This window comes from Vagococcus sp. AM17-17, assembly GCF_003471765.1.
GTDB classification, from domain to species: Bacteria; Bacillota; Bacilli; order Lactobacillales; family Vagococcaceae; genus Vagococcus; species Vagococcus teuberi.
Genome location: NZ_QRJY01000006.1, coordinates 1 through 57,671 on the forward strand (window position 1 = coordinate 1; position 57,671 = coordinate 57,671).

Annotated in this window: 55 protein-coding genes and 1 other annotated feature (1 of these 56 running past the window's edge); of the genes, 37 read left to right on the forward strand and 18 right to left on the reverse strand. The window is 33.6% G+C overall.

Annotated elements, in window-relative coordinates:
* Positions 1-328 precede the first annotated feature (328 nt).
* The 6 genes from DW196_RS07940 to serS all read left to right on the forward strand — a co-directional run bounded on the left by DW196_RS07940 (position 329) and on the right by serS (position 6,766).
* Entirely contained in the window at positions 329-1,015 is a 687-nt protein-coding gene (locus tag DW196_RS07940) for a response regulator transcription factor (RefSeq protein ID WP_071457774.1), read from the forward strand.
* Positions 999-2,153, forward strand: coding sequence for a cell wall metabolism sensor histidine kinase WalK (locus DW196_RS07945; protein WP_071457775.1), 1,155 nt, complete (start codon positions 999-1,001; stop codon positions 2,151-2,153). The genes DW196_RS07940 and DW196_RS07945 overlap by 17 nt, the downstream gene beginning before the upstream one ends.
* Positions 2,154-2,245: 92 nt before the next feature.
* Positions 2,246-3,511, forward strand: a complete 1,266-nt coding sequence (locus DW196_RS07950; RefSeq protein WP_158563549.1) for a serine hydrolase — start codon at positions 2,246-2,248, stop codon at positions 3,509-3,511.
* Positions 3,512-3,561: 50 nt separating this feature from the next.
* On the forward strand, positions 3,562-4,848 hold the full coding sequence (locus DW196_RS07955; protein ID WP_118250884.1) for a serine hydrolase: 1,287 nt from the start codon (positions 3,562-3,564) through the stop codon (positions 4,846-4,848).
* Between the two features lie 15 nt (positions 4,849-4,863).
* Positions 4,864-5,163, forward strand: a complete 300-nt coding sequence (locus DW196_RS07960; protein ID WP_118250885.1) for a MazG-like family protein — start codon at positions 4,864-4,866, stop codon at positions 5,161-5,163.
* A 38-nt stretch (positions 5,164-5,201) separates the two neighbouring features.
* Positions 5,202-5,429: a binding site (T-box leader), on the forward strand.
* A 62-nt stretch (positions 5,430-5,491) separates the two neighbouring features.
* Positions 5,492-6,766 (forward strand): serine--tRNA ligase, encoded by a 1,275-nt coding sequence (gene serS / locus DW196_RS07965; protein ID WP_071457779.1) that lies wholly within the window; start codon positions 5,492-5,494, stop codon positions 6,764-6,766.
* A gap of 362 nt (positions 6,767-7,128) precedes the next feature.
* Here serS and guaB read toward each other — a convergent pair whose 3' ends face one another.
* The 14 genes from guaB to rpmH form a co-directional block, all read right to left on the reverse strand.
* Positions 7,129-8,610, reverse strand: a complete 1,482-nt coding sequence (gene guaB, locus DW196_RS07970; protein WP_118250886.1) for an IMP dehydrogenase — start codon at positions 8,608-8,610, stop codon at positions 7,129-7,131.
* Positions 8,611-8,735: 125 nt separating this feature from the next.
* Positions 8,736-9,440, reverse strand: a complete 705-nt coding sequence (locus tag DW196_RS07975) for a DUF1129 domain-containing protein (RefSeq protein ID WP_158563550.1) — start codon at positions 9,438-9,440, stop codon at positions 8,736-8,738.
* 23 nt (positions 9,441-9,463) lie between these two features.
* The gene (ychF, locus tag DW196_RS07980; protein WP_071457781.1) at positions 9,464-10,564 is read right to left on the reverse strand and encodes a redox-regulated ATPase YchF; all 1,101 of its coding nucleotides are present in this window, start codon (positions 10,562-10,564) and stop codon (positions 9,464-9,466) included.
* Positions 10,565-10,598: 34 nt separating this feature from the next.
* Complete coding sequence (locus tag DW196_RS07985; protein WP_071457782.1) at positions 10,599-10,784, reverse strand: DUF951 domain-containing protein; 186 nt, start codon at positions 10,782-10,784, stop codon at positions 10,599-10,601.
* A gap of 97 nt (positions 10,785-10,881) precedes the next feature.
* Positions 10,882-11,766 carry a ParB/RepB/Spo0J family partition protein gene (locus DW196_RS07990; protein ID WP_071457783.1) on the reverse strand — a complete coding sequence of 295 codons (885 nt, stop codon included), beginning with the start codon at positions 11,764-11,766 and terminating at the stop codon, positions 10,882-10,884.
* A complete protein-coding gene (locus DW196_RS07995; protein ID WP_071457784.1) occupies positions 11,750-12,520 on the reverse strand; it encodes a ParA family protein in 771 nt (256 codons plus the stop codon). Before DW196_RS07995 ends, DW196_RS07990 begins: the two co-directional genes overlap by 17 nt.
* Positions 12,521-12,578: 58 nt before the next feature.
* A complete protein-coding gene (gene rsmG / locus DW196_RS08000; protein ID WP_118250888.1) occupies positions 12,579-13,298 on the reverse strand; it encodes a 16S rRNA (guanine(527)-N(7))-methyltransferase RsmG in 720 nt (239 codons plus the stop codon).
* Between the two features lie 175 nt (positions 13,299-13,473).
* Positions 13,474-14,082: a hypothetical protein gene (locus tag DW196_RS08005; protein ID WP_118250889.1), complete on the reverse strand. Its 609-nt coding sequence runs from the start codon at positions 14,080-14,082 to the stop codon at positions 13,474-13,476.
* A gap of 75 nt (positions 14,083-14,157) precedes the next feature.
* The gene (mnmG, locus tag DW196_RS08010) at positions 14,158-16,065 is read right to left on the reverse strand and encodes a tRNA uridine-5-carboxymethylaminomethyl(34) synthesis enzyme MnmG (RefSeq protein WP_118250890.1); all 1,908 of its coding nucleotides are present in this window, start codon (positions 16,063-16,065) and stop codon (positions 14,158-14,160) included.
* 13 nt (positions 16,066-16,078) lie between these two features.
* On the reverse strand, positions 16,079-17,473 hold the full coding sequence (mnmE, locus tag DW196_RS08015; protein ID WP_118250891.1) for a tRNA uridine-5-carboxymethylaminomethyl(34) synthesis GTPase MnmE: 1,395 nt from the start codon (positions 17,471-17,473) through the stop codon (positions 16,079-16,081).
* A gap of 207 nt (positions 17,474-17,680) precedes the next feature.
* Positions 17,681-18,436 carry an RNA-binding cell elongation regulator Jag/EloR gene (jag, locus tag DW196_RS08020; RefSeq protein WP_118250892.1) on the reverse strand — a complete coding sequence of 252 codons (756 nt, stop codon included), beginning with the start codon at positions 18,434-18,436 and terminating at the stop codon, positions 17,681-17,683.
* An 18-nt stretch (positions 18,437-18,454) separates the two neighbouring features.
* A complete protein-coding gene (locus DW196_RS08025; protein ID WP_370447148.1) occupies positions 18,455-19,273 on the reverse strand; it encodes a YidC/Oxa1 family membrane protein insertase in 819 nt (272 codons plus the stop codon).
* A 14-nt stretch (positions 19,274-19,287) separates the two neighbouring features.
* A complete protein-coding gene (rnpA, locus tag DW196_RS08030; RefSeq protein WP_118250893.1) occupies positions 19,288-19,626 on the reverse strand; it encodes a ribonuclease P protein component in 339 nt (112 codons plus the stop codon).
* Between the two features lie 84 nt (positions 19,627-19,710).
* Positions 19,711-19,845, reverse strand: a complete 135-nt coding sequence (rpmH, locus tag DW196_RS08035; RefSeq protein ID WP_071457793.1) for a 50S ribosomal protein L34 — start codon at positions 19,843-19,845, stop codon at positions 19,711-19,713.
* 471 nt (positions 19,846-20,316) lie between these two features.
* Between rpmH and dnaA the strand changes: the two genes are divergently transcribed.
* From dnaA to DW196_RS08120, 17 genes are all read left to right on the forward strand, one after another.
* Positions 20,317-21,657, forward strand: a complete 1,341-nt coding sequence (dnaA, locus tag DW196_RS08040; protein WP_118250894.1) for a chromosomal replication initiator protein DnaA — start codon at positions 20,317-20,319, stop codon at positions 21,655-21,657.
* Positions 21,658-21,817: 160 nt separating this feature from the next.
* Positions 21,818-22,948: a DNA polymerase III subunit beta gene (dnaN, locus tag DW196_RS08045; protein WP_071455928.1), complete on the forward strand. Its 1,131-nt coding sequence runs from the start codon at positions 21,818-21,820 to the stop codon at positions 22,946-22,948.
* Between the two features lie 87 nt (positions 22,949-23,035).
* Positions 23,036-23,512, forward strand: a complete 477-nt coding sequence (locus DW196_RS08050; protein ID WP_118250895.1) for a glutathione peroxidase — start codon at positions 23,036-23,038, stop codon at positions 23,510-23,512.
* A 347-nt stretch (positions 23,513-23,859) separates the two neighbouring features.
* A complete protein-coding gene (gene yaaA / locus DW196_RS08055) occupies positions 23,860-24,093 on the forward strand; it encodes a S4 domain-containing protein YaaA (protein WP_118250896.1) in 234 nt (77 codons plus the stop codon).
* A 2-nt stretch (positions 24,094-24,095) separates the two neighbouring features.
* Positions 24,096-25,229: a DNA replication/repair protein RecF gene (gene recF, locus DW196_RS08060; RefSeq protein ID WP_118250897.1), complete on the forward strand. Its 1,134-nt coding sequence runs from the start codon at positions 24,096-24,098 to the stop codon at positions 25,227-25,229.
* Positions 25,219-27,165: a DNA topoisomerase (ATP-hydrolyzing) subunit B gene (gene gyrB / locus DW196_RS08065; protein WP_071455932.1), complete on the forward strand. Its 1,947-nt coding sequence runs from the start codon at positions 25,219-25,221 to the stop codon at positions 27,163-27,165. The genes recF and gyrB overlap by 11 nt, the downstream gene beginning before the upstream one ends.
* 17 nt (positions 27,166-27,182) lie before the next feature.
* Entirely contained in the window at positions 27,183-29,696 is a 2,514-nt protein-coding gene (gene gyrA, locus DW196_RS08070; RefSeq protein WP_118250898.1) for a DNA gyrase subunit A, read from the forward strand.
* 74 nt (positions 29,697-29,770) lie between these two features.
* A complete protein-coding gene (locus DW196_RS08075; protein ID WP_071455934.1) occupies positions 29,771-30,196 on the forward strand; it encodes a hypothetical protein in 426 nt (141 codons plus the stop codon).
* A gap of 965 nt (positions 30,197-31,161) precedes the next feature.
* Positions 31,162-31,461 (forward strand): 30S ribosomal protein S6, encoded by a 300-nt coding sequence (gene rpsF / locus DW196_RS08080; RefSeq protein WP_071455935.1) that lies wholly within the window; start codon positions 31,162-31,164, stop codon positions 31,459-31,461.
* Positions 31,462-31,504: 43 nt separating this feature from the next.
* The gene (gene ssb, locus DW196_RS08085; RefSeq protein WP_071455936.1) at positions 31,505-32,029 is read left to right on the forward strand and encodes a single-stranded DNA-binding protein; all 525 of its coding nucleotides are present in this window, start codon (positions 31,505-31,507) and stop codon (positions 32,027-32,029) included.
* Positions 32,030-32,048: 19 nt separating this feature from the next.
* A complete protein-coding gene (gene rpsR, locus DW196_RS08090; protein WP_071455937.1) occupies positions 32,049-32,288 on the forward strand; it encodes a 30S ribosomal protein S18 in 240 nt (79 codons plus the stop codon).
* Between the two features lie 138 nt (positions 32,289-32,426).
* Positions 32,427-32,879 (forward strand): 50S ribosomal protein L9, encoded by a 453-nt coding sequence (rplI, locus tag DW196_RS08095; RefSeq protein WP_071455938.1) that lies wholly within the window; start codon positions 32,427-32,429, stop codon positions 32,877-32,879.
* A gap of 23 nt (positions 32,880-32,902) precedes the next feature.
* The gene (gene dnaB, locus DW196_RS08100) at positions 32,903-34,270 is read left to right on the forward strand and encodes a replicative DNA helicase (protein ID WP_118250899.1); all 1,368 of its coding nucleotides are present in this window, start codon (positions 32,903-32,905) and stop codon (positions 34,268-34,270) included.
* Between the two features lie 121 nt (positions 34,271-34,391).
* Positions 34,392-35,684 carry an adenylosuccinate synthase gene (locus DW196_RS08105; RefSeq protein WP_071455940.1) on the forward strand — a complete coding sequence of 431 codons (1,293 nt, stop codon included), beginning with the start codon at positions 34,392-34,394 and terminating at the stop codon, positions 35,682-35,684.
* A gap of 95 nt (positions 35,685-35,779) precedes the next feature.
* Complete coding sequence (locus DW196_RS08110) at positions 35,780-36,655, forward strand: DegV family protein (protein WP_118250900.1); 876 nt, start codon at positions 35,780-35,782, stop codon at positions 36,653-36,655.
* A gap of 118 nt (positions 36,656-36,773) precedes the next feature.
* Complete coding sequence (locus DW196_RS08115) at positions 36,774-37,223, forward strand: DUF3290 family protein (protein WP_071455942.1); 450 nt, start codon at positions 36,774-36,776, stop codon at positions 37,221-37,223.
* A gap of 7 nt (positions 37,224-37,230) precedes the next feature.
* Positions 37,231-37,860, forward strand: a complete 630-nt coding sequence (locus DW196_RS08120) for a DUF421 domain-containing protein (RefSeq protein WP_071455943.1) — start codon at positions 37,231-37,233, stop codon at positions 37,858-37,860.
* Between the two features lie 34 nt (positions 37,861-37,894).
* Here the strand turns inward: DW196_RS08120 and DW196_RS08125 are convergent, their stop codons facing one another.
* The 4 genes from DW196_RS08125 to DW196_RS08140 form a co-directional block, all read right to left on the reverse strand.
* Complete coding sequence (locus DW196_RS08125) at positions 37,895-39,517, reverse strand: ABC-F family ATP-binding cassette domain-containing protein (protein WP_118250901.1); 1,623 nt, start codon at positions 39,515-39,517, stop codon at positions 37,895-37,897.
* Between the two features lie 130 nt (positions 39,518-39,647).
* Entirely contained in the window at positions 39,648-40,634 is a 987-nt protein-coding gene (locus DW196_RS08130; RefSeq protein ID WP_118250902.1) for a polyprenyl synthetase family protein, read from the reverse strand.
* A gap of 11 nt (positions 40,635-40,645) precedes the next feature.
* Entirely contained in the window at positions 40,646-41,185 is a 540-nt protein-coding gene (locus DW196_RS08135) for a Gx transporter family protein (protein ID WP_071455946.1), read from the reverse strand.
* A gap of 112 nt (positions 41,186-41,297) precedes the next feature.
* Positions 41,298-43,211 carry an NAD(P)/FAD-dependent oxidoreductase gene (locus DW196_RS08140; protein WP_118250903.1) on the reverse strand — a complete coding sequence of 638 codons (1,914 nt, stop codon included), beginning with the start codon at positions 43,209-43,211 and terminating at the stop codon, positions 41,298-41,300.
* 300 nt (positions 43,212-43,511) lie between these two features.
* Here DW196_RS08140 and DW196_RS08145 point away from each other — a divergent pair, with 300 nt between their 5' ends.
* From DW196_RS08145 to deoD, 14 genes are all read left to right on the forward strand, one after another.
* Positions 43,512-44,057, forward strand: a complete 546-nt coding sequence (locus DW196_RS08145) for an FMN-binding protein (RefSeq protein ID WP_118250904.1) — start codon at positions 43,512-43,514, stop codon at positions 44,055-44,057.
* Positions 44,058-44,145: 88 nt separating this feature from the next.
* Positions 44,146-45,240 (forward strand): FAD:protein FMN transferase, encoded by a 1,095-nt coding sequence (locus tag DW196_RS08150; protein WP_118250905.1) that lies wholly within the window; start codon positions 44,146-44,148, stop codon positions 45,238-45,240.
* Positions 45,241-45,265: 25 nt separating this feature from the next.
* Positions 45,266-46,204, forward strand: coding sequence for a 1,4-dihydroxy-2-naphthoate polyprenyltransferase (menA, locus tag DW196_RS08155; RefSeq protein WP_118250906.1), 939 nt, complete (start codon positions 45,266-45,268; stop codon positions 46,202-46,204).
* Between the two features lie 409 nt (positions 46,205-46,613).
* The gene (locus DW196_RS08160) at positions 46,614-47,081 is read left to right on the forward strand and encodes an LPXTG cell wall anchor domain-containing protein (RefSeq protein ID WP_118250907.1); all 468 of its coding nucleotides are present in this window, start codon (positions 46,614-46,616) and stop codon (positions 47,079-47,081) included.
* 124 nt (positions 47,082-47,205) lie between these two features.
* The gene (locus DW196_RS08165) at positions 47,206-48,207 is read left to right on the forward strand and encodes a LacI family DNA-binding transcriptional regulator (protein ID WP_118250908.1); all 1,002 of its coding nucleotides are present in this window, start codon (positions 47,206-47,208) and stop codon (positions 48,205-48,207) included.
* A 120-nt stretch (positions 48,208-48,327) separates the two neighbouring features.
* A complete protein-coding gene (locus DW196_RS08170) occupies positions 48,328-49,629 on the forward strand; it encodes a pyrimidine-nucleoside phosphorylase (protein WP_118250909.1) in 1,302 nt (433 codons plus the stop codon).
* Positions 49,630-49,979: 350 nt separating this feature from the next.
* The gene (locus tag DW196_RS08175) at positions 49,980-50,378 is read left to right on the forward strand and encodes a cytidine deaminase (protein ID WP_370447149.1); all 399 of its coding nucleotides are present in this window, start codon (positions 49,980-49,982) and stop codon (positions 50,376-50,378) included.
* A 37-nt stretch (positions 50,379-50,415) separates the two neighbouring features.
* On the forward strand, positions 50,416-51,525 hold the full coding sequence (locus DW196_RS08180; protein WP_071455955.1) for a BMP family protein: 1,110 nt from the start codon (positions 50,416-50,418) through the stop codon (positions 51,523-51,525).
* A 172-nt stretch (positions 51,526-51,697) separates the two neighbouring features.
* Entirely contained in the window at positions 51,698-53,263 is a 1,566-nt protein-coding gene (locus DW196_RS08185) for an ABC transporter ATP-binding protein (RefSeq protein ID WP_118250910.1), read from the forward strand.
* Positions 53,256-54,359, forward strand: coding sequence for an ABC transporter permease (locus DW196_RS08190; RefSeq protein ID WP_071455957.1), 1,104 nt, complete (start codon positions 53,256-53,258; stop codon positions 54,357-54,359). Before DW196_RS08185 ends, DW196_RS08190 begins: the two co-directional genes overlap by 8 nt.
* Positions 54,359-55,321 carry an ABC transporter permease gene (locus tag DW196_RS08195; RefSeq protein ID WP_233541939.1) on the forward strand — a complete coding sequence of 321 codons (963 nt, stop codon included), beginning with the start codon at positions 54,359-54,361 and terminating at the stop codon, positions 55,319-55,321. The genes DW196_RS08190 and DW196_RS08195 overlap by 1 nt, the downstream gene beginning before the upstream one ends.
* A gap of 78 nt (positions 55,322-55,399) precedes the next feature.
* The gene (deoB, locus tag DW196_RS08200) at positions 55,400-56,569 is read left to right on the forward strand and encodes a phosphopentomutase (protein ID WP_118250911.1); all 1,170 of its coding nucleotides are present in this window, start codon (positions 55,400-55,402) and stop codon (positions 56,567-56,569) included.
* A 13-nt stretch (positions 56,570-56,582) separates the two neighbouring features.
* The gene (locus DW196_RS08205) at positions 56,583-57,398 is read left to right on the forward strand and encodes a purine-nucleoside phosphorylase (RefSeq protein ID WP_118250912.1); all 816 of its coding nucleotides are present in this window, start codon (positions 56,583-56,585) and stop codon (positions 57,396-57,398) included.
* Between the two features lie 17 nt (positions 57,399-57,415).
* Positions 57,416-57,671, forward strand: partial view of a purine-nucleoside phosphorylase gene (gene deoD / locus DW196_RS08210; protein ID WP_118250913.1) — the 5' end (the start) only. The gene runs 455 nt beyond the window's last position; 256 of the gene's 711 nt are visible here — the first part of the coding sequence; its start codon is at positions 57,416-57,418; its stop codon lies off the right edge, out of view.

Sequence of the window (57,671 nt, forward strand, 5' to 3'; positions counted from 1 at the left end):
ACATTTGGTTTGTCTTACTTTGTTCAGTTTTCAAAGGTCTAAACTTTGTTGCCGTAACAACTTTTATATCATATCAAAACGATAATTTGTTGTCAATACCTTTTTATCATTTTTTTAAATTTAAAAATATATAATATAGGAAGCAACTAGATGATGATAACACACATATCATTGATTCGTCAACATATTTTTAAAAGTATTTTTAATAAAATAACAACTCATTTAATATACTACTTATTTAAAAAAAAGTAAACATATTTTTTAATTTATTTTTTATTTTAATTTATTTGATACAATGGGTAATATAAATAATTAGGAGGAATTCAACATGCAAATACTAGTAGCTGATGATGATAAAGAAATTGTTGAACTATTAAGCATCTATATAAAGAACGAAGGATATGACGTCGTTAAAGCTTATGATGGTAAGGAAGCTCTTAGTAAGATTATTACAAATCCTAACATCGCATTATTAATTCTTGATATTATGATGCCAAAAATGAACGGATTAGAAGTCGTTAAAGAGTTAAGAAAAGAATCTCAAATTCCTATTATAATGTTAACAGCTAAAACAACTGATATGGATAAAATACAGGGATTGATTACTGGCGCTGATGATTATGTTACCAAGCCATTTAATCCTTTAGAAATTATGGCACGTGTAAAATCACTACTGAGAAGGACTAATATGCAAGTCCAATCTGAAGAACCTGACTTATTAGAGGTAGGACCTTTAATTATAAAAAAAGATTCACATGAAGTTGAAACTGATCAAGGTGTAAAAATACAACTAACAGCTTTAGAGTTCGGCATTCTTTATTTACTTGCTAGTCATCCCAATCGTGTGTTTAGTGCTGAAGAAATTTTTGAAAGGGTATGGCAACAAGAAAGTTTAGTTTCTGCGAAAACAGTCATGGTTCATGTTAGTCACTTAAGAGATAAGATTGAAGAAGCTACTAACGGCGAAAAAGTAATCCAAACAGTTTGGGGAGTGGGGTATAAAATTGAGGGATGATGAAAAAAAGAATAGTATTAAGCTAACCTCAAAGGAAACTAGTGAATTAATAATAGAAGGTATCATTACGATTATTTTACTGATCCTTCTGAATTTAGCACTATATATTCTCATCGATCAAATAGTAAATACTTCATTACCTATTGATGAATTTATGTGGCATATACAATATAATATCTTTTATGACTCCAGTCCCCCGATGTTTTGGCAAAAACCATTAATATTTATAATGGTTTTTGCGGATATTATTATACTATATTGGCGACTAATTCGACGTTTCAAGCAAATGCAACAACAACACATTATTAGCGAGTTACATTATATTTCAAATGGACATTACAACCATCGTATTCCCTTTGAATTAAAAGGTGACTTAGGACGACTAATAACTAGTATCAATGCCCTTGTTGATAGTACGGTTGATGCATTAGAAGAAGAACGTAGAATTGAACAATCAAAAGATGAGTTAATTACCAATGTTAGCCATGACATACGGACACCTTTAACTTCTATCATTGGTTATCTGGGTTTAATAGAAGAAGGAAAATACCAAAATGAAGATGAATTATTGAAATACACACATACTGCCTATTTAAAATCAAAACAGATGAAAGTATTAGTTGATGATTTATTTGAGTATACTAAAGTCAGACAATCTAATGTACCGTTAAATGCTATTACATTTGACATGAATCAATTGATTGAACAACTTACTGTAGATTATGAACTCGAAGCATCCAAAAAAGATAAGTTAATAAATTTTATACCTCAAGAAGACTCGTTAATGATGATAGGAGATACCGAAAAATTAGTAAGGGTGTTTGATAACCTTCTATCTAATGCTTTGAAATATGGCGTTAACGGTTCACAAATAATTATAACATCTGATAAAATTGGAAACGAAGTAGTTATAGTCGTAAAAAATGATGGTGATCCTATACCTCAAGAAGCTTTAGACCATTTATTTGATCGTTTTTACCGTGTTGAAGAGTCTCGTTCACAACAAACTGGAGGTACTGGTCTTGGACTAGCCATAGCTCAAAGTATTGTTTCTCTTCACGGTGGATATATATACGCTAAATCAAATAAAAATTGGACTTCTTTTACTATACATCTACCTTTAGCACCGGCACAATAACCTAACCATTTTTAGAGTCTTTAATGAACCTATTGTTTTATATAATAGAATTTGTTAAATTAGGTTCAGTTAAAATTAGGAGTGTACTATCTATGACACAATCAAATAAATACAAATATAAGGTAGTTGTCTTACTTATTATTTTGTCAGTATTCCCAATTCATGTGTTAGCTGCAAGCAACGAACTTGATATTCCAGCTAAATCTGCTATTGCGGTTGATTTTGACACGGGCAAAATTTTATATGAGAAAAACAGTAGTGAAGTACTACCTATCGCTTCAATGACAAAACTGATATCTGCCTATCTTGTATACGAATCCGTAAAAACTGGAAAAATAAGTTGGAATGATTCTGTTCCTTTTGATGATACTCTTATCAAAATGACTGAAAATCCTGACTTATCAAATATTCCTATAAAAAAAGAGTTAACTTATACTGTTGAAGATAGCCTTAAAGCTATGCTCATTTCTTCAGCTAATGTTTCTACTACTGGCCTCGCCAGACTAATATCCGGTACCGAACAGGCTTTTGTTGACCAAATGAACCTCAAAGTAGATGAATGGGGAATCAAGGATGCTCACTTTATCTCTGCATCCGGCCTCGATACTCAAGATTTACCAAAAGAAGATCGATATCCTAACTCAAAAGATGACGATGCCAACATGATGTCCGCAAAAAGTATGGTCATTGTCGCAAAACATTTGATTACTGATTATCCAGAGGTATTAGATATTACAAAACAATCTCACTATACTTTGTTTCAAGGGACTAAAGATGAACAAACTTATTGGTCTTCAAATTTGATGTTGCCTGATTTATATTACTATACTAAAGGTGTAGATGGATTAAAAACTGGTACAACCCCTAATGCAGGAGCTTGTTTTATTGGCTCAACAGTTCAAGATGGACATCGTATCATAACTGTTGTCATGAATGTTGATGAGAAATATAGTCGTTTTGAAGTTACAAAAAATATCTTAAAACATATTGAAACATATTGGGAATACCAAGAAGTTAACAAAGCTGGTTCAAACGCTATTGTTGAGAAAGCAGATGTACCTAATGGAAAAGTTGAAACTGTTCCTTTAATTATAAAAAACTCAAGTTCTTTATGGGTAAACAAACAAACCAGTGAATTAAAACAGGTGTTTAATCAAAAAAACGATAAACTTTCGGCACCGCTTAAAAAAAATAATATCGTTGGACAGCAAGTTACGACTGATATAAACGACAAGCTTGGCTATCTCGATCAAAAAGACACTGGGCAAGCAACTAGTGATGTGATGACAAAAACTGACGTATTAAAAGCGAATATTTTTGTCAGAGCATGGCGATCAATAAAGAACAGCATAAAATAATGCTGTTTTTTATTTTATTAATTCTATGAATAGAAAAAGAGGAATAGCTAATGAAAAAATCACGTATGGAATATGATAAATTAAAAAGAAAACAAAAATGGATAGGTTTGTTATTCTTCTTGATTGGAAGTTTAATCACCATTAGTATCATTATTACAGTAATGGCATTGTACCCTAACGAATTGACATCTCTTGTAAAAACACACGCGACATCTCAATCAACTTCTAGTTCTAGTACATCCGTTGACGATAAACCAACATCTACTGATTCGTCAGAACCGTTACAACAAACTCATACATTTACTCCTAGAACTAATTTTGCCGAAAATACAGAGACTCCACTTCTACTAAAACCATTAAAAGACAAACTAGAACAAGATATTGCATCCAGAGAATTATCAGGAACTTTACTCGCAATTAAAAATAATCAAGTTATAATGTACAACTCATTTGGTTATGCAACTGATGTCCCTTGGAAGGCCCAAGAAAGTACTTATATGATTGCATCGATTCAAAAATTTTATACAGCATTACTTATATCGACTCTCATATCAGAAAATAAATTATCATTAGATACTACTTTGAATAAATTCTTTCCGGAAATACCAGGTAGCGATCAAATTACAATTGATAGTATGTTATCTATGACATCGGGATTGAAATTAGATACTGGAAAAGCCCCAACTTCAATTAAAACCCAAAAGGATTGGGAAAATTATATATTAAAAACAACAACACATCAAAATTCTACAGAGTGGGACTATTCTCCTGTTAATTTTGGATTATTAGCAATGATTATTGAGAAAATTACAGGCATATCTTATGCAGACTATTTTAATAAAACAGTGAAAAAACCACTGGATCTAAAAGAAACTGGTTTTTATACTGAACTGTCAGATAATTCTCACCTCGTTCCTGTATATGAAGAAAATGGAACTGCAGCAAAAAATGAGATACCTGATTATGCTTATGTAAGAGAATTAGGAACAGGAAACATGTATACATCCCCCAAAGACTTTGCAATAGTTGTTCAAGCACTAATGGATGGAAGATTTGAAGATTTAAATAATATTAAAGCAGCCTGGTTAAAAGCTACTCCTTATGGTACAACTTATTATAAATCCGGTCTTTACAGAAAAGTACTCGATGAAAACGGACCAACCATTTTCTGGGGACACGGTATTTTTAGGGGCTATGAACCCACTGTGATTTTTAATAATGACGCCAGTGACATGGTTATTTATTTCAGTAATCAATACTTAACCAATAAATCGAATACCATCGCAACAAAAGAATTTTATGATATCATTTCTCAAAATGTCACCTTCAATCAATAAAGGAGATTCTTATCAATGGATGTCATACGTTTAATTAATTTAGCAAAAAAAGAACCAAAATCTCTAGAAGAAATGGGGTTAAAACTAGCCGAAGAAACTGGTGAAGTAGCCGAAGCAATTTTAAAATACAAAAAATCCAGTGGCAGTCAATACAAACATGGTACATTAGATGATTTAAAGGAAGAGTGTGCTGACACTTTACTTGTAGCTTTATCCTTATATTTTCAACTAGAAGGTAGCTCCATAGATGAACTAAACAGTATCATTGAGAAAAAAGCTGGTAAATGGGAAAAGCACATGCAAATTAAAGAGTAGTTGACATCACTACGAAAAGTAGCTATAATTTCTGATAAATAGACTAAATATGAAAGACTAGTATTTATTACGTGTGTTTAAAGAGAGTTAGCGGTTGGTGTGAGCTAATAACAACAAATAAAGAATCCACTTTCTATGATTATCTAACGAACTCATAAGAACTAAGTTAGATCGGCAAAATAGCAAACCGTTAATAATTGCTTATAGAGACAATTATTTTGTCTAAAATTTGGGTGGTACCGCGAATTCAATCTCTCGCCCCAGAAGGTCATAGGCTTTCTGGGGCGAGAGTTTTTTATTTATTTAAAATACTAAGGAGGAAATAATAATGTTAGATTTAAAATTTATACGTCAGAATACTGAATTAGTCAAAGAAAAACTAATGACACGTGGTGTTGAAGGAGAAAAGATTGATGATTTTGTTCGTCTTGACCAAGAACGCCGTGATAACTTAGTAAAAGTCGAAACATTAAAAAAACATCGTAACGATGTATCACAAGATATCGCAAAATTAAAACGTGAAAGACAAAATGCTGATGATAAAATTCAAGAAATGAAACAAGTTAGTGAAGATATAAAAGTGCTGGATAAGCATATCCATACCATTGATGAACAACTAGAGTATATCGCTCATACCTTACCTAACTTACCAGCCGAAGGAGTTCCCGTTGGTAATAACGAAGATGAAAATATTGAATTAAGAAAATGGGAAACACCAAAACAATTTGATTTTGAGGCTAAGCCTCATTGGGAAGTTGCGGAAGAATTAGATATTCTTGATTTCGAACGTGGGGCTAAGGTTTCTGGTAGTCGATTCCTTTTCTATAAAGGTGCCGGAGCAAGATTAGAACGTGCCGTATATAACCTAATGCTAGATACTCATATCTATGAACACGGGTATACTGAAATGATTCCACCATACATTGTTAATGACAAATCAATGTTTGGTACTGGACAATTCCCTAAATTTAAAGAAGATGTTTTCCAATTAGAAAACTCAAATTACACATTAATCCCAACAGCAGAAGTACCATTAACAAACTATTATCGTGATGAAATCTTAGATAATGATACCTTACCTGTTTACTTCACTGCTTTAAGTCCTGCTTTTCGTTCAGAAGCTGGTAGTGCTGGTAGAGATACTCGCGGTTTGATTAGATTACATCAATTCAACAAAGTGGAAATGGTGAAATTTAGTAAACCGGAAACATCTTATGAAGAATTAGAAAAAATGACAAATAATGCTGAAGCTATTCTACAGAAATTAAATTTACCATATCGTGTAATTATTTTATGTACAGGTGATATGGGGTTCTCAGCAGCGAAAACATATGATATCGAAGTTTGGATTCCAACTCAAGAAACATATCGTGAAATCAGTTCTTGTTCTAACTGTGAGGATTTCCAAGCAAGACGTGCGAAAATTCGTTACAGAGACGAAGAAGAGAAAGTGCAATACGTTCATACACTTAATGGATCAGGTTTAGCGGTCGGACGTACTGTTGCAGCTATTTTAGAGAACTACCAAAATGAGGATGGTAGTGTGACTATACCAGAAGCACTTGTACCTTACATGGGTGGTATGACTAAAATTACGAAATAACGAAATAACGAAATAACTAAATAACTTTTCAAGTGAAAATCACTCAATTACAAAACAAAAATCCCATGAAATCAGTTTTGAAAAACTGATTTCATGGGATTTTTCTATTTTAAGACTTGTGGGTCAAACTCTTTTACTTAATGTCTGTCATCATCATACTATCTGTGAGTTCTAAATATTCTGCCATTACTTTTTTTGTTTTTATCAATTAACACTAATTCATCTACTTAACCTTCTGTAATATAAAGTATAAGCAATATCTGGTCCAACTTGCCCTAATCCAATAATTCCTACTTTACTCAAATATAATCCTTTCTTTCTAAAAAAAGAGGCAGGAAAATCCCGACCTCTTTTGATCCATTTTATGAAATTGAATAATTTGGTGCTTCTTTAGTAATTTGAACATCATGAGGATGAGATTCTCTTAAACCAGCACCACTCATTTCAACAAATTGTGCGTTGTCTCTTAGCTCTTTTAAGTTACCAGCTCCAACATAACCCATTCCGGCACGTAAGCCTCCCAGCATTTGGAAGATAATATCTTGTACACTACCTTTGTACGCTACACGACCTTCAATACCTTCGGGAACTAATTTGTTTGCTTCATTAACAGAACTTTGGAAATAACGGTCACTTGACCCTTTTTCCATAGCTCCTAAAGAACCCATTCCACGGTATGTTTTAAAACGACGACCTTGGAAAATTTCAAATTCACCTGGAGACTCATCTGTTCCAGCTAACATTGAGCCTAACATGACAACATAACCACCAGCTGCCAATGCTTTTACGATATCTCCAGAGTACTTAATACCACCATCAGCGATGATTGTACGACCATATTCACGAGCAACGCCTGCTGCATCATAAATAGCTGTTAATTGTGGGACACCAACACCTGCGACAACACGTGTTGTACAGATTGATCCTGGTCCAATCCCCACTTTAACAACATCAACACCTACATCATATAACGCTCGAGTAGCTTCAGCAGTCGCAACGTTCCCTGCAATTAATGTGACATCTGGAAAGGCATCGCGAATTTCTTTAATTTTACGAATAACGCCCGCGCTATGTCCATGAGCAGTATCAATAACTAACGCATCAACACCAGCTTCAATTAAAGCACCAGCTCTCTCAAATGTATCACTTGTTACACCAACAGCTGCTGCAACTAATAAACGTCCATGCTCGTCTTTTGCGGCATTAGGAAATTCAATCACTTTTTCAATATCTTTAATCGTAATTAACCCACTTAATCGACCTTTAGCATCTACGATAGGTAATTTTTCTATTTTATGTTGTTGAAGGATTTTTTCTGCATCTTTTAAAGATGTTCCAACTGGAGCTGTTACGAGACCTTCTTTTGTCATAACATCTTTAATCATTAAATTATAGTCAGTCACAAAACGTAAATCACGGTTTGTCAAAATACCAACTAATGTTCTATTTTCTAATGTATCTACAATGGGTACACCACTAATACGATATTTAGCCATTAAATGCTCTGCATCACTTACCTTGTGTTCTGGTGTTAAAAAGAATGGATCGATAATAACGCCACTTTCAGAACGTTTTACTTTTCTTACCTCATCTTTTTGTTGCTCTACGCTCATGTTTTTATGGATAACACCTAAACCACCTTGTCTAGCCATAGCAATTGCCATTTTACTGTCTGTAACAGTATCCATACTGGCACTCATAATTGGAATATTCAACTTAATCTTAGATGATAATTCAACACTTAAATCGACATCGTTTGGCAATACATGACTTTCAGCTGGAATTAATAGAACATCATCAAATGTATACCCTTTTTTTGAAAATTTAGTTTCCCAATTTGACATTAGAAATTCGCACTCCTTTAATTTTGTTTTATTAACAAACTTACCAAATAATCTGTTATTCGTCAATCTTATATAAACGAAAAACCAAACAAATTTTCTTTAAAAAATGTTTGGTCTTCTTATTTTTAAGGACGTAAAAACATACTTCCTTGAATATTGTATTTTTTCTTTAATAAGTAACGGATACCAAATGCTACCACACCTAAAATAAGCGTTAAAACTGGGTCAAGTGAAGGATTGATTGCATGTGGGATAAACGCAGATAATGAAAAAATCATTAACCACGGGATAAAGCATAATGCCATAATCCCACCTGTCTTCCATACACCAGGTCGTTTACTTCTATCAGCTCCTGGCATATCGTATATATAAATATAACGATAGATTAAGTAAAATGATAGACCACCTGACATCGCACCAATCGTGATACTTAATATGCCTTGTGTCGGTTGTGGTGATTTAGATACCATGGTTAAGATACCTGTCATAACTGATAAAAAAGTAAATAGTAATAAGCTATTATCTAACCACATCGAACCAAAATTAGTTTTAAGTGGCGCTGCTGGCTTTGTTGTTATAAATACAACAGCTTCTGTTGGCGTACCATATAGGTGCTTCGCTGTCAGACCTGTTTTTTGCCCTTCTACAAGTTCTTTTAACATAGTATTGAATGTTTCTATTTTTTGGCGTTCATCAACTTCTACGCCTTCTTCATCAAGTATCTTTTTTAAATCAAATATAAACTGATCATTTTTTTTAGTTAATTGTTTTTCTAATTCACGGTTTTCTGCAACTTTTTGTTGCAATTCTTCATTTGTTAACTCAGACATACTCTTGTCACCTATTCTTTCCATTAAACATTAAAACGGAACAACATTACGTCGCCATCTTGTACAACGTAATCTTTCCCTTCTAAACGTACACGTCCAGCATCTTTTGCTGCACTCATGCTGCCGTATTCTTTTAAATCTATAAACGATACAGTTTCAGCACGGATAAAGCCACGCTCGAAATCTGTATGAATAATACCCGCACATTCAGGTGCTTTCATCCCTACTTTAAATGTCCAAGCACGTACTTCTTGTTCTCCAGCTGTAAAATAAGTTGCTAACCCTAATAAATGATACGCTGTACGAATTAATTTATCTAAACCTGATTCTTCAATACCTAATGCTTCTAAGAAATCTTTTTTATCATCTTCATCAAGTTCAGCTATTTCTTCTTCAGCTCTTGCACATACAGTAATCACTTCTGCATTTTCAGTTGCTGCAAATTCTTTTACTTGTTTGACATAATTATTATTTTCAACATCTGCTATCTCATCTTCAGCCACGTTGGCTACATATAGTACAGGTTTAGTTGTTAATAGGAATAATCCTTTAACAATTGGTAATTCATCATCTGTAAATTCAATCGATCTAGCAGATTTACCTTCTTCCAATACTGGCTTAATTTTTTCTAAAACAGCTAGTTCTGCTACTGCTTCTTTATCTTTTGTCTTAGCTATTTTTGAGACACGAGCTAAACGTTTGTCAACTGATTCTAAATCCGCTAACACTAACTCTAAATTAATCGTATCAATATCTGCTAATGGATCAACACGACCTTCAACGTGTGTGATGTTATCATCATCAAAACAACGCACGACATGACAGATAGCATCAACTTGACGAATGTGACTTAAGAATTTATTTCCTAACCCTTCACCTTTACTTGCTCCTCTAACAATCCCTGCAATGTCAGTAAACTCAAATGTTGCAGGTACTGTTTTTTTAGGTTTTACTAATTTTGTTAATTCTTCCAAACGATAATCTGGTACTTCCACCATTCCCACATTTGGATCAATCGTTGCAAAAGGATAGTTAGCCGCTTCTGCACCCGCTTTTGTAATTGCATTAAATAAAGTTGATTTTCCAACATTAGGTAACCCAACTATTCCGGCTGTTAATGACATATTTATTTCCACTCTTTCTCTTAAATTCTTTAAATTAGTCTTCTTTCTTCTCCAACACTTTTTTCATTTTCTTCTCAAATTCTCGTCGAGGCATCATGACAATATGCTGACAATTTAAGCATCTTATTTTGATATCCATTCCCATACGAATTATTTCCCATCGATTCGTTTGACAGGCATGTGGTTTTTTCATCTCGACAACGTCACCTAAATCATACATATGAACATCTCTCCTCGATTTTTGTCATACTACGTGATATATCTTAACACAGTTCTATTATATTTATACTAGTTTTCGTGTGATTTTTGATACTAAATTAATCAAATTGAATGTCTAAAATATCTAAAATTCTAGTCAAATCGGAATTAGATAAATATTCTATTTCTATTTTACCTTTTCCTTCTTTTTCTTGAATACTAACACTTGTTCCAAATTTATCCATTAATCGCTCTTCACTTTCAGTGATATAGTATGGCTTTGGAGTCTGTTCTTTCTTTTTAGAGGAGTCTTTTTTAGTCACGTCATTCATCTGGTTGACAATTTGTTCCAATTGTCGAACTGTTAATCCTTCTTTAATTGCCCTATTTGCTACGATTAAAATATCTTCTTTTTTCTTCAATCCTAGTAACGTTCTAGCTTGTCCCATTGATAGAGACTCATTTTGTACTAAATCTTTCACTACTTTAGGCAAACTTAATAAACGTAGGTAATTTGCTATGTATGGACGACTCTTTCCTAATTTTTCAGATAGCTCAACCTGTGTTAAATCAAGATTTTTCATTAACATTTCATAAGCTTCTGCTTCTTCTAACGGATTTAAATCTTCTCTTTGCAAGTTTTCTAATACAGCCACTTGCATCATACGCGCTTCATCAAACTCGCGTACAATCGCTGGGATTGTTTCTTTACCAGCAAGTTTCGATGCTCTAAAACGGCGTTCACCTGCAATAATTTCATATCCTTTAACAGATGACTTTCTCACTATAATAGGTTGAAATACACCTGATTGCTTAATCGAATCAGCTAATTCTTCTAACGCTTTTTCATCAAATGTTTTCCGAGGTTGATATGGGTTTGGTCTCAAATCAGATAATGGCAAATCTTGAACCGTTTCAGATTGAATGTCAACCTCTTCTATTGTTGATAAATCTTGAAATAATGCATCAATTCCTCGTCCTAATCCTTTATTCGGCTTGCTCACGATTCATCACTTCCTTTGCTAGTGCTTGATACACTTCTGCACCTCTAGATTTTGGATCATAATCAATAATCGCTTTACCGTGACTAGGTGCTTCAGACAATCTTACATTTCTTGGAATAATAGTGTCATATACTCGCTCTCTAAAATAAGTTCGAACTTCTTCTACTACTTCTGAACCTAAATTCGTCCTAGCGTCATACATCGTCAACAACACACCTTCTATACGTAAATCCGGATTAAAGTGTTTTTGTACTAAACGTATCGTATTTAACAATTGGCTTAATCCTTCTAGTGCATAATATTCACACTGAACAGGAATTAAAATGGAATCACTCGATGTAAATGAATTGATTGTTAAATGGCCTAACGATGGTGGACAATCGATTAATATATAATCATATTTATCTTCCACTTCTTTTAGAGCAAGTTTTAGTCGTGATTCTCTTGCCATCATAGATGTTAACTCAATTTCTGCTCCAGATAGTTGAATCGTCGCTGGTGCGATATCCATTCCTTCTCTATTTGTTTGTTGAATGACTTCAGTGATGGGAACTTCATTAACTAAGACATCATAAATGTCTTGAGATACATCCGCTTTACGTATGCCTATACCACTTGTCGCATTTCCTTGTGCATCCATATCTACTAATAATACTTTTTTTCCTTCGTACGCTAAACACGCACCAAGATTGACTGTAGTGGTCGTTTTTCCAACTCCACCTTTTTGGTTTGCTACAGAAATAATTCTAGCCATAATAGGTCCCTCCGTTTCTTACTCATTGTGTCTAATGATTCATCAGGCACCTTTATTTTTATACTAATGGTTTTTTATTTGGTAATCCTGCTTTACGAGGATATTTATTTGGTGTAACTTTCTTTTTATCTATTTCAATAATAAATCGTTCATCTTCTGTTATAGGCAAACTAACCTCATGTTCTGATACAACTTTACCACCAAGTGTTGCTATTGCTTTTTTAGCTTCAACTAATTCTTCCTCAACTTTAGCAGCTTTCATCGCTAAAAATTGACCGTCTTTCTTTACTAACGGTAAGCATAATTCTGCTAATACATTTAACCTAGCTACCGCTCTAGCTGTCACTAAATCAAATGTTTCACGAAACTCTTTATTTTGTCCAAAATCCTCTGCTCTTGAATGATATAAATTAACTTGTTCTAATCCTAATTCGTTAGTAAGCTCTCTTAAAAAATTAATTCGCTTATTTAAAGAATCTACAATTGAAATTTCCATATTAGGAAAAGCTATTTTTAGTGGTATACTAGGAAAACCTGCTCCTGATCCAACATCACATAAACTTAAACCATCTCTTGTCATATCTCGTTCAAAAGCTAATGTTAGTGAATCGTAAAAGTGTTTTAAATAAACATCTTCTTTTTCAGTAATTGCTGTTAAGTTGATTTTCTCATTCCATTCAACAAGCCGTTTGAAATACAATTCATACCGAGCCATTTGCTCGTCATTTAACTCTATCCCATGTTCTTTCAAACTATTTTTAAACTCTTCTGGGGTCATCTTCATTCTCCTTCATGTGAAACAAAATAGTGTTTCACGGATAAATACACTTTATCGTATCTACAGAAAAAGTTCAATGGCGAGAACTTGTTTTTAATAAAAAAAGCAAACTTAACTAATACATAAGTTTGCTTTTAATCTAATATTATTTCCCAAATGTTTCACGTGGAACATTTTAACTTGTTCTAATATTTTCAAAATACGCTCTTAAAAAACCTACTATTTTTACTCTTTTTTCATCAACAGTATTTAGTGTTGATTCAATGTCTCTAATAAAACTATTAATTGCGTCGGTAGTTACATCTTCATAATAAAAATAGTTATATCTTCTTTGTTGAAATCCTCTCAATTCCTTTATTAGACACTTAAAATCTCTAAAAAATTCCTCTTGTATAAATGGTTCATATTGATCTAATTTGTTATCTAATTCATTTAAATATTCGCTACTTTTCACTATTCCTTCTTGAATTAATTTTATATAAGTTTCTTCTAAACTTGTTTCCGTATTCTCATGTAGCAACTGTAAACTACCTTTCACACTTTTCGTTTTATCGATTGTTTTTTGTAATAAATCAAACAAGTTCCAAAACAAATTGTATTCTTTTTCATATTGCTTTTGTGTCATGAATATAAAGCTTTCTTGTTTAGCAGAAAGTTTACTAATATCTTTATCTTGCTTTGTTTGTTTTTCTGTTATTTTTTTATTTACCTGATTAGTCAAGTATATGGAAAAACTACTTAATAAAATAGCAATAATTCCAATAATAATTGATACACTCGTCATAGTATTCACCTCTAATTCTATTATATCAAAGTATCGTTCCTTTTGTGATTTATTTAAAATAAAAAAGACCTATTTCTAGGCCTTTTCACTGTCTATCTTTGCTATTTTACCTTGTTCAATATATACCATCAGAATACTAATATCAGATGGGTTAACTCCACTAATACGACTTGCTTGAGCAATCGTCTCAGGTCTAATTTTTTCTAACTTTTGCACTGCTTCTGTTGCTAAACTATTAATCGCTTTATAATCAATATTTTCTGGAATACGTTTTGCTTCCATTCGTTTTAGTTTTTCTACTTTATCTTTTGCTTTTTTGATGTATCCTTCATACTTCACTTGTATTTCTACCTGTTCAATTACATAACGTGGAAGTTCTTTTTCAGGACTTGGAATAAACTGGCTCAAATCATGATAAGTGATTTCTGGACGTTTTAGAAAATCACGTGCTAGAATACCATCTTTTAATGGCGCTAACCCTCTTTCTTCAAGGAATGTTTGAATTTCTTGTGTTGGCTTCAATCTAATCTTTCCTAAACGTTCTAATTCATTTTCTACCATCTCTTTTTTCTCTTGATACTGAGCAAAACGCGTATCATCAACTAACCCGATTTCATGCCCCATATCTGTTAAACGTAAATCAGCATTATCATGACGTAATAATAAACGATATTCAGCACGAGATGTTAATAAACGATATGGCTCATTTGTTCCTTTTGTTACTAAATCATCTATCAATACACCTATATAAGCATCACTTCTTTTTAAGATAAATGGTTCTTTACCTTGAATCTTTAATGCAGCATTGATCCCTGCCATTAACCCTTGACAAGCCGCTTCTTCATAACCTGATGTTCCATTTGTCTGTCCCGCTGTATAAAGACCAGAGATTTTCATTGTTTCAAGAGTTGGACGTAATTGATGTGGAACAACTACATCATATTCAATCGCATAACCACTACGCATAATTTTAGCTTGTTCTAACCCTTCAATACTCTGAACCATCTCTTTTTGCACATCTTCTGGTAATGACGTTGATAATCCTTGTACATAGACTTCTTCAGTATGTTCTCCTTCTGGCTCTAAAAAGATTTGATGACGTGGTTTATCACTAAAACGCACAATTTTATCTTCAATGGATGGACAATATCTTGCGCCCACTCCTTCCACAATCCCAGTAAACATAGGCGCTCGGTGTAGATTGTCACGAATCAATGTGTGAGTATCTAAATTCGTGTAAGTTAACCAACAAGGTAATTGATCTGTCCGATAGTTTTCATCATGACTTTCAAAGCTAAAATGATTTGGTTGCTTGTCTCCTGGTTGTTCTTCTGTCACCGAATAATCAATTGTGCTTGATTTTACGCGCGGTGGTGTGCCCGTTTTGAATCGTTCAATCTCTAAACCAATCTCTTTTAAGTTATTTGCTAATCCGATAGACGGTAGTGAATTGTTGGGTCCTGATGAATATTTTAATTCGCCAATAATAATTTCTCCACGTAAAGCAGTTCCTGCTGTAATGATGACTGCCTTACTTGTATATTGTATTCCTGTACTTAACTCAACACCATAACACACATCATCTTTGACTAATAATTTTTCAACGATTCCTTGTTTGACTACCAGATTATCTTCTTTTTCTAGTGTATGTTTTAATTCAGATTGATATGCATGTTTATCCGCCTGTGCTCGTAAGGCTCTTACAGCTGGACCTTTACCTGTGTTGAGCATACGCATTTGAATATAAGTTTTATCAATATTTCTCCCCATCTCTCCACCTAACGCATCAATTTCGCGAACCACTACTCCTTTAGCTGGTCCTCCGATTGATGGATTACATGGCATAAAACCAATCATATCTAAATTCAATGTCACAAGTAATGTACTCATGCCCATTCTTGCTGCTGCTAACGACGCTTCAGAACCCGCATGACCACCACCGACGACAATGACATCATAATCTCTTATTTCAGTATTTTCCATTACGTTAATCTCCTTATTTTCCTAAACAGAACTGACTAAATAACTGGGTAATTAATTCATCTTGAACATTCTCGCCCATAATTTCCCCCAGTAAATCCCATGCTCTTGTCATATCAATTTGCAACAAATCAACAGGCATATCAACTTCTATTCCTTCTAATACTTCATCAAGAGCCATATCAGCTTGTTCTAGCAGTGCTACGTGTCTTGTGTTGGAAATATATGTTGCATCTTTTTCAGACGTATTAGAAGCAAAAAATGTGTCTTTTATTAACTGTTCTAATAAATCAATGCCTCTACCTTCTAAAACTGATATTGGTAAGAATGGTGTTTCCCCTAATAAATTTTGTAATTCATCTTTATCTAATTTATTTGGTAAATCATTTTTGTTTAGTAAGACGATACGTTGCATATCTTTTGTTAAAGTGATCAGCTCACGATCCATCTCTGTAATAGGTTCACTTTGATTTAACACAAGTAACACTAAATCTGCTTCAGATAATGCTTTTCGACTTCTTTCAACGCCAATTTTCTCAACAATATCTTCTGTTTCTCGAATCCCTGCAGTATCAATTAATTTTAATGGTACACCACGAACATTAACAAATTCCTCAATAACATCTCTAGTTGTTCCTTCAATATCAGTCACAATCGCTTTATCTTCTCGTAATAAATCGTTTAAAAGACTAGACTTTCCAACATTTGGTCGACCAATAATTGCTGTTGCTAATCCTTCTCGCAATATCTTTCCTTGTGTTGCTGTTTCTAATAAATGAGCAATGTCTTTTTTTACTTCAAATGCTTTTTCTTTCATGATTTTAGTCGTCATCTCTTCGACATCATCATACTCAGGGTAGTCAATATTAACCTCTACTTGTGCTAAAGCCACCAACAATTTTTGTCTTAATGAATGAATTAACTGTGATAAACGACCATCTAATTGTCCAAGAGCTAAATCCATTGATTCACTTGTTTTAGCCTGTATTAAATCCATTACAGCTTCTGCTTGGGATAAATCCATACGACCATTTAAAAATGCACGCTTCGTAAATTCACCTGGTTCTGCTAATCTTGCTCCCTGTCTTAGTAATAGTTGTAAAATCTGATTCGCTACTACCATCCCACCATGACAATTAATTTCTACAATATTTTCGCGTGTAAAAGTCTTAGGCTCTAACATCACGGAATACATCACTTCGTCTAACACTTGATTCGTTTTAGGGTCTTTTATGTGTCCGTAGTGAATCGTGTGAGTAGGTACTTTTGTTAAATCTTTTTCTTTATAATTCGTCACACTTTGAGCAATTGTCACCGCATCATCACCACTCAAACGGACAATACTAATAGCACCTTCACCTGGTGGAGTTGAAATGGCAGCAATCGTGTCAAACTCTTTAGTAATATTCATTCTTACCTTCCTTTCTTAAAAAGTACATATAAAAAAGCGCCCACTCCACCCCTTCACCTATGCAAAAAAGCATATACAAAAAAGTAGATAAGCACTTTGACTGCTATCTTATTTATAATCATAAAAATAATAGCATACTCTTAGGTCTGATGACAATATAAAAGACAAGAAAAAAGCCATACAAGAGATGTATGACTTTTTAAATCATTATTTTTTTAACTCAACAACCAAATAGCGATGGGGTTCATTACCTTCAGAATGTGTTTTTATATCTTTTTCATTAGACAAAAGGGAATGAACTTGTTTACGTTCAAAGGCCGGCATTGGTTCTAAAAACACTGGCTGGGAAGTATTTCTTACCTTATTGACAGCTTGGTGAGCCAATCTTTTCACCACTATCTCACGTCTTTCACGGTAATCACCGACATTTACAATAACAGTTAAACGATTTTTAACCAATCGATGAATATAAACTTGTGATAAATATTGAATAGCATTTAATACTTTTCCATGCTTCCCGATCAACAAACCTTTTTTATCTGTATCTAAGTGAAACACGACTTGATTATCATCTCTTTGTACTCGAACCATTGCTGGTGCACCCAATGCTTTTGTCATGTCTGTTAGATACAATGATAGTGCTGTAATCGCGTCATCAAGTGAAACATCTTGTGATGAGGAAACTGGTACTGACTTATCTTCTTCCACTATTTCCGAGTGTGAAACAGTGACAGGTTCTTCAATAACTTCTGTGGCTATGCTGTCTTCTACTACTTCAACAATTTCTTCCACTTCTGGTTCTTTGGCAACAACTGAAACAACGGCTTCTTTCTTACCAATACCTAAAAACCCTTTTTTTCCCTCTTCAATAATGGAGATATCCGCATCGACACGATTTAGATCAAGTGAAGCCAAACCTTTTTTTATGGCTTGATCAACATTTTCTCCTGTAAATGTAGGCATAATACGAACCCCCTCAGTTTATTTTTTTCGTTTTTTTGAAGTATTTGCTTTACGCAATGCTTTTTCTAATTCTCTTTTTCGCTGTTCTTCTGCTTCTTGTTCACGTCTAAATTTATATGGATTATTAATCAACAACGTTTGTAATACTTGGAATGCATTTGATATTACCCAATAAAGTGATAAACCACTAGCTAATTTAACACCCATAAATAAAATCATTAAAGGCATCACATAATTCATCGCCTTCATCGCACCTTGAACATTTGATTGGCTCATTGTTGTTAATCTTGTACTAATAAAAGTAAAGATAGCAGCTAGAATCGGTAAGATATATGTTGGATCTGGCTTACCTAGCTCTAACCATAAAAATGTTCCTTGTGTTAATTCTGGTATACGAGAAATTGCTTGCCACAATGCCATCATGATTGGTAACTGAACTAATAATGGTAAACATCCTGATAACGGATTAACGCCTGCTTCACTATACAAACGTTGCTGTTCTTCTTGTAACTTTCTAACTGTTTCCGAATCTTTTGATGCATATTTTTCTTGTAATTCTTTTAATTTCGGTTGTAACTCTTGTGTCTTACGCATACTTTTTGTTTGATAATGCATTAATGGTAGTAAAATTATTCTAATAATAATGGTAAAGATGATAATCCCAATCCCTGGATTTCCAAAAGACAACGCTTTAATTGCCTCACCAAAATAATACACAATATACCGATCCCATAATCCCACACTACTTTGATTGATTTCCCCTGTACCACATCCTGTCAAAATAAAGACAAGAACAAACATGGACAGAATAAACAACCATTTTTTCTTATTTTTCACTGACTAACCCTCTCTTATTTCATTAAATTAGCTAACTTAAACACGTGTACGATATTTTTCTTTACTTCTTCTAAAGATAAATTAATGACTTGAGGTCTTGCAATTAATACAATATTGTAATTCGGCTGAATCATCTCTTTCATGTCGTATAAAGAAGTTCGTATTAATCGTTTCACATAATTACGTGTTACAGCATTTCCTACTTTTTTTCCTACAGATAACCCTACACGAAAATGAGTATTTTCAGGTGATTCATAGACGTACACAATAAAATTTCTATTCGCAAAAGATTGCTTATTCTCAATTATTTGTTGAAATTCTTTTTCTTTTTTAATTCGATACGCTTTTTTCATATTAAACCACTCTTATCATAGCATAAAGTCCGCTTTTTTTTAATTTATTATAAAAAAAAATCACTGATTCGTAGAGTCAGTGATTTATGCTGCTAATACTTTTCTTCCTTTACGACGTCTACTTGCTAATACACGGCGACCGTTTTTAGTGCTCATACGTTTGCGGAACCCATGAACTTTTTGACGTTTACGTTTTTTTGGTTGATATGTTCTTTTCATCCTCATACACCTCCTATAAACTAATATGCTTTCTAAATAATCACATTAGACAGACTATGACATTATACAAATAAATATCACCTTTTGTCAACTGTATTGAGATTCTTCTTGATATATACTTATCCACAAAATATAAAATTTAATGACATCCCTGTTAAAAAATGATAAGTAATAAAAAAAAGATATATACTTAATCATGAGTTATCAACAAAAACACAACTATTTAAAAGTTATCAACAAGCGTTACTTAACCTGTTAATAACTGTGATAAAATATTATAAAATTAACGTTTGTATTTGTGTATATCTTGTTAATAAATAAATTTTAAAAAAGATATGCACAAAAAAAAACAAGCTGTGCATATCTTTTATTAAGACTTGATAATAAAGTATCCACAACTAAAAAATTCAGTGGAAAACTTTTTTTTTTAGTGCTAGAATATAAAAGACTATATGAGTTAGGGGGATAACTATGCCCGATTTTAATTTTATTTGGCAGGAACTTGTTGAAAACTATCGTAAATCACTAACTTCTCCAAGTTTTAGTGCCTGGATTGATCCTGCAAAACCGATTAATTTGCAAAATAATATATTAACAATCGAACTACCATCAGATTTACATAAAAATTACTGGGAAAAAAATTTAGCTGCAAAAATTGTAGAAACTGGTTTTGAATTAACAGGTGAAGAAATTACGCCTGTTTTTATTATTCAAGACGATGAGCCTATTGTAACCAAAACAAAAAAAGATTCTCCTGTAGAATTACCAAACATTGTCAAAAAAAATAGTAAAAAAGCGTTACTAAACTCTAAATATACCTTTGACACCTTCGTCATAGGAAAAGGAAATCAGATGGCTCATGCGGCTGCATTAGTTGTTTCAGAAGACCCCGGAGCCACATATAATCCACTATTCTTCTATGGTGGTGTAGGACTAGGGAAAACACATCTAATGCATGCTATTGGACACCAAATGTTGGCAAATAATGTTGACGCTAAAATAAAATATGTTACAAGTGAGTCATTTGCAAACGACTATATTAATTCAATTAAAAACAGTACTTCTGAAGATTTTAGGCAAGAATATCGTAATGTAGATTTACTACTAGTTGATGATATTCAGTTTTTTGCTGATAAAGAGGGGACACAAGAAGAATTTTTCCATACATTCAATACACTTTATAACGAGGGTCATCAAATTGTATTGACTAGTGATCGTTTACCAAATGAAATTCCAAAATTACAAGAGCGATTGGTATCAAGATTTGCTTGGGGATTATCAGTAGACATAACACCTCCTGATTTAGAAACGCGTATTGCCATTTTGCGTAAAAAAGCAGATGCAGAAGGATTAGAAATTCCAGACGATACATTATCCTATATCGCTGGTCAAATAGATTCAAATATACGCGAATTAGAAGGTGCCCTAGTACGTGTACAAGCTTTTTCAACAATGAAAGGGCAAGATATTACAACTAGTCTGGCTGCTGATGCATTAAAAAGTTTAAAACCTTTGAAAGAAAAAAGTGAATTATCTATTTTAGGTATTCAAGAAGAAGTATGTAAGTATTATCATCTGCAATTAAAAGATTTAAAGGGAAAAAAACGTGTCAAAACCATCGTTGTTCCTAGACAAATCGCTATGTATTTATCTCGTGAATTAACAGATAATTCTTTACCAAAAATTGGTGCAGAATTTGGTGGTAAAGATCATACGACAGTCATACATGCACATGAAAAAATTCAACAATTAATTGAAAAAGATATAACTATACAAAAAGAAGTAAATGATATTAAACAAAAACTTCTTTGAAAAGCTGTGGAAAAAAACAAAATTTAATATTAATTTATCCACAGTTTTTCAACAAGCTGAATCCTTTACCAGTTATCCACAAAAAAGGTTTTTCCACAGTATGAACAGCACCTACTACTACTACTATTTTATATAATATTAATTAAAAGGAGATCTCTTAATGAAAGTTACCCTAAATAGATCAGCATTTTTAGAAGAATTAGCTACAGTTCAACGAGCTATTTCAGGTAAAACAACTATTCCTATTTTAACGGGAGTAAAATTAACGATTACAGAATCAGGTTTAACTCTTACAGGAAGTAATGCTGATATATCTATTGAAACATTTTTAAATGTAAACAATGAAAAAGCGAATATGTTAATTGAATCAACTGGCTCTATTGTAATTCAAGCTCGCTTTTTTAATGAAATTATCAAAAAATTACCCGAGCAAACATTAACATTAGAGTTAATAGAAAATAATCAAGTCATTATTACATCAGGTAAAGCTTTATTTAATGTTAATGGATTAAATGCAGAGAGTTACCCTCAATTACCTATTGTAGATGATAAAACAAGCTTCAAATTACCTGCTAGGGTATTAAATAAACTAATTAGCGAAACTGTTTTCGCAGTATCTTCTCAAGAAAGTAAACCAATACTCACAGGGGTACATTTAACATTGAATAACAGCCAATTGCTAGCTGTGGCAACAGATAGTCATCGACTAAGTCAACGAAAAATTGAATTAGATAATGTAAATCAAGTATTTGATGTCGTTATTCCTGGAAAAAGTTTACTCGAATTATCACGTTCTTTTAAAGATGAAGAAGAATTAGTTGATATATCTATAATGGATAATCAGATTTTATTTAGAACAGAAACTATGAACTTTTATTCTCGACTATTAGAAGGTAATTATCCAGATACAAATCGATTAATACCTACAAGTTTTAATACAGAAATAAACTTTAATGTTTCTAATCTTTTATCAGCAATAGATAGAGCATCTTTATTGTCTCATGAGGGTCGAAATAATATAGTCAAACTGTCAATTGATTCAGAGAATGTTACTATATATGGAAATTCACCAGAAATTGGAAATGTAGAGGAGAAATTATCTTACTTAGAAGTTGAAGGAGAACCTATAGTTATATCTTTTAATCCAGATTATATGAAAGCATCATTAAAATCTTTTGGTGATATTGATATTACAATTCGTTTTATTTCACCTATTCGTCCCTTTACACTACAACCTAAAGATGGAGACATTGAATTTATTCAATTAATTACCCCTGTCCGAACTAATTAAATATGAATTCCTCACTTATAACGTGAGGTTTTTTATAAAAAGATCAAATTTAACGGAATATAAAGAGATTAAAAGGAAGGTAATAACATGACTATCTATGATTATATTGCCACATTGGATAGTGGTGAAACTTACTCTATGGAACGATATAAAGGAAAAGTGATGGTGATTGTTAATACAGCTACTAAATGTGGGTTAGCTTCACAATTTAAGGAGTTAGAAGAAATTTATCAAACATATAAAAATCAAGATGTTATTGTATTAGGATTCCCATCAGATCAGTTTCATCAAGAATTAAAAGATAGTAAAAAAGCAAGCCAAACTTGTCGAATGACATATGGAGTAAGTTTTCCAATGCATGAAATATCCAAAGTTAATGGAGCATATGCCAATCCAATTTTTGATTATTTAGTTGGAGGAACATTTGGTTTTTTAGGTAATAAAATCAAGTGGAATTTTACAAAATTTTTAGTAGATAAAAATGGAAATGTCGTAAAGCGTTTTGCACCTACAGATAAGCCAGAAAAAATGATTCCTTATATTAATAGCTTACTTGAAGAATAATTTTATCAGTCATTCTTTCAAATTCTAAAACAAAGTATTGATCGCTTCGATACTTTGTTTTTTTGTTAAAGTAAAAATGCGTATGAAAAGCAAATTACTTTCGTACATCTAAATTCTAACACAATCCACTTCAGTTAATTTAATAAATAACTTTTATTCGTTCTGTCGAATTTTATAAAAATATTCATTATTTTACGTTCTAAGAGATTTAGGCTTAAAAATGATAAAAGTATCGATTTATTCTATATATGCTTAAAAAACGATTTTACCAAAGAAAATTTGTTTTTAGGTTGTAAAAAGGGTATAATGTAAGTAACGGTAAATTGAAACAGAGAAGGTGAAAATTTGTGAAAAAGGCATTTAAATTAAAGACAGAATATATGACTCTTGGTCAATTTTTAAAAGAAGTTGATGTGATTTCCAGTGGTGGAATGGCTAAGTGGTTTTTACAAGAGAATATAGTATTTGTAGATGGAGAACCAGAAAACCGTCGTGGTAGAAAACTATATGCAGATATGATGATAGAAATACCTGATGTAGGTACTTTTTTTATGGAAAAAAATACATCGGATGAAGAATAATCATGCAGCTTAATCAAATTGTCTTAACAAATTATCGTAATTATAATCAGTTAACACTAGATTTTTCACCTAAATTAAATGTATTTGTAGGAGATAATGCACAAGGAAAGACAAATTTATTAGAAAGTATTTATGTTTTATCACTAACAAAGAGTCATAGAAGTAATCATGAAAAAGAGTTAATTCAATGGAATAAAGAATTTGCTCGAATTGAGGGGAATATCAGTAAAAAAAATGGGGACATTGATTTAACGATGATTGTTTCTAACAAAGGTAAAAAGACAAAAGTAAATGGATTAGAACAGACCAAATTAAGCCAATATATAGGCTATTTAAACGTCATATTATTTGCCCCTGAAGATTTATCCTTAGTGAAAGGCTCACCTCAACATCGTCGAAAATTTCTTGATATGGAAATTGGACAAATCAACTCACAATATTTGCATCACTTAAGTAATTACCAATCTGTTTTGAAACAGCGCAACCAGTATCTAAAAAAATCAGCTTATAATAAAATACATGATGCAGTGTACTTAGATGTATTGAATGAACAATTAGCACAAGAAGGAAGTTTTGTGCTCTTTTCACGTTTGTATTTTATTGGATTATTAGAGAAATGGGCAAATACAATTCATGAGAGTATCTCATATGGTAAAGAAAAACTCAACATTACTTATAAAACATCTCTAGAGTTGACAGAAGAGATGACTCAAGAAGATCTATATCATTTACTCATGAAAGAATTTAAACAATCAGAAGCAAGAGATTTAACTCAATTAACAACAAGTGTTGGTCCTCACAGAGATGATTTAATTTTTATGGTTAATGGACAAAATGTTCAAACTTACGGTTCTCAAGGTCAACAACGAACAACAGCTTTGAGTGTTAAGCTAGCGGAAATTGAGTTAATTAATGATGAAATTGGTGAATATCCTATTTTATTATTGGATGATGTTTTAAGTGAATTAGATGATGCAAGGCAAGTACAATTGATGGAATTTATTGATAATAAACTCCAAACATTTTTAACAACAACGAGTGTGTCGCATTTAAATGATAAATTAAACATTAAACCCGAAGTATTCTATGTAACAAATGGAGAAGTAGAAAGGATGAGTGAAGACGTTGACGGATAAACAAGTAAACAAAGGCCAAGCTTCAGCATATGATGCAAGTCAAATTCAAGTCTTAGAAGGATTAGAAGCGGTAAGAAAGCGCCCAGGAATGTATATTGGATCGACCGGTCCACAAGGTTTGCACCACTTAGTATGGGAAATTGTCGATAACTCGATTGACGAGGCGTTAGCAGGGTATTGTACAGAAATTAATGTCACGATTGAAGAAGATAACAGTATCACAGTCAAAGATAATGGACGTGGTATTCCAGTAGGGATTCAAGAAAAAACGGGACGACCAGCTGTTGAGACCGTCTTTACAGTCTTACACGCTGGAGGAAAATTTGGTGGTGGGGGTTATAAAGTCTCAGGTGGTTTACATGGTGTAGGTTCATCCGTTGTAAACGCGTTATCTGAATCACTTAATGTTAAAGTTCATGTTGATGGAAAAATTCATCATCAAGAATTTAATCGAGGAAAAGTCGTAGATGACTTAGAAGTAATTGGTGAAACAGACCATCGCGGAACAGTTGTTAACTTTAAACCGGATGCTGAAATTTTTAAAGAAACAACCATTTTTGAATATGATAAATTAGCAACACGTATTCGTGAATTAGCTTTCTTAAATCGAGGATTACGTATTAGTATTACTGATAAACGTGTGAGTCCTGAAAAAGAAGAATCTTACTACTACGAAGGTGGGATTAAGAGTTATGTTGAGTATTTAAATGCTGGGAAAACAGTTCTTTTTCCAGATCCAATTTACACAGAAGGTGAACAACAAGATATTAGTGTTGAAGTAGCAATCCAGTACACTGACGATTACCATACTAATTTGTTGAGTTTTGCTAATAATATCCATACCTATGAAGGGGGAACACACGAGTTTGGTTTTAGAACTGCTTTAACACGTGTGATTAATGATTATGCAAAACGTCAAAAATTATTAAAAGAAAATGACGAAAATTTAAGTGGAGATGATGTACGTGAAGGAATGACAGCTGTTATCTCTATCAAACATCCAGAACCACAATTTGAAGGACAAACAAAAACAAAATTAGGTAACTCTGAAGTAAGAACAGTTACAGATCGATTATTCTCAGAAGCTTTTAATAAATTTTTATTAGAAAACCCTGATGTAGCAAAACGTGTCGTTGAAAAAGGGATTTTAGCATCTAAAGCTCGTTTGGCAGCTAAAAGAGCACGTGAAGTAACACGACGTAAGGGAGCTCTTGAAATTAGTAGTTTACCTGGTAAGTTAGCTGATTGTTCAAGTCGTGATCCTGAGAAAAGTGAATTATATATTGTCGAAGGGGATTCTGCGGGAGGCTCAGCAAAAACTGGTCGTGACCGTAAGTATCAAGCCATTTTACCTATTCGTGGGAAAATCTTAAACGTCGAAAAAGCAAGCATGGAAAAAATATTGGCCAATGCAGAAATTCGTTCACTATTTACAGCAATGGGAACGGGGTTTGGTGGCGATTTTGATGTATCAAAAGCACGTTATCATAAATTAATTATCATGACCGATGCCGACGTCGATGGGGCACATATTAGAACTCTTTTATTAACGCTATTTTATCGTTATATGCGTCCAATTGTTGAAGCTGGATATGTTTACATTGCTCAGCCGCCATTGTATGGGGTAAAACAAGGGAAAAAAATTACATATATTCAACCAGGAAAAGATGCCGATGAGAGATTAGCACAAGCAGTTGCCGATCTTCCAGCAACACCAAAACCAAGTATTCAACGTTATAAAGGTCTAGGAGAGATGGATGACCATCAATTATGGGATACAACAATGGATCCAGCCAAACGTACAATGTTACGTGTAACAGTTGAAGATGCTGCTAAAGCAGATGCTGTATTTGATATGTTGATGGGGGATAGAGTAGAACCCCGTCGTGAGTTTATCGAGGCCAATGCACATTATGTTAAGAATTTAGATATTTAAGTAAGGGAGATACGTTCATGTCTGAAGAAATCAGAGAAAATATTCAAGATGTTAATTTGACACAAGAAATGGAAGAATCCTTTATTGATTATGCCATGAGTGTTATTGTGTCTCGTGCGTTACCAGACGTAAGAGATGGACTAAAACCTGTTCATCGCCGTATTTTATATGGGATGAACGAAATGGGCGTGACACCTGATAAGGCACATAAAAAATCAGCACGTATCGTTGGGGATGTTATGGGTAAATACCATCCTCATGGTGATAGTGCGATTTATGAATCCATGGTGCGTATGGCTCAACCATTTAGTTACCGTAATATGTTAGTTGATGGGCATGGTAACTTTGGCTCTGTCGATGGTGACGGGGCTGCCGCGATGCGTTATACGGAAGCTCGTATGAGTAAGATTGCGATTGAAATGTTACGCGATATCAATAAAAATACCGTTAATTTCCAAAAAAATTATGATGAAACTGAAAGAGAACCAGAAGTATTACCTGCACGATTTCCTAACCTTCTAGTTAATGGGACAACTGGTATTGCGGTTGGTATGGCGACGAATATACCACCGCATAACTTATCTGAAGTTATTGATGCGTTGAAGTTGTTGATGGATAATAAAGAAGTAACAACGAATGAATTAATGGAAGCTCTACCTGGTCCAGATTTCCCAACTGGTGGACTTGTTATGGGGAAATCTGGTATTCGTAAAGCTTATGAGACTGGTAGAGGCTCAATTATTGTTCGTGCTAAAGTAGATATTGAAGAAAAATCTAATGGCCGAGAACGCATCATTGTAACAGAAATTCCATATATGGTGAATAAGGCTAAACTAGTTGAACGTATTGCTGAGTTACATCGTGAAAAACGAATCGAAGGTATTACTGATTTAAGAGATGAATCATCACGTGAAGGTATGCGTATTGTCATCGAGATTCGTCGAGATACAAGTGCATCTGTTGTGTTGAATAATTTATACAAATTAACCTCACTACAAACAAGTTTTGGTTTTAATATGCTAGCCATTGTTAAAGGTGTGCCAAAAGTTTTAGGATTAAAATCAATTCTAGAATATTATCTAGAACATCAAAAAGAAGTCATTGTTCGTCGTACAGAATTTGATAAACAAAAAGCAGAAGCACGTGCTCATATCTTAGAAGGATTGAGAATTGCGTTAGATCATATTGATGAAATTATTAAAATTATCCGTGCATCTGATTCTGATGATGTGGCAAAAGCAACTTTGATGGAACAGTTTGATTTATCGGATAGACAATCACAAGCAATTTTAGATATGCGTTTACGTCGTTTAACCGGTTTAGAACGTGAAAAAATCGAAGCGGAATACCAAGATTTATTAGTATTAATTGCTGATTTGAAAGACATATTAGCTAATCATCATAGAGTACTTGATATTATTTCTGAAGAACTTGATGAAGTTCAACGTAAATATGGTGATGAAAGACGGACTGAATTACTCGTTGGAGAAGTATTAAGTCTTGAAGATGAAGATTTAATTGAAGAAGAAGATGTGGTTATCACATTAACTCACAATGGCTATATTAAACGATTGCCAAGTACAGAATTCCGTACACAAAACCGTGGTGGACGTGGTGTTCAAGGTATGGGTGTACATGATGATGATTTTGTTGAAAATCTCTTATCATGTTCAACTCATGATACGTTATTATTCTTTACTGACACGGGTAAAGTATATCGTGCTAAAGGGTATGAAATTCCTGAGTATGGTCGTACGGCGAAAGGAATCCCAGTAATTAACTTATTGGGCATTGATTCATCTGAAAAGATAGAAGCAATTATCAATATTGAAGGTAAGGCTGATTCTAACCAATACCTATTCTTCACAACTAAGCTAGGAACGGTAAAACGTACTTCAGTTCAAGAGTTTGCTAACATCAGGACAAATGGATTGAAATCTATCGGCTTAAAAGCTGGGGATTCATTAATCAACGTAGCCTTAACTGATGGTGATGATACAATCATTATTGGAACTAATTTAGGCTATTCAGTTACCTTTAAAGAAGAAGCAGTGCGTTCAATGGGACGCAGTGCTGCTGGAGTTCGTGGTATTCGTTTAAGAGAGAATGATTATGTTATTGGCATGGATATTTTAAAACCAGACATGGAAGTATTAGTTATTACTGAAAATGGTTACGGTAAGAGAACACATGCTAAAGAGTATCCAATTAAAGGTCGTGGTGGTAAAGGGATCAAGACCGTCAATATTACTGAAAAAAATGGTCATCTTGTCGGCTTAACAACTGTTAGTGGCGAAGAAGACATTATGTTAGTAACGAACAAAGGTGTTATCATCCGTTTTGAATTGAATTCAGTTTCTCAAACTGGTCGTTCAACCCAAGGTGTCCGCTTGATTCGTTTAGAAGAAGATGCTTTAGTATCTACTATGGCGACAATTGAAGTTGAAGAAGATGAGGAAATTATTGTTTCAGAAGAAATTGAAATTGAAGTCACAGAAGAAGTAGAAGAAGAAAATAATTCTGAAGAATAAAAGTAAAACCATTCAAAATATACTGTATTTTGAATGGTTTTTTTACAAAAAAGTTTAAATAAAGGGGTGTATAAATGACTGAAGTAGGATTTATAGGACTAGTTTTTATAGGAGTGATTTGTTTTATTATATTTGTAAGCATGAAAGAACGCCGAAGATATCGACAAATGATTCAAAAGAGATGGGAAAAAGATCCATCTTCGTATTGCTCTGCAAATGAGGAGTACTTGACTGAAGCAACGTATTACCTACTTAGCATGATGAATAGGAAAGACAATGTTAATTCAGCTACTTGGTATGATTTAGACATGCTCTACTCCTCTTTAAAGTCAGTGGAATTAGACTCACCACATCATTATATTGTAGTGGAAGAATGGCAAGACTATCTGGGAAAAAATAATGATGTTAGGGAAGAACTGCAATATCAATTGAATCAATTAGGAAAAAAGGTAAACGCAAATGGGATTTATTATTATTTTTCTGATGATACTGCCCCCTAAAATTGGTTTAGGAATTTCATTGCATCAATAATTTTCAATGTAGTTTTTTATTTGATTTATAAAGCAAAACTAGGGATGGAATTAACAATGTTACCTTATTTTGTCCAAACAATAGGTATATCGGTGAAAGTATCTAAGCTGTCTTTCATTGAAGATAAATTCAGGCCACTAATTAATCCTTTAGAGTTAGTATTAAAATATGGATTTTTTTCAGAATAAAATCAGGTAGTGAAGTAGAAGTCTTGATAGAACTAATCTCAGCGATGTTTTTATTACTTTTTGTATCATGTCAATTGGTGGATAAAAAATTTAGACAACATTAAGATAAGTTACAGGGATCATGTTTATTGTAAGGGAAACTAGATGCTAATTGTGGTGTTTTAAATTTTAGACAGATGAATGAAGACGATTGGTGTAAACCAGATTATTCTAATGAGACATCCATTGAGGTAAAGTTGTTAATTCATCCTTTGATTCAACAACCAGTTGCTAATTCGTTTGATTGTCATAAAATAGTCCTTATAACGGTCTTTAACGCTTCTGGAATAATAATTAGGTATTAGTTGTATTCTCTCTCAGACGTTAAATATGGCCTTATTAGATGAGTTCAAGTTAAGACCTGGTCTAGTTATGCCATCTATGGGGTCACCGATATTATTTCTGAAGGTGATGGTTGTTTCATGTCTGAAATAAAGTCATTAAACGAGATGATTGATAGTGTCACTAAGGGGTGTTTTAGCTATTGTTGGGTTTCCTAAAAAAATTACACAGAATACCACTCATGATATTAAACAATTTGAAGAAACAGCTCATTGGCAAGAAGTCGATTAAAATAAAGATATTATAAATTTATATTGCAATGAATCATTTAAAAGTGTATAATTTAATACTGTGAGTAAATGAAAATTTACTCTCCTTGTTCCTTATAAATAAGGAACCTTTAGTCCATAAGGAGGTGAAAATCAATGAGTCAGGTATCAAATTATGAAATCATGTATATAATTCGTCCTAACATTGATGAGGAAGCAAAAAATGCTCTAGTAAATCGTTTCGATTCAATCTTGAAAGATAACGGAGCAGAAGTTTTGGAATCTAAACAATGGGAAAAACGTCGTTTAGCTTACGAAATCCAAAATTTCCGTGAAGGTATCTACCATATCGTTAAAGTTTCTTCTACAGATGCTGCAGCAATCAATGAATTTGATCGTTTAGCAAAAATCAATGATGACATTTTACGTCACATGGTTGTTAAAGAAGAAAACTAATAATGTTTCACGTGAAACATTTATAACGAAAGGAGATTAACCAATGATTAACAATGTTGTATTGGTAGGTAGACTTACTCGCGACCCAGATTTGAGATATACGTCAAATGGTTCTGCCGTAGCCACTTTTAACTTGGCTGTTAATCGTAATTTTACTAATCAAAGTGGAGAACGAGAAGCAGATTTTGTTAACTGTGTGATTTGGAGAAAACCAGCTGAAACTTTAGCAAACTATGCTAAAAAAGGAACTCTTTTAGGAGTTGTTGGTCGTATTCAAACAAGAAACTACGAGAATCAACAGGGACAAAGAGTGTATGTGACTGAAGTGGTTTGTGAGAATTTCCAATTATTAGAATCTAAAAACGCATCAAGTCAAAGACAACAACAATCTGGTGGCTTTGATAACAATGCTGGTGGATTTAATGATTTTTCTCAAAATAATCAAAATACACAATCATCATTTGGCCAATCTTCAAGTAATGACATGCCGAACTTCGATCGTGATAACAGTAATCCATTTGGAAACTCATCATCGATAGATATTTCGGATGACGATTTACCATTCTAATAATAGAGGAGGGCATAAAATGGCAGCTCAACAAAGAAGAGGCGGACGCCGTCGTCGTAAAGTATGTTACTTTACAGCTAACCATATTGATCATATTGATTATAAAGATGTTGAATTATTATCACGCTTTGTTTCAGAACGTGGTAAAATTTTACCTCGTCGTGTGACAGGTACATGTGCTAAACATCAACGTAAATTAACGATTGCAATTAAACGTGCAAGAATTATGGGATTATTACCATTTGTTAGTGAAGACTAATTAAAATCAATCAAAAGACATTCATTAGAATGTCTTTTTTTGTTTCACGTGAAACAATGAAGAATAGTTTAGAAATACGATGGATTATGGTAAAATGATAAGAGTATATAACTAGAATCGTTAGGAGAGTGGATATAGATGAAAGTTATCTTTTTAGAAGATGTTAAAGGAAAAGGAAAAAAAGGAGAAGTAAAAGATGTTGCTGTAGGGTATGCACAAAACTTCTTGATAAAAAAAGGATTAGCTAAAGAAGCAACTTCTCAAAGTTTAAGTGAATTAAAAGGAAAAGAAAAAGCTAAAGCAAAAGAAGATGCTGAGATTTTAGAGGAAGCAAAACAATTAAAAGAAAAATTTGAATCTGAAGGTTTTGAAGTTATTATAAAGTCAAAAGCCGGAGAAGATGGACGCTTATTTGGATCTATTCCTTCAAAACAAGTTGCAGATGGCTTACAAAAGCAACATAAAATTAAGGTAGATAAACGTAAAATTGAAATGGAACAACCAATTAAATCTTTAGGATATACAACTGTTCCAGTGAAATTACATAAAGAAGTGGTCGCAAAACTACGTGTTCATGTTGTAGTTGAGTAACCGGAAATTGAGGGTTGTAATCTATGGAACATATTCAACAAGATAGAGTGCCACCTCAAAGCATCGAGGCAGAACAAGCGGTTTTGGGTTCTGTCTTTTTAAATGCCGATGCTTTGATTGAGGCAATGGAATATATTGATTCAGCAGATTTTTATCGTCGTTCACATCAATTACTGTTTCAAACGATGTTAGATTTAAATAATCGAAATGAAGCAATTGATGTCATCACAATGAAAACAGAACTAGAGCAGAAACAATTAATTGAGGATGTAGGCGGTATTAGTTACTTATCTGAATTGACAACGAGTGTTCCAACTGCAGCAAATGTCGGTTACTATGCAAAAATAGTGGAACAAAAATCATTACTACGTCGATTAATTCAAACAGCCACAGATATAGTGGCAAAAGGTTTCGAACAAGATGAAGATGTAGAGTTCATTTTAGATGAGGCAGAGCGCCAGATATTAGAAGTGTCTGAAAAAAGAAATAGAAGTGGCTTTTTAGCGATATCTGATGTATTAAGCGACTCGATCGCACAGATTGAGCAATTGTCACAACAGGGTGATGATATTACGGGATTGCCTACAGGTTATCATGCACTAGATAAAATGACAGCAGGGCTTCAATCGGAAGAATTAATTATTTTAGCAGCTCGTCCAGCGGTAGGTAAGACCGCTTTTGCCTTGAATATCGCACAAAACGTAGGAACTAAAACGAATGAATCAGTTGCTATTTTTAGTCTTGAAATGAGTGCCGAATCATTAGTGAATCGTATGCTATGTTCAGAAGGATCTATCGAAGCAAGTCATTTGAAAACAGGCCAATTAACTGATGAAGAGTGGAATAGTTTAATTGTCGCTATGGGTAGTTTGTCACGAGCAAATATTTTTATTGATGATACTCCAGGAATCAAAATATCTGAAATTAGAGCGAAATGCCGAAAATTAGCTCAAGAACAAGGTGAATTGGGATTAATTTTAATAGATTACTTGCAGCTGATTGAGGGAACAGGACGTGAGAACAGACAACAAGAAGTGTCTGAGATTTCACGTCAGTTAAAGAAACTAGCTAAAGAGTTAAAAGTTCCTGTTATTGCATTATCACAGTTATCACGTGGTGTCGAACAACGACAAGATAAACGTCCCGTATTAAGCGATATTCGTGAATCTGGTTCTATCGAGCAAGATGCAGATATTGTCGCCTTTTTATATCGTGATGATTATTATCAACGAGATGGTGAGGACGGTGATGATGAGCCGGTACAAGAGTCTAATAATATTATTGAAGTTATTATCGAAAAAAATAGAAGTGGTGCAAGAGGAACAGTAGAATTGATGTTTATCAAAGAATATAATAAGTTTACCTCCATTTCACCACGTGAAGAGTTTTGATGTTCGTGATTTGTGATTAAAATATGTTTTTTTATTTTAAATGTTCCGATTTAGTTGTGTTTGAAGCTTTTTTTTGGTAATATAGTCAAGTAATAATAAAAGAGAAGAACGGAGTGTTCGTATGTCATCAGTTGTAGTAGTAGGAACTCAGTGGGGAGACGAAGGTAAAGGAAAAATCACTGACTTTTTAAGTGAAAATGCAGAAATTATTGCAAGATACCAAGGTGGAGACAATGCAGGCCACACTATTCAATTTGATGGAACAACTTATAAACTCCATTTAATTCCATCTGGTATTTTTTACCAAGATAAAATAAGCGTGATTGGAAATGGCGTAGTAGTTAATCCAAAATCGTTGATTAAGGAATTAAACTATTTAAAAGAGCACAATATTCCAACAACTAATTTAAGAATATCAGACAGAGCACATGTGATTTTGCCATACCATATTCTTTTAGATCAACTACAAGAAGATGCTAAAGGTGATCAAAAAATAGGAACAACGATTAAAGGGATTGGTCCTGCTTATATGGATAAAGCAGCTCGTGTCGGTATTCGCATAGCTGATTTATTAGATAAAGAAATTTTTGAAGAACGTTTGAAAGTGAATTTAGAAGAAAAAAATAAATTATTCACTAAAATATATGAAGTCGATCCAATTTCATTTGAAGAAGTGTTTGAAGAATACTATGAGTACGGTCAATTAATTAAAGAATACGTAACTGATACATCAGTTATCTTAAATGAAGCCTTAGATACTGGAAAACATGTACTATTTGAAGGTGCTCAAGGAGTTATGCTAGATATTGATCAAGGGACATACCCATTTGTTACATCATCTAATCCATTAGCTGGTGGCGTAACAATCGGAACAGGTGTCGGCCCTTCAAAAATTGATAAGGTCGTTGGTGTTTGTAAAGCTTATACATCTCGTGTTGGTGATGGCCCATTCCCAACAGAATTATTTGATGAAACAGGACACCAAATTAGAGAAGTAGGTCGCGAGTATGGAACAACAACAGGCCGTCCAAGACGTGTTGGTTGGTTTGATAGTGTTGTGATGAGACATTCTAGACGTGTGTCAGGTATTACGAATCTATCATTGAATTCTATTGATGTATTAACAGGATTACCTGTTATCAAAATTTGTGTGGCTTACGAACTAGATGGTAAAGAAATAACTCATTATCCAGCAAGTTTAAAAGAGTTGTCTAGATGTAAACCAATCTATGAAGAATTACCAGGTTGGGAAGAAGATATTACAGGTTGTAAAACATTAGAAGAACTACCAGAAAACGCTAGAAACTATGTTAAACGTGTATCAGAATTAGTTGATGTCCGTATTTCGACGTTCTCTGTAGGTCCAGATAGAACACAAACAAATATCTTAGAAAACGTTTGGGAACAAATTTAAATACCCAATAAATAGAACAAAAATAGAGAGTTATCGAACTCTCTATTTTTTTATTATATAATAGCATGAGACCAATCACAGGGAGAAAATAAAAGATGACTTATAAATTTGATTTGTTGGTAGATTCATGTTGTGATTTATCATATGAACTGTTGCAAGAAACAGGTATTCGAAAAATAAGTATGACAATCCAATTAGATGGTAAAGAGTATCTTGATGATTTTCAAGAAACGCTTGATTATGAATGGTTTATGTCTGAATTAAAAAATGGTGCAACACCGACGACCTCACAAATTAACATTGGCAATTATTTAGATATTTTTAGAGATTACGCTTCAGGCAATCAACCATTACTCTATGTTTGTTTCTCTTCAGGGCTTAGTGGTTCATATAATAATGCACTCACAGCTTTAGCTATGTTAGAAGAAGAAAGTGGAAGTAGTGTGCCTATTACTATAGTTGATTCATTAGCAGCTTCTTTAGGAGAAGGTTTAATCATAGAGAATGTCTTATCACTTAGACGACAAAAAAAAGAATTATCAGAAGTTTTAGATTGGCTTCAGACTAATATACCGCGTGTTCATTCATGGGTGACGGTTGATGACTTAAAACATTTGGAACGTGGTGGAAGAATTTCGAAAACGAGTGCTATGCTTGGTAGTATGATTAAAGTTAAACCAACTATTTGTATGAATGCTGAAGGAAAATTAATTAATACCGGAAAAGTTAGAGGACGAAAACATTCTCTTGATAAGATTGTGGAGTTAACGAAAGACACAATAGAAAATGAAACAACACAAGATATTTTGATTGCATATGCTGGGGATGAAGAGTCAGGAGAAGCATTAAAAAAAATATTAGAAGAAAAAATTAATGTGCAGAGTGTTTCAGTACGCCGAATGGGACCAACTATTGCTAGTCATACAGGGTATGGCGCATTAGCTATTTTTTCATTTGGTAAAGAAAAATAAATAAGAAAACAGACATCCATTAATTAACGGTAATAGATGTCTGTTTTCTTATTATATTATCTATTTATTATGATAAATAGTATAATTATGCCATCATTAAAATTAGGAGTTGCGATATATGGAGTTTTTTACATACAATTATTTTGTTAATCAATCTAGTAACAGCCATATTTATCAATATTTATTAGTTATATTGGCTTTGATAATTATTTTATTATTGATTCTAAGGCGTTCAAAAAATAAAAGTCGATTAAAATATCGTGATTTGATTATTCTATTATCATTACTTTTAGTCTTTTTAATAGGAATCCAGGCAAATGACTATCAAAAAGGCAAGGCAGAAAAAGGAAACTACTCTCAGATGCTTTTCTTTTTAAATGCAGTTAGTAAGAAAAAATTAGTTGATCCTGAAACAATCAGTGTGAATTATAAATATTTAAAAGATGAGATGGTATTGAAAATAAATAATAAGTATTATCAGGTAAATTTTAACAGTGATTTCACAACATTTAAGTTAGAAGAGACCGTGTTAGTTAATGATGAATCAATCAAGGTCACAGGGAAGTGATGAGAAAATGAAAGAGTATTTAGATATAGGAATTAAGTTAGCTATTGGGATTATTACATTGATTTTCCAGATGAATTTATTAGGAAAAGCCAACTTGGCACCAACATCACCACTAGATCAATTACAGAACTTTGTTTTAGGTGGGATTATAGGTGGGATGATATACAATGATCAAATATCAATCTTACAATACTTTCTTGTGTTGGTGATGTGGACATTTTTAGTCACATTGTTTAAATATTTAAAAGAGAATGTTGCGATTGTAAAAAAAATGATAGATGGATATCCCACAACATTGATAAAAAACGGCAAAGTATTGGTAGATGAATGCAGTAAAAAAGGCATTTCTGCTAATGATTTAATGTTTAAATTAAGACAAGCCAATGTCTATGAAACACGTTTAGTTAAACGAGCTATTCAAGAGCAAAATGGGCAACTAACGATTATTTTATATGGTGAGGAAAATGTAAAGTATCCACTGATTACCAATGGATATATAAATCAAGATGTACTAGAAATGATAGACCGCGATGATTCTTGGTTATTTAATGAATTAAATAAACAGGGAGTAGAAATTCAAAATGTTTACCTTGGTGAATGGCTAAACGGTGAATTATTGCTTAGTTTATATGATTAAAAAACCGCCATGCCTAAAAGCATAACGGTTTTTTTTATTTAAATATGTTTTTTAATTGCTCTTTTACTGTCTCATTTTCTAAGAATTCATCATAGGTTGTTTCTGCACGGTCAATTACACCTTGATCTGACACTGCGATGATACGATTTGCAGTTGTTTGGATAAACTGGTGGTCATGTGATGCAAAAAGAATAGAACCACTAAAGGTGATTAAGCCATCATTTAGAGCTGTAATTGATTCTAAGTCCAAATGGTTGGTTGGATCATCTAATACAAGTACGTTTGATTTAGATAACATTAGTTTTGAAAGCATACAACGAACTTTTTCTCCCCCAGATAAAACATTAACAGGTTTTAATACGTCTTCGCCTGAGAAAAGCATACGTCCTAAGAAACTACGTAAAAATGTATTATCATTTTCTTCTTTTGAAGCATATTGGCGTAACCAATCCACGATGGTCATATCATTGTTGAATTCTTCTGTTGTGTCTTTAGGTAGATAAGCTTGAGATGTTGTAACACCCCAACGAACCGAACCAGTATCTGGTTCCATTTCACCCATAATAATTTTGAAAAGAATAGTTGTTGCGATATCGTCTTTTGCAATAAAGGCTACCTTATCATCTTTTCTTAGTGTAAATGAGATATTATCTAAAATTTTCTTTCCATCAATTGTTTTTGATACATTTTCAACTTGCAATAAGTCATTTCCAATTTCACGTTCTGGGTTAAATCCTACAAATGGGTAACGACGTGATGAAGGTTGGATATCATCTAGTTCAATTTTATCTAACATTTTTTTACGAGAAGTTGCTTGTTTAGATTTAGAAGCGTTGGCACTAAATCTTGCAATAAAGGCTTGTAATTCTTTGACTTTTTCTTCTTTTTTAGCATTTTGATCTGCTTGAAGTCTAGCAGCTAACTGACTAGACTCTAACCAGAAATCATAGTTCCCAACGTATAGCTTAATTTTTCCGAAATCTAAATCAGCCATGTGTGTACATACCTTGTTTAGGAAATGACGGTCATGGGAAACCGTAATAACAGTATTGTCAAAGTTGATTAAAAATTCTTCTAACCATGCGATAGACTCTCTATCAAGACCATTCGTTGGCTCATCTAGTAGTAATACGTCAGGTTGGCCAAATAGTGCTTGAGCAAGCAATACTTTTACTTTTTGTCCGGCTGTTAGTTCACTCATTTTTAGATTATGTAAATCTTCTGGGATATTTAAACCTTGTAGTAAACTTGCCGCTTCTGGTTCAGCTTCCCAACCATTTAATTCCGCAAATTCTCCTTCAAGTTCAGCTGCTTTAATCCCATCTTCATCAGAAAAATCTTCTTTCATGTAGATGGCATTTTTTTCTTGCATCACTTCATAAAGACGTTTATGTCCCATGATAACAGTATCAATCACAGTTTCGTCCTCATAGTCAAAATGATTTTGTTTAAGTGTTGCTAATCGCTCATCAGGTCCTAAAGCAACATATCCTGTTGTTGGTTCAATTTCATTTGAAAGTATCTTTAAGAAAGTTGACTTTCCAGCACCATTTGCACCAATTAATCCATAACAATTTCCTGGTGTGAATTTTATATTTACATCGTCGAATAGTTTTCTATCCGGGAATTGTAAACTTACATCTGAAACAGTAATCAAAATAAATCCCTCACTTTTTCTTTATTAGTGTTGTTGTAATGTCTATCGTATCTCCCCGATTATATCGGGTTTAAACAGTTGGTGCAACCATATGAATAAAAAGAACCTTAGTCAAGGAAATGACTAAGGGTTAAAACGTTCTTTGTAAAATCGATTTTGTAATAGTATAGATTATTTCTTTAGTGTTTTGTTTATTACTAGGAAGAGATTGGATGCCATCTAGAGCACGATTTGTGTAGTGAGATGCTAGCTCATAGGCTTTTTCTACACCATGACAATCGCTTACTAAATCATGGATTTGTTTCGCATCTTCTTGTGTCATGGCGTCCTTCTTACTAAGTATCGGCTCAAAAAAGTCAGGATGTTCTGCAATACTACAAATCAAAGGTAAGCTATAAATCCCTTGCCTAACATCTTCTAATACAGGTTTTCCAAGAGTTTCTTCACTTTGAGAATAATCCAAAATATCATCCACAATTTGGAATGCAAGACCGATGTCTTTTCCGATTTCACGACATTTATTCGCAAGATTTTTACTTCCGCCATTTTCAAAGCATCCAATAAAACAACTTAATGCAAATAACTCAGCTGTTTTTCCGGTGATATTGGCTAAATAGTCATCAACAGTGACATTGATATTATAGCGTTCATTCATTTGGCCAAGTTCCCCTAGTAGAACCTTTTCCATGCTTGTTGTATTAAGCTCAATACTTTTTAATGAATTTTGGTATTGAATTAATAATTTAAAACAAACGATGAATAGGTAGTCACCAGAGTAAACCGCGATGTCAGTGCTAAAAGAAGCATTCATCGTTTTAGTTCCACGTCTAGTATCAGCGACATCAATAATATCATCATGAATTAACGTAGCAGTATGAAGTGTTTCAATCGCAGCAGCAAGAGCAATGGTCTTTTTCTTATCCACTTTTGTTCCAAATTCGGAGAATAAAAGCAGATACGCTGGACGAAGTAGTTTCCCACCAGAGTGGAAAATAGCTAATATAGCATCTTCTACTTCCTTATTAGGTAAAGAAATTGATTCTGAAATTAAATTTAATGTTTTTTGTAAGTCTTTTTTTAAGGACGGATATGACGTCCACATATCATGAGGTTCCATCAATAGTCTCCTTATTTTAGAGTATGTTTATCATAGGCCAACTGAAATTCCTGTAGTGTTTTAACATGTAACATTAAATAATTGGCAGCAATTCCTATAGCAATCCCAGCTAAAATACCAATCCATGAAAGAATGGGTAGGTAGAGCATAACAGTCCATGATTTGGCAATCCAACTGGCGATGAGCAGTTGTCCCACATTGTGTAGGAAACCACCAAAAGCACTGATACCGATTGTACTAATACGTTTTGGCCCCAACTGTTTGAGTGTAAGCATCCCAAAATAACTTAGAAAGGCTCCCGCAGCACTATACATTAATGTTGAGACAGTTCCGCCTAGTAGTGTGGTTAAAAATAAACGTAAAACGACCAAGGTAAAACTATCCTTTATAGGCATAGTAAAAATTGCAATAATGGTAATTAAGTTAGCTAATCCAAGTTTTGCTCCAGGAGCAAACGCAAAAGGAAAAGGAATCATATTTTCAAGTAAACCTATAATAACACCTTGAGCAACAAGTAGAGCAATGTAGATAATTTTTTTATTTTTTGACATGATTATTCTCCTATCATAGTGAGAATACTATCAATTTATTCATAGTGCAATACTTTGAATAAAAAGAAAGCTCTAGAAATAATTCTAGAACTTTCTGATGAAGTATCTTAGGTTACGATTTTTCACCGTATCGAGCTTTGACGTCTCCATACCACCAATTACCTAATTTGCGTTGAATCCATGGAATAACCCATTTATCTAATCCAAAGGCACGTCCAGAACCATTCATTAAAGCAAAGGCAACAAATAAGAACCAAATGTTAACCCAATAGAACATACCTGACAGACAGAACATAACTACTAAAACAATCGTAGTTGCATTAGCTAACCAAGTAAATAACCCAAAGATAATGGCTAGAGCTAGAGCTACTTCAAATAGTGTCATGAATTTTTGCATAAATAAAGCAACTTCAGTATTTGGCATCATGAATTTCATAATAGAGCCAAACCAGTCAGGCATTGATTTAAAGACAAGCATTGGTTCTTCACCAAAGGCATAACTTAATCCAAACGTTGGATCAGCAGTAGCAGTAGTTGCAGCAGCATCAGCGGCTTGAGAAGCACCTGATGTTGCATCAGCTGGTTGTAACCATTCAAACGGAAACGCAACAGTGTTGGTGAACCATGAGCCATCACCAAACCACGTACTTGGTTGTAATACTTTACCATTACCAATGACTTTTTTCATGGCTTCAACTAACCAAGCACATCCGTAGAATACGCGTAATGGAACAGACCATAACACATTACTATTACGTGACGTATGTCCTCTGAAAACATTTCGTTCATCTTTAATTCGGAAAAATTCATGCATAATATATTGGAACATATAATAACCTGAGCGAATATCAAAGAAATATCTTAAGTTAATAATGTGTTTCATCAACATTGCAAAGAATCCACTTAAATGGAATTTATCAAAGACACATGCAACAGCATATTTAGATCCAATGGAAACCATGAACCCATCATATTTACCTTTGTAAGCTTCTTTTTCAGTTCCATTTATTGTTGCTAAAATATTTTTAGCAGCACAGATACCAGTTTGTTCAGCAGCTTGTACAATTTGCGGTGTTGGTCGGTTTTCTTTATCAGCTTCTTCAAAGTAAACCAAATCTCCGACAACAAAAATATTTTTTTCTTCGTAACCTTTTGCTTGCATGTACTCATTAGCAACTAAACGATTTGCACGTGCAGCAGGCATATCGAATTTTTCAGCATCACTATTTGCTTTAACACCAGCAGTCCAAATTAATGTATTAGTTGGGATTTTTTCACCAGATTTTAAGATGATATAATCTTCGTGTACTTCAACGATAGGCATATCTTTTAATATGCTAACCCCTTTTTTCGTTAGATATTTTTCAGCTTTTCCAGCATCATTTCGGTCTAACATGTTTAAGATAGTTGGAGCAGCTTCAACCACCATTAAATTGATATCTTCTGGTTTAATTTTATTGTTTTTAGCTAATCGGTCTTTCCAGTCGATTAATTCACCGACCATTTCAATACCGGTAAATCCAGAACCACAAACAACAAAATTCAACATTGCTTTACGTTTTGCTTCATCTGGCTCAACAGCCGCAAGCGCAACCGTACGTTCGATGTGCTCTCTAATTTTAATAGCGTCATCCATAGACCATAAAGTAAATCCATGTTCTTTAACACCAGGTGTACCAAAGTCATTAGGTTCTCCCCCCATACCTAAAACTAGGTAGTCAAAAGAATAAGAACTTTGTTTGGTTTTAACTATTTTCTTCTCTTTATCAATAGTTGTGACTGTATCTGTTACAACACTGACATTTTTACGTTTGCAGAATAAACGTTGTAAATCGTATTGGATTGCTTCTGGCTCCACACGTCCACCTGCAACTTCATGTAATTCTGTCATCATCGTTTGATAAGAATGACGATCAATTAATGTAATATGAGCATCTGGATTCTTTTTTAATTTTTTTGATAACATCTTTGTAGCAGCTATTCCAGAATAACCTGCTCCGACAACTACTATTTCAGTCTTTGCCATAAAACACTCTCCTTTAATTTTTTATAAAAATTAGTTTGTGAATTGTGCAGAATAAGTGCTATTTATAATAACGTGAAAAAATTTACACAATTACTTACAATTATACAGTGTTATAAAAGAAAAGTCTAACAAATCTTTGATATTAACAAAAAAATAAAAATAGAAAGAATTGAGAGAATGATTAAAAAAATGTGAAAATATGAATAAAGTTATTTAAAGGCATTGCGTTTTTAGTCACAATATTATAAGATTACAAGTGATTAGAAGTTCACAAAGAATATAAAAAGGCGGGTTATTCATATGAAATTCAAAAAATTAGTGTCAGGCGTTGCAATGTTAGCGTTATCTACAGTTTTGTTAGCTGCTTGTGGTGGGGATAAAAAGGATGATACATCAGCTTCATCAAGTACAGCTTCATCAAGTACAGCAGTAGCAGATTCTTCATCAACAGCAGATTCATTTGTAATGGGTGAATTAAAAGATGGTGAGTATAAGTTAGAAGAAAAAAATTACAATAATGGTTACCGTGTCGTATTTACAATAGTTGTAAAAGATGGAAAAATCACCGAATCTAAATATGATAATGTGAATGAAGAAGGTAAATCAAAAGTTGATGATGCAGACTATAACAAAAAAATGGAAAAAGTTGCTAAAACATCACCAGAAAAATATATACCAGAGTTAAATAAAGCATTATTAGAAAAACAAAATCCTTCAGATATTGATACGATTACTGGTGCGACACACTCAACAGATAGCTTCAAAGAATACGCAAAACAATTAATTGAAGCAGCTGAAAAAGGTGATACTAAAACAATTGAAATTGACAATCAAGTAGAAAAATAATAAACTTATATTTGATTAGTAATGAGTGGCAAGCTTTTAAGTTTGCCACCTTTTTTATTTTAAAAAGTTTATAGCGAGGGAAGTATCCATGAAAAAAAAAATAACCACAGCTATGCTATTATTAACTGTCACGAGTTTTTTAATAGCAGGGTGTTCAAGTAAGAAAACAGATTCAAATACAACAACCAAACAAGAAAAACTTGTAAAAGAGCCTTACTCAGAAAGACAATTTTTGATGGGAACTTATGTACAAGTCAAAATTTACAATGAAGGCAAAGAAGAAGTATTAAAAAAAGCGTTTGATCGTATAGGTGTCTTAGATAGAGAAATCACTGTTAATGAAAAAGGGTCTGAAGTGGATGAAATTAATGATCAGGCAGGTATTAAGCCAGTGAAGGTCAGCTCAGATGTATATGATTTGATTAAAGCTGCTGTAAATTATACAGAAGACTCTAATGGAGGGTTTGATTTAGCTATTGGACCAATCACGCAATTATGGCATATTGGGTTTGATGATGCGAGAAAGCCAGAACAAAGTGAAATCGATCAAGAATTGAAAAAAGTTGATTATAAAAAAGTGGTACTAAATGATAAAGATCAAACTGTTTATTTAGAAGAAAAAGGGATGAGCCTAGATTTAGGAGCCATTGCTAAAGGATACATTACAGATGAAGTAGTTGATGTGCTAAAAGAAAATGGTGTAACAAGTGCTATTGTTGATTTAGGAGGAAACGTCTACGTGTTAGGCGACAACCCTAGAAGTGATTCAGGCAAGTGGAAAATCGGAATTCAAGATCCAAATGAAGCTAGAAATACTGTCGTTGGAACAGTAGAAGAAAAAAATAAATCCCTTGTAACGTCTGGTATCTATGAACGTTATTTAAAAGTTGGCGACAACGTTTTCCATCACTTGTTTAACGCTAAAACAGGTTACCCATTTGATAATGAAATTGCAGGTGTGACGATTGTATCAGATACATCGATTGCAGGAGATGCCCTTTCAACAGCTGTGTTTTCTAAAGGTGTTAAAGAAGGTATGGCTTATGTAGATAGCTTAGATGGTGTCGATGCCATTTTTATTACAAAAGATGATAGTATCTACATAAGTAAAGGATTACAAGGTAACTTTAAGTTAAATAAAGAATCTCCTTATAAGCTTAAAGATATAAAAGAGTTAAAGTAGTGTTAAAAGAAGGAGTTTTTTATTCATGGCAGTGTTTTTTGAATTAGTTGAAATTCGAACAAAACTAGCAAGTGTCTTTCCTTATTTTATAGGTTTGTTATTTTCGTCATACTATTTTGAGCAAATAAACTGGTTTAATATGTTTCTATTTTTTATTGGGATGTTTATTTTTGATATGGCCACCACAGCGATTAATAACCTGATGGATTATTTAAAAGCTAAGGATGATAGCTATCAACAGTTGACTAATATTATTGGAAGAGCTGGGTTAAAAGTATCAAAAGTTCGAAACATGATTATTGGAATGATTACATTTTCTAGTATCATTGGTTTATGGTTAACGTTTCGTACAAGTCTATTATTGTTGCCAATGGGTGGTTTATGTTTTTTGATTGGTATCTTTTATACATTTGGTCCAGTCCCATTATCAAGAATGCCATTAGGAGAGTTATTTAGTGGTGTGACGATGGGATTTGGTATTTTCTTTATCACGTTATACTTAAACGTTTATGACACAGGATTTTTAGCTCTTAAATTTGCTAACGGTCAGTTCATGTTATCAGGCAATATTAAGGAGTTAATCGTCAGTGTATGGGCATCTATTCCTATGATGTTTACCATTGCCAACATCATGCTAGCCAATAATCTATGTGATTTAGATCAAGATATTTTAAATCATCGTTATACGTTACCTTTTTATATTGGTAGACAAAATGGTGTGTATCTATTTGATTTATTAATGTATAGTTGTTATTTTGTGATAGTCATTGGCGTTATGGTAGGCATTTATCATTGGAGCATGTTGATTATTTTAGTTACATTTCCACTGGTTAAAAAGAATGTCTCTCAATTTAATGAGAAACAAGAAAAAGGAACCACGTTTTCTGTAGCCATTAAAAATTTAGTATTATTTAATGGGGCACAGATTACAGGATTATTATTAGGTATTATATTAACTAAGTAATATAAAAGTATTTTATAATGGCTTTTTAGTGGGTTAGGGCGATTATAAAATGCTTTTTTAGTCTGTATAATTAAAAATAGTGTATTAAAATAAGTTTGTTATAAAAAAATATCAAGAAATTAGTTGATAATTTTATAAACTATCAGTAATTTCGAATATTATTTAAACTTAGTGTTATTAAGCATAAACTTGCTATTTTTTATATCACAACAAAGTAATAAACGGATAATAAATAAACAGATAATAAAAAATCGTTAATATAAAAAATGCATTTATTTATTATAATACTTTTTTTTAAGATAGAAAAACAACTACAAATAAAATAAAATATTTAACTTTGGTTATAAAGTGATATAATATTAATATATTATGTATAATATATAAGAAAAACCTATGATAGATAAATCACATGAAAAAAGTTAAATTAGCAACAGCAACATTATTAGCAGGGACAGCAATGGCACCGATAATAACAAACACTATCACTATTGATCCATGGGAACAAGCAGCTAAGGAAGATGCAGCTAAAAAAGATTGGAATACTGAATCTGCTAAAGAAAGCAAAGATTCAGAAGACGCACATGCAGATGTATGGGAAAAAGTAGCGAACGAAGTAAATCAAACATCTGAATCAAAAACAGAAGATTCTAAAACTGAATCTTCAAAAGAAGCAGAAAAAACAACTGATTCTAAAAAAGAAGAAACTAAAACAACAGACTCTAAAAAGGCTGCTGTAAAAGTTGCTACAAAAAAAGAAGAAGTCAAAAAATCTGCAGCTGTTTTACCACAAACAAATGATACTGTAAACGCTGGTTTAGTTGCTGGTGGAGTATTATCTATGTTAGGTTCAGCTTTATTATTCTTCAGAAAAAAATAAGCTAAGATTATACTGTTAAGGTAAGTAATAGATTATCTATTATTTACCTTTTTTGTTGTTTATTCTATCCTTTTTTGCTCTCTTTTGATATGATGAAGGCGACATATGAATTGAGGTGACAAAAATGAAAATGACAATCAAAGAAATAGCAGCTATCTCAGGTGTTTCGACGACAACAGTTTCTCAGATATTAAATAATAAAGGGCAGAGATTTAGCGAAGAAACACGCAAAAGAGTTTTGAAAGCGGTCGAGGAATACGATTACAATCCTGATTACTTTGCTAAAAATATGGTTCACAGGGAGTCTAAAACAGTTGGAATGATTGTTCCAGATGTAACTGACTTATTTTTTTCCAAGGTAATTGAAGGTGTTGAGGCTTACTTTAATAAAAAAGATTATATGATTTTATTATGTAATTCAAGACATTCAGCAGAAAAAGAGAAAGATTATATCAAACAACTTCAAAATCGATCGGTTGCAGGAATTTTATTAGCAAGTCCAAATTCGCTAAAGTTAGAGAGTGACTTAAAAGGAAGTCCATATATTTTAATTGATAGGGGGCTTAATACGAGAACAGAAGGAAATCTGTTAGTAAAAGAATATAGTGGTGTTTATCAAGCTATTCAACATTTGATTGATAATGGACATACTAGAGTTGGTATGCTGACAAATGAATCCGGGTATTATGAAATGACAGAGCGATTCGATGCGTATTATCAATGTCTAAAAGATAATAATATTGAATATAATCCTGACTTTATTGCAGACGGTCCTGTGACAATAGAGGGTGGATACTTGGCAGCTAAAGCATTACTCGAAAAACAATTTATCACAGCATTATGTTGTGGAAATGATCAAATGGCGGTGGGAGCTTACAGAGCAGCCTATGAATTAGGTTTATCTATTCCAAAAGATTTATCGGTGGTAGGATTTGATGACTTAGAACTCTCGGCTTTTTTAAATCCACCATTAACGACAGTCAAACAACCAGCTTTTGATATTGGTTATACAGCCGCCCAATATTTGTTGCAAGAAATAGAGCACCCTAATGAAATTATTCCTAATAAAAATTTCGAAACCACGTTTATTGAACGAGGAAGCACAATATCTATTGACAAAACATGAAAACGTGTTAATATCTAATTGTAAGCGCTATTAGTTTAATACTACAAAGAGTAAAACGATTTACTTAAGTAAATTATTTGTAGTAAATCGTTTTACTTGATAAGAATTGAGGAATACATAATGAGAATGGTAGATTTAATAAAGAAGAAACGAGACGGTTTAGCTTTATCAAAAGATGAGATTGAATTTATTATTAATGGTTATACTACAGGTGATGTAACAGATTATCAAATGAGTGCCCTTTTAATGGCTATATATTTTAATGATATGACAGATGAAGAAATCACTTGGATGACCACAGCAATGAGTCAATCGGGAGATATGATCGATTTATCGGCCATTCAAGGAATTAAAGTTGATAAACATTCAACTGGTGGAGTAGGAGATACAACGACATTAGTATTAGCTCCTTTGGTGGCATCAGTTGGAGCAAAAGTAGCTAAAATGAGTGGTCGAGGATTAGGTCACACTGGTGGTACAATTGATAAATTAGAAGCGATACCAGGATTTAAAGTTGAACTAGAAAATGATGAATTTATAAAATTTGTTAATGAAAGTAACGTTGCAGTAACTGGACAATCCGGAGATCTAGCACCAGCAGATAAAAAAATCTATGCATTACGTGATGTAACAGCAACGGTTGATTCTATCCCACTTATTGCTAGTTCTATCATGAGTAAAAAGATTGCGTCAGGTGCAGATGCGATAGTACTTGATGTGACAACAGGTGATGGTGCCTTTATGAAAAATATCGAGGATGCTGAAAGATTAGCTCATACAATGGTTCGAATCGGTCATTTAGCAAATCGTCAAACGATGGCAATTATTTCTGATATGTCACAACCTTTGGGAAATGCGATTGGGAACGCTAATGAGATAAAAGAAGCAATTGATGCATTAAAAGGTGAGGGGCCAGAAGATTTAATGGAAATGGTATACACTCTTGGGAGTCAAATGGTTGTTCTAGCAGAAAGAGCGTCTACTTTAGAAGAGGCACGACAATTATTAGAAAATAGCATAACAAGTGGCGCAGCTGCGGATAAATTCAAAGAAATGATTCGTAATCAAGGTGGGGATGATTCGGTCGTTGATTTTCCTGAAAAATTACCACAAGCAAGCTATATCATAGAAGTTCCAGCTAAAAAGACTGGTGTTGTTTCTAAAATCGTTGCGGACAAAATCGGTGTTGCAGCAATGCTTTTAGGTGCTGGTCGAAGAACAAAAGAAGAAGAAATTGATTATGCAGTTGGTTTAATTTTGAATAAAAAAGTTGGGGAATCAGTATTTGAAGGCGAATCATTAGTGACTATTCAATCGAATCACGAAAATGTTGATGATGTCCTAAAAGTTATCTATAAGAATATAGAGATTGGTGATTTGGGGGAAGAGCCAGTTCTCATTCACAAAATAATAACCGAATAATGGAAAAAAATGATGAAAAATCGTTCATATTATTCTAATGAATATTGATAATTTCTCTTAAAAATAGTATCTTTAATTTTAGAGGTATTATAAATGATTAAAGTCTTTTTTACCTAATTTATTATAAAATAACAGTGATTTATAACTTTACTCGTCTATTAAGTAATGTTAACAAAGTAAGAGTTTTCAAATGAAAAGTCAGGTTAAGTAATTAAATATAACAGAATTGGTATAGTTATGATAGGTTGGTAAAAGAGATGTTTCTTATCAAAAAGAGGGGGCGGGCGATATCAAAATAAGCTGATAAAGTCTTTGGGTTGATGTTCGTAGGTAATAAAGATAGGAGATATATTATGACAGTAAACAAAAATTGGATTGACCATGCAACACATGCGTATCATCAAGCATATGTTCCTTATTCTGAATTTCCTGTAGGCGCTGCTCTTGTGACTAAGTCAGGAAAAGTGTATGAGGGGTGTAACATAGAAAATGCCTCATTCGGTTTAACGAATTGTGCAGAGAGAACAGCGATTTTCAAAGCAATATCAGAAGGTGAAAAAGAATTTAAACATTTAGTAGTTATTGGAAATACTAAAGAACCAATTTCTCCTTGTGGTGCTTGCAGACAGGTTTTAGTCGAATTTTGTGATCCGGATATGCCAATAACATTATGTAATTTAAATGGAGACACAAAAGAGACAACTATGAAAGAACTACTTCCATATTCATTTGTAGAAGTAGAAAAATAACTATCAACTAAAAATTATAAGCGGAGGTTTTTCAAAAATGAAAAAATCAACAAAATTTGGTGCAGGATTATTAGTTATGGGATTAGCAGTAACGTTAACAGCTTGTGGGGGAAATAAAGCAGGTGGTAACGTTGGCGGAAAAACAACTTCAGGTGAAAAACCAGATCAAACAGTTCATACAGCAGCAATTGTAACTGATGTTGGTGGTGTGGATGATAAATCGTTTAACCAAGGTGCTTGGGAAGGTTTGAAAGAGTGGGGAGAAGCTAACAAACTTGAAAAAGGTGCTAATGGTTATGATTACTTCCAATCAACAGATGCATCTCAATACACAACAAATATTGACCAAGCTGTCGCAAGTAAATTTGAAACTATTTTTGGTATTGGTTACTTATTAACAGATGCCATTTCAGCAGCAGCAGATCAAAACAAAGACACACAATTTGGTATCGTAGACTCAGTTATTGAAGGAAAAGATAACGTCGTATCTTTAACATTTAAGGATAATGAAGCAGCTTACTTGGCAGGTATTGCAGCAGCGTATTCTACTAAAACAGATAAAGTTGGATTTGTTGGAGGCGAAGAAGGCGCAGTTATTGACCGTTTTGAAGCAGGGTTTGTTAAAGGTGTTGAAGATGGAGCAAAAGAATTAGATAAAAAAATTAAAGTAGACGTTCAATATGCAGCATCATTTGGTGACCCTGCTAAAGGTAAAGCTTTAGCAGCCAATATGTACCAAAACGGTGTGGATATTATTTATCATGCTTCAGGTGGTACTGGTGCAGGAGTCTTCCAAGAAGCTAAAGACTTAAATGAAAAACAATCAGCAGACAAACGTGTTTGGGTGATTGGTGTAGATAGAGATCAAGAAGAAGATGGTAACTACAAAGACAAAGATGGTAAAGAAGAAAACTTCACCTTAACATCAAGTATTAAAGGTGTAGGAACTGCTGTTAAAGACGTAACTGAAAAAGCTCAAAAAGGTGAATTCCCTGGTGGAGACGTATTAGTTTATGGTCTTAAAGAAGGCGGAGTTGATTTATCTAAAGGTCATTTAGATCAAAAAGCAATTGATGCAGTAGAAAAAGCTCGTAAAGAAGTTATTGATGGAAAAGTAGAAGTTCCAGAAAAACCAGCTAAAAAATAAAAATTGTTGAAAAGTCGTTGATAGAAAACTTTATGGGAAGCGTTCAAAATAAACTGAATAACTTTTCCATAAAGTTTTTCTTTTAGGCTTTAAAGGAATGGGAAAAGTAAGTTTTCTCTTTCCTTCAAAGTCTAAACTTTGAAGTGTGATAATGATAAAGAGGTGTGAAATCATGAGTGAGGAAAACTATGTCATAGAAATGCGGGATATCACAAAACAATTTGGTGATTTCAAAGCAAATGACAACATCAATCTCCAAATTAGAAAAGGCGAAATCCATGCGTTATTGGGTGAAAATGGTGCAGGAAAATCAACCTTGATGAATGTATTATCAGGATTACTACAGCCGACTAGTGGACAAATCTATATGGATGGTCAACCAGTAACGATTGCTAATCCAACTGATGCCAAACGTTTAGGAATCGGGATGGTCCATCAGCATTTTATGTTGGTAGATGCTTTTACAGTAACTGAAAACATTATTTTAGGTGATGAACCAACAAAATCTGGTGTACTGGATAAGAAGAAATCAGTAGAAGATTTAAAGCGAATATCAGAACAATATGGTATGGAAGTTAATCCAGATGCCTTAATCAGTGATATTTCAGTTGGAATGCAACAACGTGTTGAGATTTTAAAAACATTGTATCGTGGTGCGAATATTTTGATTTTTGATGAGCCGACAGCGGTATTAACACCTCAAGAAATTGATGAGTTGATTATGACCATGAAGGAATTAGTAAAAGAAGGAAAATCAATCATTATTATTACGCACAAGTTAGATGAGATTAAAAAAGTAGCGGATAGATGTACGGTAATTCGTCGAGGTAAGAGTATTGAAACAGTGAACGTAAAAGACGTTAGTTCACAACAGTTAGCGGATTTAATGGTCGGTCGTTCGGTATCATTTAAGACAGAAAAAGAACCATCAAATCCTAAAGAAGTCATTTTATCAGTTAAAGATTTATATGTAAAAGATAATCGGGGATTGGAAGCAATTAAAGGATTAGATTTAGATGTTCGAGCTGGAGAAGTTGTTGGGATTGCTGGTATTGATGGGAATGGTCAAACAGAATTAATTCAAGCTATTACCGGTCTTAAGAAAATTGAGTCAGGTAAAGTGATGTTACGTGATAAGGACATAACGAATTTAAAACCTCGCCAAATCACAGAATCAAATGTTGGGCATGTTCCTGAGGATAGACATAAATATGGTCTTGTTTTAGACATGACATTATCTGAAAATATTGCCTTACAAACTTATTATCACGAGCCATTTAGTAAGAACGGTGTACTGAATTACAATTATATGGATTCTTATGCGAGAAAATTAATCGAAGAGTATGATGTTCGTACAACAAGTGAACATGCACAAGCTAAATCACTTTCAGGTGGTAATCAACAAAAAGCGATTATCGCTCGTGAAATGGATAGAGATCCTGAGTTACTAATTGTTTCTCAGCCAACTCGTGGGTTAGACGTTGGAGCGATTGAGTACATTCATAAACGTTTGATTAATCACCGTGATAAAGGTAATGCTGTTTTAGTAGTCAGTTTTGAATTAGAAGAAATATTAAATGTGTCGGACCGAATTGCTGTTATCCATGCTGGCCAAATCGTCGGGATTGTTGATCCAAAAGAAACAACAGAAAACGAGTTAGGGTTATTAATGGCTGGATACACATTGGAAGAAGCACGACGAGAATTAGGGACAGAGGCAGGTGTAACTAATGAGTAATTTTAAATTTAGTAAGATGAATGGAATCTTGGTTCCTATTTTATCGGTTATTATGGGATTTGTATTAGGTGCTATTATTATGTTGCTATTTGGTTATAACCCAGTTCAAGGGTATCAAGCCATGTTGACAACAGCATTTCAATCACCAAAAAGTATTGGTGAAATTTTTGTAACAGCTGGGCCTTTAATTTTTACGGCTTTAGGATTTTCTGTGGCAAGTGCTGCTGGATTCTTTAATATCGGGCTTTCAGGTCAGGCGTTGGCTGGTTGGGTAGCAAGTATCTGGGTTGGACTTTCAATGGGAGACTCGCCAAGATTAATTGCCTTAACTGCAGCTATTTTAGCAGGGGTGATTGCTGGAGCTTTAACAGCGGCGATACCTGGTTTATTAAGAGCTTATTTTGGAACAAGTGAAGTCATTGTTACAATCATGATGAACTATATTTTACTTTATACAAGTACACATATCGTTAATAATGTTATTCCAGAGAAATTTATTTCAACTAAAGGAACTACTAAATTGATTGGGGCAAATGTGTCTCTTAGAACAGAGTTTTTAACCTCAATTAGTAATGGATCTCGTTTGAATTTAGGTATTATTTTTGCTTTTATTTTCTTAATCTTGATTTGGTTTTTAATGAAGAAAACCACATTAGGTTATGAAATTACAGCTGTTGGTTTAAATCCATTTGCATCAGAATATGCAGGGATGAGTAGCAAACGTATCATTGTGTTATCAATGGTCATCTCAGGAGCATTAGCTGGTATGGGTGGCGTTGTGTACGGATTAGGAACATTTGGTAACTTCTTTGTTCAAGGTAACTCATTAAGTATTGGATTTGATGGCATGGCAGTCTCACTACTTGGTGGAGGAACATCCATCGGTATTTTACTATCATCCTTACTGTTCAGTATCCTAAAATTAGGTGGACAAGGTATGCCAATATTAGCTGGTGTACCAACTGAATTGGTTGATGTTGTTATTGCTTCTATCATCTTCTTTGTTGGTATTAGCTACTTAATCAAATTGATTTTAACAAAACTTGAAACAAAAAAAGAACCAAAAGCTAGCAAAGTTGAAGGAGGTAAAGCGTGATGGCAGCAGATACTATGTCAACAGTTGCGTCTATTATTACGCAAACACTTGTTTATTCAACACCTCTTGTTTTTACAGCATTAGGCGGAACATTTTCAGAACGTGGTGGGATTGTTAACGTTGGGTTAGAAGGTATCATGGTTATGGGTGCATTCAGCTCAGTTGTGTTTAACATTACATATGCTGGAGTATTTGGCGTTTGGACACCATGGATTGCTTTATTAGTTGGTGGAATTGTCGGAATGATTTTCTCATTACTTCATGCTGTAGCAACAATTAACTTGCGTGCTGATCATATTATTAGTGGTACTGTTATCAACTTGATGGCACCAGCTTTAAGTATTTTCTTAGTTAAAGTGTTATATGGTAAAGGTCAAACAGACCAAGTGCCACAAACATTTGGTTATTGGGAAGTTCCTGGGTTAAGTAAGATTCCAGTGATTGGGCCATTATTATTTGAAAAAACATCAGCACCAGCCTTCTTAGCTATTTTAGTGTCAGTCCTTGCGTGGTTTGTCATTTATAAAACACGCTTTGGCTTGAGATTACGCTCAGTAGGTGAAAATCCTCAAGCAGCTGATACTTTAGGGATTAATGTTTATGGTATGAAATATTCAGGTGTATTAATTTCTGGCTTTTTAGGCGGTATTGGTGGAGCAGTATTTGCTCAAACAATCGCTGGACGTTTTGCTGTAACAACTATATCCGGTCAAGGTTTCATCTCAATGGCTGCGATGATCTTTGGTAAATGGAACCCACTTGGTGCAATGGGAGCAGCTCTATTCTTTGGATTTGCTCAAAACTTGAGTATTGTAGGAGACAGCATTCCACTTATTTCAAGTATTCCAAAAGTGTACCTACAAAGTGCTCCATACGCGTTAACGATTATTGTGTTAGTATTGTTCTTAGGTAAAGCACAAGGACCTAAAGCAGGCGGTAAAACATATATTAAATCTAAATAGTAATTAAATCCTTCCTCTAGCTCCTCTAAATAGAGGGAGGTTTTAAAATATAAAAATGACTTGGAAGAAGGAATTGTAATGTTTAAAAGAATTCATTTAGTAGTACTAGATTCTGTTGGAATTGGTGAAGCTCCTGACGCTGAAAAATTTGGCGATGTTGGAAGTCACACACTAGGTCATATAGCTGAGCATGGGTTACATGTTCCTAATATGGAAGAATTAGGTCTTGGAACAATTGAACCTTTAAAAGGTGTCAAAGCGATTGAAGATCATAAAGGCTATGCGACTAAACTAGAAGAAGTATCTGTTGGTAAAGACACAATGACTGGTCATTGGGAAATTGCTGGATTAAACATTCAAACACCTTTTAGAGTATTCCCTGAAGGTTTCCCTCAAGATTTATTAGACAAAATCACTGAATTTTCTGGTCGTGGCATTATTAGGGGTGCTAATAAACCATATAGTGGCACACAAGTTATTGAAGATTTTGGTGAAGAACAAATGAAAACAGGGGACTTAATTATCTACACATCAGCTGACCCTGTGTTACAAATTGCTGCTCATGAAGATGTGATTCCATTAGAAGAATTATACAAAATTTGTGAGTACACTCGTGAAATCACGAAAGATGATCCTTACATGATTGGTCGTATTATCGCGAGACCTTACTTAGGTGAACCTGGTAACTTTAAACGTACAGCTAACCGTCATGACTATGCCCTTGATCCATTTGGTCGTACAGTTTTAAACGAATTAAAAGATGCTGGAAAAGATGTTATCGCAGTTGGTAAAATCAACGATATCTTTAACGGTCAAGGAATGACAGAAGCAATCCGTACCGCTTCAAATATGGATGGCGTGGATAAATTATTAGACGTGATGAAACAAGATTTTGAAGGAGTAAGTTTTACTAACTTGGTTGACTTTGATGCGTTATTTGGACATAGAAGAGATACACCAGGTTATGCTAAAGCATTAGAAGACTTTGATGCCCGTTTACCAGAGATTTATGCTAATATGCAAGAAGATGATTTATTATTAATCACAGCAGACCACGGAAACGACCCAACCTTCCCGGGAACAGATCACACTCGTGAGTATGTGCCATTACTTGCTTATAGTAAAAAAATGCAAGGACATGGTCAATTGCCACAAGGTTATTACTCAGATATTTCTGCGACAATTGCGGATAATTTTGATGTTAAACCAACAGAAAACGGAAAAAGCTTTTTAGAATTATTGAAATAAGGGAGACTATAACATGTCATTAAGTGAAAAATTAGCAGCAACATCACAATATATTAAAGAAAAAGGGGTAGGAACCGTTGATTTTGGTCTTATCTTAGGATCAGGTTTAGGAGAACTAGCTGACGAGATTACAGATCGCGTGGTTATTCCTTATGAAGACATTCCACATTTTCCTGTATCAACAGTGGTAGGTCATGCAGGACAACTTGTTTACGGAACATTATCTGGTAAAAAAGTTTTAGCAATGCAAGGACGCTTCCATTATTATGAAGGTCATTCAATGCAGACTGTCACATTTCCAGTGAGAGTGATGAAAGCTTTAGGAGCAGATTCATTAATCGTAACAAATGCAGCTGGTGGCGTAAATACAAGTTTTTCACCTGGCGATTTGATGTTAATTACCGATCAAATTAACTTTACCGGTGACAATCCTTTAATGGGATTAAACGAAGAAGACTTAGGTCCGCGTTTCCCTGATATGTCAGAAGCTTATAACAAAGCATATGGTGAAGTAACGAAAAAAGTAGCACAAGAACTATCTATTCATTTACAAAAAGGTGTTTATATGGGATTCTCTGGTCCAACTTATGAAACACCAGCAGAAGTACGTATGGCACGTGTGATGGGTGCGGATGCTGTTGGTATGTCAACTGTCCCTGAAGTGATTGTAGCTAACCACATGTCAATGAAAGTACTAGGTATCACATGTGTGACAAACTTAGCAGCGGGTATGCAAGCTAATTTAAATCATGAAGAAGTGGTCGAGACAACAGAACGAGTGAAAGCAGATTTCAAAGAACTAGTGAAACGTACACTAGAAAAACTTTAATTTAAGGAGACTGAAGAATGAGCGTACATATTGGAGCAAAAAAGGGAGAAATTGCAGATAAAATTTTACTTCCAGGAGACCCATTAAGAGCGAAATATATCGCCGAAACATTTTTAGAAGATCCTAAGTGTTATAACGAAGTTCGAGGCATGCTAGGCTATACAGGTACTTACAAAGGCCATAAAATATCAGTTCAAGGAACAGGTATGGGAATGCCTTCAGCAGCCATCTATGCGAATGAATTAATTCGCGAGTATGACGTGAAAAAATTAA

Coding starts and splice junctions, on each gene's coding strand:
- DW196_RS07940 (WP_071457774.1), top strand. CDS start 329: ATGCAAATACTAGTAGCTGATGATGATAAAGAAATTGTTGAACTATTA.
- DW196_RS07950 (WP_158563549.1), top strand. CDS start 2,246: ATGACACAATCAAATAAATACAAATATAAGGTAGTTGTCTTACTTATT.
- DW196_RS07955 (WP_118250884.1), top strand. CDS start 3,562: ATGAAAAAATCACGTATGGAATATGATAAATTAAAAAGAAAACAAAAA.
- DW196_RS07960 (WP_118250885.1), top strand. CDS start 4,864: ATGGATGTCATACGTTTAATTAATTTAGCAAAAAAAGAACCAAAATCT.
- serS (WP_071457779.1), top strand. CDS start 5,492: ATGTTAGATTTAAAATTTATACGTCAGAATACTGAATTAGTCAAAGAA.
- guaB (WP_118250886.1), bottom strand. CDS start 8,610: ATGTCAAATTGGGAAACTAAATTTTCAAAAAAAGGGTATACATTTGAT.
- DW196_RS07975 (WP_158563550.1), bottom strand. CDS start 9,440: ATGTCTGAGTTAACAAATGAAGAATTGCAACAAAAAGTTGCAGAAAAC.
- ychF (WP_071457781.1), bottom strand. CDS start 10,564: ATGTCATTAACAGCCGGAATAGTTGGGTTACCTAATGTTGGAAAATCA.
- DW196_RS07985 (WP_071457782.1), bottom strand. CDS start 10,784: ATGTATGATTTAGGTGACGTTGTCGAGATGAAAAAACCACATGCCTGT.
- DW196_RS07995 (WP_071457784.1), bottom strand. CDS start 12,520: ATGGCTAGAATTATTTCTGTAGCAAACCAAAAAGGTGGAGTTGGAAAA.
- rsmG (WP_118250888.1), bottom strand. CDS start 13,298: ATGACCCCAGAAGAGTTTAAAAATAGTTTGAAAGAACATGGGATAGAG.
- DW196_RS08005 (WP_118250889.1), bottom strand. CDS start 14,082: ATGACGAGTGTATCAATTATTATTGGAATTATTGCTATTTTATTAAGT.
- mnmG (WP_118250890.1), bottom strand. CDS start 16,065: ATGGAAAATACTGAAATAAGAGATTATGATGTCATTGTCGTCGGTGGT.
- mnmE (WP_118250891.1), bottom strand. CDS start 17,473: ATGAATATTACTAAAGAGTTTGACACGATTGCTGCCATTTCAACTCCA.
- jag (WP_118250892.1), bottom strand. CDS start 18,436: ATGCCTACATTTACAGGAGAAAATGTTGATCAAGCCATAAAAAAAGGT.
- rnpA (WP_118250893.1), bottom strand. CDS start 19,626: ATGAAAAAAGCGTATCGAATTAAAAAAGAAAAAGAATTTCAACAAATA.
- rpmH (WP_071457793.1), bottom strand. CDS start 19,845: ATGAAAAGAACATATCAACCAAAAAAACGTAAACGTCAAAAAGTTCAT.
- dnaA (WP_118250894.1), top strand. CDS start 20,317: ATGCCCGATTTTAATTTTATTTGGCAGGAACTTGTTGAAAACTATCGT.
- dnaN (WP_071455928.1), top strand. CDS start 21,818: ATGAAAGTTACCCTAAATAGATCAGCATTTTTAGAAGAATTAGCTACA.
- DW196_RS08050 (WP_118250895.1), top strand. CDS start 23,036: ATGACTATCTATGATTATATTGCCACATTGGATAGTGGTGAAACTTAC.
- recF (WP_118250897.1), top strand. CDS start 24,096: ATGCAGCTTAATCAAATTGTCTTAACAAATTATCGTAATTATAATCAG.
- gyrA (WP_118250898.1), top strand. CDS start 27,183: ATGTCTGAAGAAATCAGAGAAAATATTCAAGATGTTAATTTGACACAA.
- DW196_RS08075 (WP_071455934.1), top strand. CDS start 29,771: ATGACTGAAGTAGGATTTATAGGACTAGTTTTTATAGGAGTGATTTGT.
- rpsF (WP_071455935.1), top strand. CDS start 31,162: ATGAGTCAGGTATCAAATTATGAAATCATGTATATAATTCGTCCTAAC.
- ssb (WP_071455936.1), top strand. CDS start 31,505: ATGATTAACAATGTTGTATTGGTAGGTAGACTTACTCGCGACCCAGAT.
- rpsR (WP_071455937.1), top strand. CDS start 32,049: ATGGCAGCTCAACAAAGAAGAGGCGGACGCCGTCGTCGTAAAGTATGT.
- rplI (WP_071455938.1), top strand. CDS start 32,427: ATGAAAGTTATCTTTTTAGAAGATGTTAAAGGAAAAGGAAAAAAAGGA.
- dnaB (WP_118250899.1), top strand. CDS start 32,903: ATGGAACATATTCAACAAGATAGAGTGCCACCTCAAAGCATCGAGGCA.
- DW196_RS08105 (WP_071455940.1), top strand. CDS start 34,392: ATGTCATCAGTTGTAGTAGTAGGAACTCAGTGGGGAGACGAAGGTAAA.
- DW196_RS08110 (WP_118250900.1), top strand. CDS start 35,780: ATGACTTATAAATTTGATTTGTTGGTAGATTCATGTTGTGATTTATCA.
- DW196_RS08115 (WP_071455942.1), top strand. CDS start 36,774: ATGGAGTTTTTTACATACAATTATTTTGTTAATCAATCTAGTAACAGC.
- DW196_RS08120 (WP_071455943.1), top strand. CDS start 37,231: ATGAAAGAGTATTTAGATATAGGAATTAAGTTAGCTATTGGGATTATT.
- DW196_RS08130 (WP_118250902.1), bottom strand. CDS start 40,634: ATGGAACCTCATGATATGTGGACGTCATATCCGTCCTTAAAAAAAGAC.
- DW196_RS08135 (WP_071455946.1), bottom strand. CDS start 41,185: ATGTCAAAAAATAAAAAAATTATCTACATTGCTCTACTTGTTGCTCAA.
- DW196_RS08140 (WP_118250903.1), bottom strand. CDS start 43,211: ATGGCAAAGACTGAAATAGTAGTTGTCGGAGCAGGTTATTCTGGAATA.
- DW196_RS08145 (WP_118250904.1), top strand. CDS start 43,512: ATGAAATTCAAAAAATTAGTGTCAGGCGTTGCAATGTTAGCGTTATCT.
- DW196_RS08150 (WP_118250905.1), top strand. CDS start 44,146: ATGAAAAAAAAAATAACCACAGCTATGCTATTATTAACTGTCACGAGT.
- menA (WP_118250906.1), top strand. CDS start 45,266: ATGGCAGTGTTTTTTGAATTAGTTGAAATTCGAACAAAACTAGCAAGT.
- DW196_RS08160 (WP_118250907.1), top strand. CDS start 46,614: ATGAAAAAAGTTAAATTAGCAACAGCAACATTATTAGCAGGGACAGCA.
- DW196_RS08165 (WP_118250908.1), top strand. CDS start 47,206: ATGAAAATGACAATCAAAGAAATAGCAGCTATCTCAGGTGTTTCGACG.
- DW196_RS08170 (WP_118250909.1), top strand. CDS start 48,328: ATGAGAATGGTAGATTTAATAAAGAAGAAACGAGACGGTTTAGCTTTA.
- DW196_RS08180 (WP_071455955.1), top strand. CDS start 50,416: ATGAAAAAATCAACAAAATTTGGTGCAGGATTATTAGTTATGGGATTA.
- DW196_RS08185 (WP_118250910.1), top strand. CDS start 51,698: ATGAGTGAGGAAAACTATGTCATAGAAATGCGGGATATCACAAAACAA.
- DW196_RS08190 (WP_071455957.1), top strand. CDS start 53,256: ATGAGTAATTTTAAATTTAGTAAGATGAATGGAATCTTGGTTCCTATT.
- DW196_RS08195 (WP_233541939.1), top strand. CDS start 54,359: ATGGCAGCAGATACTATGTCAACAGTTGCGTCTATTATTACGCAAACA.
- deoB (WP_118250911.1), top strand. CDS start 55,400: ATGTTTAAAAGAATTCATTTAGTAGTACTAGATTCTGTTGGAATTGGT.
- DW196_RS08205 (WP_118250912.1), top strand. CDS start 56,583: ATGTCATTAAGTGAAAAATTAGCAGCAACATCACAATATATTAAAGAA.